Source organism: Photobacterium alginatilyticum, assembly GCF_009910675.1.
Lineage (GTDB): Bacteria > Pseudomonadota > Gammaproteobacteria > Enterobacterales > Vibrionaceae > Photobacterium > Photobacterium alginatilyticum.
In genome coordinates, this window is sequence record NZ_RSEJ01000021.1 from 57,672 (window position 1) to 115,342 (window position 57,671).

Annotated in this window: 41 protein-coding genes and 3 pseudogenes (1 of these 44 only partly in view); 20 read left to right on the top strand and 24 right to left on the bottom strand. The window is 44.1% G+C overall.

The genetic code is table 11. The annotated features are described in order from the left end of the window. Window positions 1-437: 437 nt before the first annotated feature. The 5 genes and pseudogenes from EIZ48_RS18785 to EIZ48_RS18805 all read left to right on the top strand — a co-directional run. Window positions 438-1,517, top strand: coding sequence for a ComEC/Rec2 family competence protein (locus tag EIZ48_RS18785; RefSeq protein WP_160654648.1), 1,080 nt, complete (start codon window positions 438-440; stop codon window positions 1,515-1,517). Next, window positions 1,510-2,841, top strand: coding sequence for an ABC-three component system protein (locus tag EIZ48_RS18790; RefSeq protein ID WP_160654651.1), 1,332 nt, complete (start codon window positions 1,510-1,512; stop codon window positions 2,839-2,841). Before EIZ48_RS18785 ends, EIZ48_RS18790 begins: the two co-directional genes overlap by 8 nt. Continuing rightward, window positions 2,831-3,391 carry an ABC-three component system middle component 1 gene (locus EIZ48_RS18795; RefSeq protein ID WP_160654654.1) on the top strand — a complete coding sequence of 187 codons (561 nt, stop codon included), beginning with the start codon at window positions 2,831-2,833 and terminating at the stop codon, window positions 3,389-3,391. Before EIZ48_RS18790 ends, EIZ48_RS18795 begins: the two co-directional genes overlap by 11 nt. 2 nt (window positions 3,392-3,393) lie before the next feature. Next, window positions 3,394-6,576, top strand: a complete 3,183-nt coding sequence (locus tag EIZ48_RS18800) for an AAA family ATPase (RefSeq protein ID WP_160654657.1) — start codon at window positions 3,394-3,396, stop codon at window positions 6,574-6,576. Window positions 6,577-7,429: 853 nt separating this feature from the next. Further along, window positions 7,430-7,552, top strand: a pseudogene (locus EIZ48_RS18805) (transposase); the annotation flags it as partial. A 796-nt stretch (window positions 7,553-8,348) separates the two neighbouring features. Here EIZ48_RS18805 and EIZ48_RS18810 read toward each other — a convergent pair. Continuing rightward, a complete protein-coding gene (locus EIZ48_RS18810) occupies window positions 8,349-8,585 on the bottom strand; it encodes an antitoxin Xre/MbcA/ParS toxin-binding domain-containing protein (protein ID WP_160654660.1) in 237 nt (78 codons plus the stop codon). A gap of 289 nt (window positions 8,586-8,874) precedes the next feature. Between EIZ48_RS18810 and EIZ48_RS18815 the strand changes: the two genes are divergently transcribed. The 3 genes from EIZ48_RS18815 (at window position 8,875) to avs4 (ending at window position 14,581) form a co-directional block, all read left to right on the top strand. Continuing rightward, window positions 8,875-9,183: a hypothetical protein gene (locus EIZ48_RS18815; protein ID WP_160654663.1), complete on the top strand. Its 309-nt coding sequence runs from the start codon at window positions 8,875-8,877 to the stop codon at window positions 9,181-9,183. Window positions 9,184-9,289: 106 nt separating this feature from the next. Next, window positions 9,290-9,598: a helix-turn-helix domain-containing protein gene (locus EIZ48_RS18820; protein ID WP_160654666.1), complete on the top strand. Its 309-nt coding sequence runs from the start codon at window positions 9,290-9,292 to the stop codon at window positions 9,596-9,598. Between the two features lie 267 nt (window positions 9,599-9,865). Continuing rightward, window positions 9,866-14,581 (top strand): AVAST type 4 anti-phage nuclease Avs4, encoded by a 4,716-nt coding sequence (gene avs4 / locus EIZ48_RS18825; protein WP_192928639.1) that lies wholly within the window; start codon window positions 9,866-9,868, stop codon window positions 14,579-14,581. A gap of 300 nt (window positions 14,582-14,881) precedes the next feature. On the opposite strand, the gene EIZ48_RS18830 is transcribed toward avs4, so the two are convergent. From EIZ48_RS18830 to EIZ48_RS18875, 10 genes and pseudogenes are all read right to left on the bottom strand, one after another. Then, window positions 14,882-16,399, bottom strand: a complete 1,518-nt coding sequence (locus EIZ48_RS18830; protein WP_160654670.1) for a site-specific integrase — start codon at window positions 16,397-16,399, stop codon at window positions 14,882-14,884. After that, the gene (locus tag EIZ48_RS18835; RefSeq protein ID WP_160654672.1) at window positions 16,396-17,010 is read right to left on the bottom strand and encodes a hypothetical protein; all 615 of its coding nucleotides are present in this window, start codon (window positions 17,008-17,010) and stop codon (window positions 16,396-16,398) included. Before EIZ48_RS18835 ends, EIZ48_RS18830 begins: the two co-directional genes overlap by 4 nt. Then, the gene (locus tag EIZ48_RS18840; RefSeq protein WP_160654675.1) at window positions 17,003-19,234 is read right to left on the bottom strand and encodes a hypothetical protein; all 2,232 of its coding nucleotides are present in this window, start codon (window positions 19,232-19,234) and stop codon (window positions 17,003-17,005) included. The genes EIZ48_RS18835 and EIZ48_RS18840 overlap by 8 nt, the downstream gene beginning before the upstream one ends. After that, on the bottom strand, window positions 19,231-21,480 hold the full coding sequence (locus EIZ48_RS18845; RefSeq protein ID WP_160654677.1) for a hypothetical protein: 2,250 nt from the start codon (window positions 21,478-21,480) through the stop codon (window positions 19,231-19,233). Before EIZ48_RS18845 ends, EIZ48_RS18840 begins: the two co-directional genes overlap by 4 nt. Window positions 21,481-21,644: 164 nt before the next feature. Continuing rightward, window positions 21,645-21,821, bottom strand: a pseudogene (locus EIZ48_RS18850) (pirin family protein); the annotation flags it as partial. 140 nt (window positions 21,822-21,961) lie between these two features. Then, window positions 21,962-22,582 carry a DNA-J related domain-containing protein gene (locus EIZ48_RS18855; protein ID WP_160654680.1) on the bottom strand — a complete coding sequence of 207 codons (621 nt, stop codon included), beginning with the start codon at window positions 22,580-22,582 and terminating at the stop codon, window positions 21,962-21,964. A gap of 137 nt (window positions 22,583-22,719) precedes the next feature. Then, window positions 22,720-24,012 (bottom strand): HAAAP family serine/threonine permease, encoded by a 1,293-nt coding sequence (locus EIZ48_RS18860; RefSeq protein ID WP_160654683.1) that lies wholly within the window; start codon window positions 24,010-24,012, stop codon window positions 22,720-22,722. A gap of 527 nt (window positions 24,013-24,539) precedes the next feature. Then, window positions 24,540-25,775, bottom strand: coding sequence for an HDOD domain-containing protein (locus tag EIZ48_RS29485; protein WP_160654686.1), 1,236 nt, complete (start codon window positions 25,773-25,775; stop codon window positions 24,540-24,542). Window positions 25,776-26,016: 241 nt separating this feature from the next. Continuing rightward, complete coding sequence (locus tag EIZ48_RS18870) at window positions 26,017-26,499, bottom strand: YajQ family cyclic di-GMP-binding protein (protein WP_160654689.1); 483 nt, start codon at window positions 26,497-26,499, stop codon at window positions 26,017-26,019. A 111-nt stretch (window positions 26,500-26,610) separates the two neighbouring features. After that, the gene (locus EIZ48_RS18875) at window positions 26,611-27,666 is read right to left on the bottom strand and encodes a 3-deoxy-7-phosphoheptulonate synthase (protein ID WP_160654692.1); all 1,056 of its coding nucleotides are present in this window, start codon (window positions 27,664-27,666) and stop codon (window positions 26,611-26,613) included. 504 nt (window positions 27,667-28,170) lie between these two features. On the opposite strand from EIZ48_RS18875, the gene EIZ48_RS18880 reads away from it, so the two are divergent. Then, window positions 28,171-29,061 carry a putative PEP-binding protein gene (locus tag EIZ48_RS18880; RefSeq protein WP_160654695.1) on the top strand — a complete coding sequence of 297 codons (891 nt, stop codon included), beginning with the start codon at window positions 28,171-28,173 and terminating at the stop codon, window positions 29,059-29,061. Window positions 29,062-29,141: 80 nt separating this feature from the next. On the opposite strand, the gene EIZ48_RS18885 is transcribed toward EIZ48_RS18880, so the two are convergent. Further along, a complete protein-coding gene (locus EIZ48_RS18885) occupies window positions 29,142-30,623 on the bottom strand; it encodes a protein adenylyltransferase SelO (RefSeq protein WP_160654698.1) in 1,482 nt (493 codons plus the stop codon). 197 nt (window positions 30,624-30,820) lie between these two features. Beyond that, the gene (locus tag EIZ48_RS18890) at window positions 30,821-32,164 is read right to left on the bottom strand and encodes a hypothetical protein (protein WP_160654701.1); all 1,344 of its coding nucleotides are present in this window, start codon (window positions 32,162-32,164) and stop codon (window positions 30,821-30,823) included. 590 nt (window positions 32,165-32,754) lie between these two features. On the opposite strand from EIZ48_RS18890, the gene EIZ48_RS18895 reads away from it, so the two are divergent. The 3 genes from EIZ48_RS18895 to EIZ48_RS18905 all read left to right on the top strand — a co-directional run bounded on the left by EIZ48_RS18895 (window position 32,755) and on the right by EIZ48_RS18905 (window position 36,118). Next, window positions 32,755-33,594: a CvfB family protein gene (locus EIZ48_RS18895; RefSeq protein ID WP_160654704.1), complete on the top strand. Its 840-nt coding sequence runs from the start codon at window positions 32,755-32,757 to the stop codon at window positions 33,592-33,594. A 117-nt stretch (window positions 33,595-33,711) separates the two neighbouring features. Further along, window positions 33,712-35,328, top strand: a complete 1,617-nt coding sequence (locus EIZ48_RS18900; protein WP_160654707.1) for a peptide ABC transporter substrate-binding protein — start codon at window positions 33,712-33,714, stop codon at window positions 35,326-35,328. A gap of 250 nt (window positions 35,329-35,578) precedes the next feature. Further along, window positions 35,579-36,118: an OmpA family protein gene (locus tag EIZ48_RS18905; protein WP_160654710.1), complete on the top strand. Its 540-nt coding sequence runs from the start codon at window positions 35,579-35,581 to the stop codon at window positions 36,116-36,118. 69 nt (window positions 36,119-36,187) lie between these two features. On the opposite strand, the gene moeB is transcribed toward EIZ48_RS18905, so the two are convergent. Together moeB and moeA are read right to left on the bottom strand one after the other, a co-directional pair. Further along, complete coding sequence (gene moeB, locus EIZ48_RS18910) at window positions 36,188-36,937, bottom strand: molybdopterin-synthase adenylyltransferase MoeB (RefSeq protein WP_160654713.1); 750 nt, start codon at window positions 36,935-36,937, stop codon at window positions 36,188-36,190. Window positions 36,938-36,960: 23 nt separating this feature from the next. Then, window positions 36,961-38,193 (bottom strand): molybdopterin molybdotransferase MoeA, encoded by a 1,233-nt coding sequence (gene moeA, locus EIZ48_RS18915; RefSeq protein WP_160654716.1) that lies wholly within the window; start codon window positions 38,191-38,193, stop codon window positions 36,961-36,963. 203 nt (window positions 38,194-38,396) lie between these two features. On the opposite strand from moeA, the gene folE reads away from it, so the two are divergent. Then, window positions 38,397-39,050: a GTP cyclohydrolase I FolE gene (gene folE / locus EIZ48_RS18920; protein WP_160654719.1), complete on the top strand. Its 654-nt coding sequence runs from the start codon at window positions 38,397-38,399 to the stop codon at window positions 39,048-39,050. Window positions 39,051-39,136: 86 nt separating this feature from the next. After that, window positions 39,137-40,087 (top strand): LysR family transcriptional regulator, encoded by a 951-nt coding sequence (locus EIZ48_RS18925; protein ID WP_160654722.1) that lies wholly within the window; start codon window positions 39,137-39,139, stop codon window positions 40,085-40,087. A 14-nt stretch (window positions 40,088-40,101) separates the two neighbouring features. Here the strand turns inward: EIZ48_RS18925 and EIZ48_RS18930 are convergent, their stop codons facing one another. Both EIZ48_RS18930 and EIZ48_RS18935 read right to left on the bottom strand, forming a co-directional pair. Continuing rightward, window positions 40,102-40,998 (bottom strand): YjjW family glycine radical enzyme activase, encoded by an 897-nt coding sequence (locus EIZ48_RS18930; RefSeq protein WP_160654726.1) that lies wholly within the window; start codon window positions 40,996-40,998, stop codon window positions 40,102-40,104. Then, a complete protein-coding gene (locus EIZ48_RS18935) occupies window positions 40,964-42,499 on the bottom strand; it encodes a YjjI family glycine radical enzyme (protein WP_160654731.1) in 1,536 nt (511 codons plus the stop codon). Before EIZ48_RS18935 ends, EIZ48_RS18930 begins: the two co-directional genes overlap by 35 nt. 532 nt (window positions 42,500-43,031) lie before the next feature. Between EIZ48_RS18935 and EIZ48_RS18940 the strand changes: the two genes are divergently transcribed. After that, complete coding sequence (locus tag EIZ48_RS18940; RefSeq protein WP_160654734.1) at window positions 43,032-44,744, top strand: L,D-transpeptidase family protein; 1,713 nt, start codon at window positions 43,032-43,034, stop codon at window positions 44,742-44,744. 88 nt (window positions 44,745-44,832) lie between these two features. On the opposite strand, the gene EIZ48_RS18945 is transcribed toward EIZ48_RS18940, so the two are convergent. After that, complete coding sequence (locus tag EIZ48_RS18945) at window positions 44,833-45,780, bottom strand: TerC family protein (protein WP_160654737.1); 948 nt, start codon at window positions 45,778-45,780, stop codon at window positions 44,833-44,835. A gap of 1,011 nt (window positions 45,781-46,791) precedes the next feature. Between EIZ48_RS18945 and EIZ48_RS18950 the strand changes: the two genes are divergently transcribed. Both EIZ48_RS18950 and EIZ48_RS18955 read left to right on the top strand, forming a co-directional pair. Beyond that, window positions 46,792-48,288: a methyl-accepting chemotaxis protein gene (locus tag EIZ48_RS18950; protein WP_500690609.1), complete on the top strand. Its 1,497-nt coding sequence runs from the start codon at window positions 46,792-46,794 to the stop codon at window positions 48,286-48,288. 246 nt (window positions 48,289-48,534) lie between these two features. Beyond that, complete coding sequence (locus EIZ48_RS18955) at window positions 48,535-48,693, top strand: hypothetical protein (RefSeq protein ID WP_160654743.1); 159 nt, start codon at window positions 48,535-48,537, stop codon at window positions 48,691-48,693. Between the two features lie 139 nt (window positions 48,694-48,832). Here EIZ48_RS18955 and EIZ48_RS18960 read toward each other — a convergent pair whose 3' ends face one another. Genes EIZ48_RS18960 through EIZ48_RS18970 form a run of 3 tightly spaced genes read right to left on the bottom strand, consistent with a single transcriptional unit; the run spans window position 48,833 to window position 52,169 of the window. After that, window positions 48,833-50,077: a carbohydrate porin gene (locus tag EIZ48_RS18960; RefSeq protein WP_160654746.1), complete on the bottom strand. Its 1,245-nt coding sequence runs from the start codon at window positions 50,075-50,077 to the stop codon at window positions 48,833-48,835. Window positions 50,078-50,090: 13 nt separating this feature from the next. Continuing rightward, window positions 50,091-50,723: a DUF3299 domain-containing protein gene (locus tag EIZ48_RS18965; RefSeq protein WP_240153021.1), complete on the bottom strand. Its 633-nt coding sequence runs from the start codon at window positions 50,721-50,723 to the stop codon at window positions 50,091-50,093. Window positions 50,724-50,777: 54 nt separating this feature from the next. Further along, a complete protein-coding gene (locus tag EIZ48_RS18970; RefSeq protein ID WP_160654750.1) occupies window positions 50,778-52,169 on the bottom strand; it encodes a metal-dependent hydrolase family protein in 1,392 nt (463 codons plus the stop codon). Between the two features lie 469 nt (window positions 52,170-52,638). On the opposite strand from EIZ48_RS18970, the gene glgC reads away from it, so the two are divergent. Continuing rightward, a complete protein-coding gene (gene glgC, locus EIZ48_RS18975; RefSeq protein ID WP_160654754.1) occupies window positions 52,639-53,859 on the top strand; it encodes a glucose-1-phosphate adenylyltransferase in 1,221 nt (406 codons plus the stop codon). A gap of 412 nt (window positions 53,860-54,271) precedes the next feature. Continuing rightward, window positions 54,272-54,676 (top strand): hypothetical protein, encoded by a 405-nt coding sequence (locus EIZ48_RS18980; RefSeq protein ID WP_075767333.1) that lies wholly within the window; start codon window positions 54,272-54,274, stop codon window positions 54,674-54,676. Window positions 54,677-54,746: 70 nt separating this feature from the next. Here EIZ48_RS18980 and EIZ48_RS18985 read toward each other — a convergent pair whose 3' ends face one another. Together EIZ48_RS18985 and EIZ48_RS18990 are read right to left on the bottom strand one after the other, a co-directional pair. Next, on the bottom strand, window positions 54,747-56,153 hold the full coding sequence (locus EIZ48_RS18985) for a basic amino acid/polyamine antiporter (protein ID WP_160654757.1): 1,407 nt from the start codon (window positions 56,151-56,153) through the stop codon (window positions 54,747-54,749). Between the two features lie 197 nt (window positions 56,154-56,350). Continuing rightward, window positions 56,351-56,824 carry a cell division inhibitor SulA gene (locus EIZ48_RS18990; RefSeq protein ID WP_160654760.1) on the bottom strand — a complete coding sequence of 158 codons (474 nt, stop codon included), beginning with the start codon at window positions 56,822-56,824 and terminating at the stop codon, window positions 56,351-56,353. 296 nt (window positions 56,825-57,120) lie between these two features. On the opposite strand from EIZ48_RS18990, the pseudogene EIZ48_RS18995 reads away from it, so the two are divergent. Beyond that, a pseudogene (locus tag EIZ48_RS18995) lies at window positions 57,121-57,515 on the top strand (integrase core domain-containing protein); the annotation flags it as partial. Window positions 57,516-57,589: 74 nt separating this feature from the next. Here EIZ48_RS18995 and EIZ48_RS19000 read toward each other — a convergent pair. Continuing rightward, on the bottom strand, window positions 57,590-57,671 hold the final stretch of the coding sequence (locus tag EIZ48_RS19000; RefSeq protein WP_160654763.1) for a dTMP kinase. Its footprint extends 524 nt past the window's final position; 82 of the gene's 606 nt are visible here — the last part of the coding sequence; its start codon lies beyond the right edge, outside the window; it ends in the stop codon at window positions 57,590-57,592.

The window sequence follows — 57,671 nt, forward strand, 5'->3', positions numbered from 1 at the left end:
GTTCATTAGCTTTTGTTGCTGAAAGCCCCAACCAATGATCTGAACTGTACAAGCGATGTTAGACATGCCGTTAAGTGACTTTGCTATAGCTGAAGTAATTCATCATTTACTAAATTAGCAAAACCACTGACACAATTTTGTCCAGGGGCGAGTTACAGCTGAAGCGCGTAACTCGCCTTTGCCCCATTTCTTCTTTCAGGCGATTAACCACTCGCTTCACCAAAGTGTCATTTGGCTTACTTTTTGTAATACCAGTAACCTGTTTACGTAGATGGGGTAACATCAAATCACCAGTTCTTATAGAAATGAGCCAGTGTTTAGATAGTGATCTTACATAAATCTAAAAACATAAGGTTTACAATACCTGCTCACCCTATTCCACTTGTATCATTGTGATTGGTATAATATTCCTCGTCTATACCAAGTAAGGTCCTTCAATGATTTCGGTTCGAGTATTAAAAGCAAAAAACGGTGATTGCATCCTGCTATCTTGGGTTCATGATGGAACTAAGCGAAACATTCTTGTTGATGGTGGTAAGTCCTCTGTATACAAAACAGTCGCACAGAAAGGCGAGCTTTATAAAGCACTCAAGAAACTTAGAGACAACGGTGAGCGTGTAGATAGGCTGATCCTAACTCATGTTGATGATGATCATATTGGCGGACTTATCAAAGGGTTTGAAACTGGAGAGTTGCTTACCGATTTGTGTGACAGTATATGGTTTAACTCAGGAAGGCTGATTAAGCGAGATTTTAACGCCGAAAGTATTCCGAGTAATGAACTAGATCTTGAGAGAAAGAACCGCAAGGATGGGGAAACAAGTGTAAAGCAAGGAGTCACGTTAGAAGAGCGTATAACAGAACTCGGTATATGGGACGAGGAATTGATTGTTTCTGGACATTCAATTGAGTTTTATGGTGCGAAAATTACGGTGTTGTCTCCCACATTAGAAAAGCTGTCAAAGTTACTACATAAGTGGGAAAAAGAAGCTCCTAGAAGTGTGACATCAGCGTCTGCAAAAGATTATAAAGCAGGTATTGATGAGTTGACTAAAGATGATGTTTTTGAGGGAGATACATCTATTCATAACGGAAGTTCAATAGCTTTTATCTTTGAATATATGTCGAAAAACATTTTGCTTCTAGGAGATGCACATGACGATGTTATCTGTGATTCTTTGTCAGAGATGGTCAGTAGCAAAGGGAATGAAGGCTCTGATGAAAAAATGCTAAAAATTGACTGTGTTAAACTTTCGCATCATGGAAGCAAATATAATACAAGCTATGACTTTTTGCGCCTGATTGAGTGTAAGAACTTCATAATATCTACAGATGGTAGCTTACATGGCTTACCGAATAAATTAACACTAGCAAGAATAATTAACACAATAGATAAGCCCAGCTTGATATTTAATTACCCACAACTTATCAAGAAAATCTTTACTAAAGAAGAGCTGGAAACACTAGCAGGCTCAGGCGTTGTAATTAAAAGTTGTGAAGATCACTTAAATGTATGAATTAGCACTACAAGCAATTAAGAATTCCACTGTAAAGGTTATGGAAGGAAGTGGCGTAATAATCTGCCCATTCACTGATGAATACTCCTATATTTTTACTGCAAAACATGTGATTACTGAGATAGAAATTGAGGATATTCATATTGAAAGTGTGAATGGTCTTGATATCAGAGTCTTAGATAAACTAGAACATAATGATATTGATCTTGCCATTCTAAAGATATCTAAGGTAGCTGAAGGTGTACACTTTTATGAGAGCAATTACGAAAACTTCAGTCAGAATTTGAAGCTTTATGGATATCCGGAGCAAAATAGACATCAAGAAAAAGTCATAGATCAATTAGGCTCATACAACTGCGAGCTTCATGATATAGGCGATGAGAAATACATTTTTTTGCTAGATGGTGTTGCGCCAATTGATGATGTCGAAGGTTTTTCGGGAGGTGGTATCTTCTCGATTGATCGAGAAACAGGGAGCTTTAGTATTTTGGCTGTTGAGATTGGTATGAGAACCCCTGAGTCTTCAAACAGTCAAGTAGATGCTATAAAGATTGATAGATACATCGAAATCCTCAATAAAAATAACTGGCAATTAGTGATACCAAGTTATCTTCGAAACTTCGAAATGTATAGAAATATAATTTTCGAAGATGTTGATTTAGAGAATGATGGAAGCTTAAATGGAATTAAAGGGTGTTTACGTACCATATTAGAAGAATATGGGGTAACTAACTCGTTGACGATTAATCCAAACTCAATTTTAGAAAAGTTCGAGAATAAGATATTAACGTATGAACAAAAGAAGAATGATTTGTACAATAGATGCTTATGGAGAGGTTTCTTAGAATTCTTGTCGATATACCTATCTCTAAACCCGCCGTTAGACTCTGATTCTTGCAATGAAAATTATTTGGATGAGTTGTTTGTAAAATTTAGATTTGTCTTTGACCATAAGAAAGTTAATTTCAAAAAACTATTTAGGACATATATTTTAGAAACTGACTTTGGTCCGCTAAATGAATTGTCAAAAATACTAATCTTCTCGCCACGAAACGCTAGTGTAGGAAACCCTATATTAGACAAAAAAGTCTCTAATATGACGTTAACTGACATATCTAGTTCAATTGGTAGTCAGAAGCATAGGATAGAAGTTGTAAACCGGAACCGTAACATAAGAAATGACATATTACATTGGCCATCAGTCAATGACAAATGCTTGTCCGATAATGAAGATGATTATAGTCGTTACACCGTATTTGATAGCGAACAAGTGAAAGAGAGTTTAAACAATAGTTATGGGGAGTTTTTAGCTGATGAAGAATGATATATCTTTCGAAGAAAATCATAGTTTTTCGGATCTAGTACCAGATTATGATATAAGAAAATTTGTATTGTCTTGTAATATGACTAAGTCAGCTATAGTAAATGCATTTTGTTTAGTGTTCGAAAAAGAAAGTGATTTAAAAGAGCAGTGGGAAGATATCGCAGATGTTTTAAATTATGAATACCTAAGTACTAATGAAACCACCGAGTTTGAAAGGTGGAACAATTACTTGATATTTGTAATTACAGGTGAAGCATCCCTAGAAACAAAATATGAAATTGAGAATGATAAATTTTACATGCGTAAACTAGTTATAGAGCTTTCAACTGAAAGTGAAGAGATGTTAAAGGAAAAAACTATAGCATTTTTAAATAATAGGTTGCTTCTTCGAAACTTTGATTTGTCGAACAATAGTTTTAATAATGATAAATGGAAAGAATCATTGGGAGAATATTCAAAGTCAATTACTAGCGAGAACATTACATTTGGTCGAGATAGAATTTCAAAAGATGCTAGGGTTGATTGGATAAATAGAATGTTAGGTCAATAATAATGAAGTTAAAAAAAGTTGAAATACAAGCATTTAAGTCCTATCTACAAAAAGAGGATGGCACCTTTGATTTTACTAGTAGTGATAGTGAAAACCCTGCTAACTTCATTTCTCTGTTTGCTCCTAATGGATTTGGGAAAACATCTTTCTTTGACGCGATAGATTTTGCTATAACTAAAAAAATAACAAGATATGTTCGTAGTGATAAACTATCAAAGTTAAACCTTGAGGAGTGTAGACAGCATAATGCTCAAGGAGAAAAACAGTTAGTAATAAGAAATAAGAATGCACCACTAAATTTAAAGACATTAGTGAGTGTTTCTACAGACAGAAGTGAAAAGCCATTTATATCTTCATATAAAAATAGTCAGAAAAATAGTTCAGATCTTAGAATTCAATCCAAGAGTAATATCAATAATTACTTTGAATCGTCAATGCTTTACCAAGAGTCTATAGATGCATTTTTGCGAGAAACAAACTCTGAAGACAGATTTTTAAAGTTCTCAGAAATTGATGATGAGTTAGTTGAAATCAATCGCGTAAGGACGTCTATTCTATCTGTTAAGTCTGAAATTTCAAACGAGGAAGAACAGCTTGTTGCTGAGAAGCTCAAATTAGAAAAAGAAGAAAAAGCACAACTGGAAATTCTCAATAATGTAGATGAAGTTAACCGAATTATTAGCGAATTAAATAAATATAATATAAATATAAGTCTACCGTTAATATCAGCCCCTTACAATGAAAGTAGTCACTTAGCACTTTCATCTCGAATGAAAGAGTTACACAATAGCCTCGAAAAAAAATCGAACATTGACAAAGAAAAAGTATCAAATTTTGAGTCGCAATTATCAAAAATTGAACTTGCTGTATCTATGTATCAGCAATATCTCTCATTTAAAGAAGAGAGAGAAAGAATTATACTTCTAAATGGTGATATAAGTAAGTTAGATGGGTTGATTCAAACGAAGATTAAATTAGACAATAATATTAAAGATACAGAAAGTGCACGCAGTGATTTAATCCAAACCTGCGAAGATGCAACAAAATTCGCGGAAGAGTATTTACAAAAAACAAATGTTGAGCGGGAGCTTAAGGGGCATAAAAAGATCTTAAGCTCTAGGTCGGAAAGGCTTGATAATAATAAGAAGAAATTATCTAAAATATTATCGGAAAGAGTTGTTCTAGAAAAAGATTTAAGTGAGATAAAATCAAAAAAATCTCAGGTAAATGATACATATACTAAACTTAATAAGCTCATTAAGGCTGAGAGAGATTCCAAATTAAAATCCGAAGTTTTGAATAAGGAATGTGATACTTATATTGAAAAAATAAAGTCAACTAAAGAAGAGGTTGACGAAATTAAATATTTCAAAATTAATGATGTGCACAAGTTGGTAGCAAAGGAAAGTATTTCACAGGAAGATAAGGATTCACTTCGTGATATAAGTAATAGATATCAAAATCTAGAAGGTGAAATTTCAATTATTGATAGAGACATCAATGCTAAGCACCAGAAACTCAATGAAGTTAGAAAACAAAATTCGGATATTCTGACTTTAATTGAAAAAGCTAGCGCTCTAATTTCAGAAACTCAGCAAAGCCACTGTCCTCTTTGCGATAGACCTAACGATAGCTATGAAGAATTATTAGCTAGGATTAGCAACAACTCAGCTCTCTCAGAGTTAGAGAAGTCTTTAGTGGTCGACTTTAACAAGCTCAATGATGATAAATCAAAGTTAGAGAAAAATTTGAACTCTTCACTTGAATCGTTTAAAAAGTTTATCTCTAGTTATATTGTATCAGCAAAGAAAGAAATAGATTTTCTGGATGTAAATAAGGCTAAAAAAGAGATTGAAATTATAAATTCTAGAGAGGAGCTTTCCAAAAGCAGACAAGAACTGGACATCCTGAACACTTCCGTTATGTACATGTCAAAAGAAGAGTTCAACTTCCATCTAGATGGCAGGATGTCTGCATTAATACAGCGTATTGATGAGTTATCTACTAGTGCAGAACTGCTGAAAAAAGAAATTGAAGATGAAAATGTGAGCGTAGATGACATAAATAGGTTGCAAGATATAGAAAACAGACTTTCAGAATCCAATGCAAAACTATCTAGTTATGTAAAGCTTAACGAATTCATTACGAACTCAAAATTGGAACAGAGCTCATCTATAGCTGAGATTACAGAGTTAGCGATAAGTTTGATTACAGAGCTTGATGCTAAGCTAGCGCAGTACATAGCCGAAAAAAGTAAGTTATTGGATGCGGAGAAAAAAATTGCTCTTCATGTCGAAAAAAGCCCTTATGGTAAATTAGAACGAAGGGCAAGAGGCGATAAAATCCATGTTTTACAAGAAGAGATGGATGTAATTATAAAGACTATTCCATGGTTTTTTAATATCCTTAATGGTTATGATTCAGCTAGCAATGAAGACCTGAGTTCCTTCGTCAGGTTAAGAATTGAAAACATGATCAATGATATTTCTTTGAAGGATATTAAGAATCAGAATATGTTGGCGCTAGTGTCAACAGTTAAAGATATTTCTAAAGAGTTGATCGGCTATTCAGATATCACAGAAATCCAATCAAAATTACGTGGAATAGGTTGTAAATTAAGAAAGCTATACAGTATTTCTACTGAGCTAGAGAATGATTCTATATCCTTAGGAAAGGAAATTAGTTCGAGAGTTGATGCTTTCTTTAATACGGATTTAATTAATAAGATATATCAAAGTATTGATCCCCATCCAGAATATAAGGAAATTATATTCACGTGTACGGCAGAAGATAAACCAAAATTATTAGTGTCTGCTCGAAGTACAAAAAGCAACCAACTTATGTCTCCAACGTTAAGTTTTAGTTCGGCACAAATCAATGTACTAGCGCTAAGTATTTTTCTTGCTAGAGCGATAAATGCTAAAGATGACGAAGGGAATGATGTAGATTGTATCCTAATTGACGACCCAGTTCAGTCCATAGACGCTATAAACACACTAGGGCTGATTGATACTCTTCGGATGATTAGTGTTAAGTTTAATAAGCAGATCATTCTTACAACGCATGACGAAAACTTCCATGAGCTGTTAAAGAAAAAAATTCCACAAGATAGCTTTTCGTCTAAATTTCTCAGACTCAAATCTTTCGGTAAAGTTAGTCAAGATAGTTCTATTGAAGAATATTGATTAATATAACGTATGAGCGGTCAAAAATACCGCTCATTTCATAACGAAGTAACCTTTTTGCAATGGCTCTAAAAGGCAGTCAGGTTTCGATATACATCAGCTAATGTGAGTTGCGGACTTTAGAACTAAAATACTAACTCATTTATGTTCACTTTATTGTTTCAGCTTGTTGGCTCTTTCTAAACCATAACGTTGTTCAGTCAAAATTGAAAAAGGTCGCACGGATGTACGACCTATGAACTAGGGGCGGTGCTACAACCTACAAATAACCACTATCGCGTCACCAACACTTCCCATCTCAAAAGAATCGGTAGTTATACTCACTTTGTAGTACCTCAGTTAAGCTTTGCAGCATGAATGGAGGCCAGTTCATAAGGTACACCCTCAATCCCTTTGTCCAGTCTATCACTTAACCTAGTATAATTTTGTCAACTCCAGCGCTGTTAATACTCTATACAAGTATTATTGTAGGGCGCTGACACTCAAAAGTTTGGTCAAAATAACCTCCTTGAGTGCCATTCTGATATGACACATCATTCTTTATATCAATGGTAGATTTTTGAATCAATAGTTAGAGGTAAGCCTTATCTCTATTAATCTGTGTTTTGCTGTTTGGGATACGAGAAGTTATCCGAACGATAGACTTAGTTTGAAAAGCCTAAGAAACTTCTGTCCAGAGACGTGCCAGCACGATCACCGCTAGCACGTTTGTGCCCCAAGACGTGTTTAGCGGGAGCTTTATTGTAATGACACTGATTAATGAGGTCTTACTATGTTTTAACCCCCCCTGTGTCAGGATAGTTGTCGCCTAATCTAAATCCATAGATTAGACAGGGGGGGGTAAGCTAAAAAGATGTCCCGCTATCCAGAAGAACGAAAGAACGCCATCCTTAAGAAGTTGTTACCGCCGGTGAGTATGTCAGTGCCGAAGCTGGCTAAACAAGAAGGCATTAGCGAGGCAACCCTATACAATTGGTGTACCGGGCACCAATGATCAAATTTTGCAGCAGGTTGTTGCGCAGGAAACGTGCCTCGTACCAAGAAAGAAGCCTGAAAGAGTTGAGGTGTTATCTATTTGATAGATGGATATCAGAGTCTTAAAGCAGGAAGTGTAAATGATGGCCCCAGTGGGCTACTTTGTTCTTTCAAACCAAGTCCAGTTAGTAATTATAACTCCCGGCCGGACAGTCGTAACTATGCTCTGGAAAAGTAGGGATACCTGGGGCGCTTTTGCTACCTGCGGTCAATACTCAATGAGCGTAAGAGAACAGGGCTATCGAATTATAGACTAATCATTAACAATCCACTACGACCGCGACTTCATAATTACAACAATCAGGCGTATGAGGTACTTCCTACTAACTTGGTTTTGTCCCAATACAACACGGGCATACCGGTTGGTATTGATTTTGTTAATCCAATGCTCAATAGGCCCTCCACCCCGACAATGACCACTAGATTTAGAGCTCGGTTTCACACTAGGATCTGAACGCAAAACTTTATTTAAATTCAATTCTTTAACTTGTTTTTTTTGAGTCAAATTACCAAGTAATTCACATTAGGTCATTGATGAGTCATGATCTTATCTCTCTGGTTGATATAGATAAGATCATAAGCCTGGTATGAGCTTAATTAAATGCGAATTTATAGGGTGTCATTAACTGTAAAAGATGTACTGCTAAGATGAACTGGCAGCAACTTGATCTGCATATACAGCCAGCAAATAGTGGTTAGACTGTTGGCTAGCAAAGTCTAACCCAAACCCAAGTCGGTTACGTTGGAATTCCGTGTTTTAATCGGCCAACTAGATCGCATACCATCTCGAAATCTTCCTTGTTTGAAATCATATCGACTGGCCGCTTCCCTCCTAAGCCGTAAACGCCTTCTTGTAACCACAATTTTGCTAGGTGCGCATCTCCGTGAAGCTCCGTTGCAAGAGAAATTAAGATTTTGAGCCTTTCTGTTTGCTCTTCACTTAGGCCTTCATATTCATCGCTATCAAGAGTCATTTTCCAACCTCATACAGCCACCACTAGTGAATGTATCTTATACTAGTACTTATTTGGTGCTGCAGCTTAGTTCAATTTAGTTGGATGTGTAACTGCCTTATGTAGTCTCTGGTATAGCTAGGAATTCGCATCACTCAAACTAAGCAATGGAGGTGAATGATGCCTTAGTTAGAGTGATTCTTGCCTTAGTTTGAGTGATTCTTGCCTTAGTTTGAGTGATTCTTGCGTAAACATGTACACAAAGGTTAATTTGAGTGCATTAAGTGTTAGTCAGTTTATGGTGATATGAATGGACAACAATAAGCTAGAGTTAGCGATGGATACCCTTAATAAATGGGGAGCCACACCGAAAGAAATACAAAATGTGCTTCCCTCTTATCCAGACGATGAACAGGAAGAGCGAGTGTATTGCATTCTAAGTATTCTTAATTTCTTAAAAGTACATTTTGATAACCCCAAAAATCGAACCGGTTTTATGGCAATGAAAAACCATAACAGCTTTTTTGAGGGGCGTTCACCTTTAGAGGTAATCAGTACAGGTTCACTTGACGATCTCAAAGAGGTCGAAGCAAGAGTTCGCAATATGGGAGTGTGGTAGGTAGTTGCAGGCCAAAACCGCCGCTCGCAACACTCTCATATTTATAGAATTGGGCTGTGAAACTACGCTTTCACATTTTGAACATTAATGGAGATATAGTTTCAATATGAGCTCACGCCGCAGAGCAGTGGTTTTTCCTAGACAACAACGCATCCTCGATCAACTGGGTGAGAACATTGAATTGGCGTTGAAGCGACGGCGTATTTCGCAGGAGCTGTTACACCAACGGACAGGGATATCAAAGCCGACATTACGAAGGATCACCAGAGGTGACTCAACAGTGTCTATTGGGCACTATATGATCGTTTTAGCAGTATTGGGCCTCGAAAATGACCTCGGTATGGTAGCCAGTGATAGTGTGTTAATCGGTAAACTTGAATCGATAGCGAAGCTCAAAAGTGATTCAAATGCATGAAACATTTTTGTCTAACTTCGAGCCAGTCTAGTCTGGCTCATTTCTGCCCCAAAGTTGCGTAGAGCAACAATCTTGACTTGCTTCTTTCGACATTAGTTGACCTACTTTTTATAATGATTAATTATGTACTCAGTTTACTATGGTGTGTTGGGCAGAGAAGACCTGAATTTGAACCAAAGTGTGGCTTTACTGTTCTACTAAAGCCTCAATAGTCATTTAAATGATATCGTTCAATATCTGTTAATACTTGAAAAGGGTAAAGAAAAGTTGATTAAGATAGACTGGGAAGTATTTAAAGCAAAGTTTTCAACAAATCCACAAGACGCTTTTGAATGGATGTGTTATCTCCTTTTTTGCAATGAATTCCGAGTGAAAACTGGCATTTTTCGATATAAAAATCAATCAGCAATAGAAACCAATCCTATTTCCCAAGATGGAATTAATGTTGGTTGGCAAGCTAAGTTTTATGAAGTTGCATTATCTAACCATAAAAATGATATTTTAGAAACGATTACAAAAGCGAAACGTGATTATCCTGATTTAAATAAAATAATTTTTTACACAAATTCAGAATGGGGTCAAAATAAAGGAAAAGAACCAAAAGGAAAAATAGAAGCAGAAGAAAAGGCAAAAGAAAACAACTTAGAAATTGAATGGAGATGCTGTAGCTTTTTCGAGTCACCGTTTGTTGTAGATGATTGTAGCCGGATTGCTTCGTATTTCTTTACTCAATCTGATAACTTATTTGCACTTTTGAGTTCGTTTGAGTCTCATACGGATGCAATTCTAGACGATATTGAAACTACTATAACCTTTGGCGACGAAAACGTTTCAATTAATCGATTTAATTTAATTTCCGAAATTAAAAGTTCAAATTCTAGTGCGCTAATTATAAGTGGCGAAGGTGGCACAGGAAAAACCGCCTTGATAAAAGAGCTATATGGAGATAAGGGGAGGAATGATGCGTTTTATGTCCATAAAGCGACAGAGTTCTCTGTTAGCAGTTTGAAGGAATTTTTGTCAGGTGTTTTTATAAAGGATTTTGTTGAGGCACATGATGGAGCAGGCAATAAAACAGTTGTTATTGATTCTGCGGAACATTTGCTTACTCTAGAAAATACAGATCCTATTAAAGAGTATCTCTCCACCCTAATCAAAAGTGGATGGAAGGTGTGGTTCACCACGAGAAATAACTACCTAGATGATTTGATTTTTCAACTATATGAAGTGTACAAAACTAGCTTTAATTCTATACACATAGAAAAGTTGGATGATGATACGTTATTCGAGCTTGCTAAAAAGCATGGTTTTATTATCCCTGATGATAAGAAGTTTAAAGAACTCATATTGACCCCATTTTATTTGAGAGAATATTTGAAGTATTATCAGGACAACAAAGGCGCGAGCTACTTTGAATTCAAGGAATCTCTGTGGCCGAGAGTTATTACAAAAAGATCCCCTCAAAGAGAGCAGTTTTTTATTCGGCTAGCTGAAGAAAGAGCCAATACAGGAAGGTTTTTTGTAATTCCTGATACTAATTACTCCAATGAAAAAGTAGAAGAAGTCTTAGTTTCTGAAGGAATAATCAGTTATGAGCCAAATAGAGGATATTTCATTACTCATGATATTTATGAAGAGTGGGCGCTGGAAAAATTCGTTGAAAGTGGCTTTTTATCCTCAGAAAATTCGGAAATATTTTTTGATAAAATACAACAATCTTTACCTATCAGAAGAGTGTTCAGACGATGGCTATCAGAGAAGCTTAGCAGCGAAAGTGAAGAAGTTAGTCACCTTATTGTAGAAACCTTATCATCTAGTAATATAGCCAAGTTGTGGAAAGATGAAGTGTTAGTTTCTATGCTTCTGTCCGACTACTCTGATTACTTTTTTAACATTAGTGAAAATTTATTATTGGAAGATGACTTCAGTCTTCTAAAGCGCATATGCCTATTGATAAGAATAGGGTGCAAGGAGATAGATAATAGTTTTTTTGATAGGATTGGAGTGCGAGCACCAGATATTTTATCAATGGATTATGTGATGACTAGGCCAAAAGGAACCGGATGGAAGTCACTAATTAAGTTCATTTATGAAAATATCGAAAATATTGGCGTGGAAAATCTCAATTTTGTATTGCCCGTTCTTTACGACTGGAGCAGTAACAATAAGTCTGGCGAAACAACTAAATATGCTAGCCTAATTTCTCTATCATTTTACAAGTTGGTAATCGTAAAAGATATATATATTGGAGATGATGGTTTTTCCAAAAACTTGATCCTAACGATTCTGTATGGAGCAAGTGAAATTAAAAGTGAACTGGAAGCGATCATTGATGAAGTAACTCTAAACAATTGGAAAGGACATAACGATCCATACTACCTTCTGAGTGAGTTTATTTTAACCAAAATGGAATGCTTCAATGTTGCGATGGAGATTCCGGAAAAAGTAATCACTCTAGCCAAGTGTTTTTGGACGCATGAACCACCAGAAAATGGCGGTTATTATTATAGTTCAAGACTAGAGATTGATCACGAATTTGGTGTTGAGAATAGGCATCAAGACTTTTACCCAGCAAGTGCTTATCAGACCCCCATATATGCTTTGCTCAAAACCGATTTAAAATTAACACTAAACTTCATTACCGGCTTATTAAATTCTTCATCAAGAATATATGCTGAATCTAGTCTTGATGAAGGCCAAGTTGAAACTACAACATTGTTTCTAGATGATGGTAAAAAAACTAATCTACCTGTTTCAAATCGTCTTTGGTGTATGTACCGTGGAACACAAGTCAGTCCTCATCTACTTGAATCAATATTAATGTCGCTCGAGCGTTTCTTTCTTGAGAGAGGAAAAAGTACTAAATCTGAAACTCTTGAATATTATCTAAATTATATCTTAGAAAAAGCTGAATCTTCTGCGCTTGTGGCTGTTGTTGCGAGCATAGTATGTGCGTTTCATGAAAAGACATTTAATGTTGCCAAAACTCTATTCAGAACGAAAGAATTTTTCTTTTATGATTCTGCTCGAATGATAATAGATCAAACACATAAGAATCAACTTATCTCGCTGAAAAATTTTAGTGTCAATCGAACGAATGAACTTCATGAGAATGAAAGAATAAGAGCTTGTGACCAAAAACATAGGAAACATTCGTTAGAAGACATAGCACTTCAATATCAGTTCTTTAGAACTGAGGAAGTAAGTGATGAGGAATCAGAAAATAGGGTTCAGGAAATTTGGAAAATCCTAGATCATCATTACAGAAGCTTACCAAGTAAGGAGCATGAAAATCATAAAGATAAAACATGGCGTTTATATTTAGCTCGCATGGACAAAAGGAAAATGTCACCTAAAGCGAAAGAAATAGAACACGGTATCGCAATAGAATTCAACCCAGAAATTGAACCAGATCTTAAAGAATATAGTGAAGCATCTCAGCGCGAAGCGAATGGGCCTTTTAAACATTTAGCTTTAAATAATTGGGCTGATAGCAGGCTCTACAATAGAGATAACTACAATAAATATGAGTCTTATGAAAATGATCCATTAACTGCTTTGGGTGAGGCAAAAGAAATATGGAATCATCTTTCAGGAGGCAGCATGTCGGTGGGATTGCAGCTTGATCGAGCCACACCGTCGTATGTATGCGCAGTGCTGTTACGGGACTTCAAAGAGAAATTAGGAAAAGCTGAGCTAGAATTTTGCAAGGAAGTCATATTTGATTATGCCAGCATCGTTAACAATGATGATTATATACATCAGATAGGTGATGGCCTTGTTCCTGCATTATTTGTTCTTCCAAGGTTGATAGGGGACTTTGCAGACGAAAGACTTACTGTCAAGCTTGTCTTAATTAGAGCCTTAATGAGACATGACTCTATATCGATGATGGGAATGGATAGGATAAGTTCAGTAGCGATTCAATCTGTTCAACACTTATGGAAAGATGAACCTGAGTTCATGAAGTCGCTGTACATTGGCTATTTGATAATTGCTCAAAAATATAGAAATGTACAGGATCGTTTAAGACAAGAGGCGTATAAAGCGAAAAAGTATGACATCGATGAAAATGACTTTGAACAGGAGTTTTTTAAAGAACTAGAGAATGTAGCAAAGAGTATCGAAGATGAAACCATAGAGGAATCTGCAATAAAGAATATTGAAAGCATAGATAACGATATATTGATAACCGCTTTTCAGCTTCTGCCATTGGATAACAAACTCAACAGCTCCGTGCCCTTTGTTGAGGAAATTATTAAGATAATTTCACAGCAATTACTCTCTCGTGATAGAGAGAATCGCCTTGATTATGCTTTCAGATATGAGTTTTTAAAGTACTATGCTCGATTTGTTCTTCATCTAGATAATAGCAAAAAGGATAGATACCTAAAATATTTTACAGATGACTTCACCTTGAGCGAAGGTACGGCAGATTTATTAAATGAATTTGTTAGCGCTGAAGACTCGCTGAACATGCCGGACTCATTTTGGTATGTATGGAACCGATTTAAAGGCTGCGTCGTTGATTCAATTAGTAGTCAAGGTTGGCGGCATGATAAAGAGCGCATAATCGAATCCTTTTTATTTGCAAGAGTTCCTTGGAAGGACGATGCAATGGCTTGGCATACATTTTCGCCGGAGAATAAAGTATTTTTTAATGACCTGAGCAGTAAGATAGGTAGTGAACCTTCTTTTATCTATAGTATCAGCAAACTTCTTTGTGGCATTGGAAGTGAATTTTTAGATGATGGTATTTACTGGATCAGTAATGCAATAAAAACCTTTGACATCGATTTGTCGCAAGATAAGTCAGGAAATACACTATTTTACTTGGAAAGATATATGAGAAGATATCTATTCAAAAATCATGATAGAGTCAGGCAAACACCTAACTTAAAGGCACAGGCAATGGTGGTGTTGGATTTTCTAGTGGAGAAATACTCCATTACAGGTTACCTCCTTAGAGAAGATATAGCTTAGGTAATAATCATTGTAGCCGACATATGAATTCTGATGGGCTAGGCTAAGTTCACCACAAGGCTACAGCCAAGCTTCCTGTGGCGTATAACAAACGCTTTAGGTTTCAAGATACTTTTTTTAATCCAAAATTAGCACGTTAGAATTCATACTCTAACGTGTTTTTGTCCAAACATGAGTTTGACCCCTTTACATTTTGTTTGCACAAAACCTTACTTTGGCAGTGGTCTTTCTTGTTTTGAGAGGTTAGAAACATAAATGTACAGAGCCTCATTTGGGGGCTACCTTGTAATACGCTGTGGGTTATCCGGTCGGTGCCGTGTCCAGTCCGGCCTGCTCGGCGTCACCGATGATCTGGCTCAGGCGTTCAGTCACCAGGTCGATCACCTGGCTGCAGGCCAACTGGCTACCATCGGAGTTACGTAACTGGCGGCGCAGTTGGTTCAGGTCGTGTTTCAGCTCTTCGGTGGCCTGCAGGCGGCGGATAGCCTGATTAACAGGGTTCCAGACGCCTTCCATGTCGTAGGCCAGGTCGATGTAGTGCCACAGTGTATCGATGCTTTTATGGCCGGTTTTCTCACGTACTTTTTCTAGAACCATGCGGTAGTCGTGCTTATTCACCTCGGTTTTACCTTTATTCAACTCCTTGAGGTGCAGTAGTACCAGGTCGGTAATAAATCTGTGGCGGAACATGGAGAAGCACGCCTGGTGATTGCGGTAACCGGCGCGGTTGCACAAATTCTCAAAGTCCTTGTCCAGACCTGACTTGGCGACCGCAGCACCGAGGTTGCCTGGCTCTGTGCTGAGAAACAGACTGTCTGATTCCGCAAGTTCAGGGTTGCGCTCCTCGCAACACTGCAGCCATTTCTGATGCGCCTTGAGGTACAACCGCACGCGAGTGGCGATTTTTGGTGTGATTGGGAAGCGACGTAGCGGAGGGTCAAGTTGACGACGCTTGAGCGTGGGCAGGATCAGCACCGGTTGACTCTCACCGATGCTGTGCCGGTTGGCTTTGAGTGACATCTGGACCATTTCTTCCGGACGGAGGCCGGTTTTGCGCATCATCAGTAGCATAAAGTCGCGCCGGGCCGTGATGTAGTCCCGGTAAGCGTCAAACAGGGATTCATTTTTGCCAAAGCGACGCCGTGCAGGCTCCGGATAGGCATCCGGCTCGTACAGATCCTCTATCACCATCTCGATATCTTCGATCATGATGGTGCCCATCGGTAGTTTGGGGTCGGTGCTGACGCTTTGCGGCAGGTAACGATGGTGCCAGTAATAGCGATTATTGTGCGAATTCTTCTTGCGGGTGACGCCGATGGCCGCCCCTTCGCCGCTGGAGCCTATCAGGCGTCCAGGCTTGAGATACAGGTTGTCCTGGTACCAGACGAGGAAGCTGAGAATGGTCTGCATGATGGCGCGAACTGTATTGTTGTTGCGCAGGCGTTGACTGGGATCGTCCATGTAGACATCGGTGCATAATTTCTCGATCAGACGGCCGATGTCATTATCGGTCAGGTCACCAAAACCACAGGGCTGTCGGGTGGCGCGTCCATGGGCGCAGTAGCGAACTAGCTCAGACAACTTGGATGCTGTGGTGAGTACACTGTCACCGGTCCAGTTGTAGCCGTTGTACAGCAGGTACATATTGACGGGCAGACAGGGCTTGCCGCTGGGCCAGCGTACAAAGGCGGCGACCGGTAGATACTGTTGCTCAATGCGGTAGGTCGCTTCATTGCCGCTGCGAAAGTATTGGATACTCTCCGGCAGGGTGACTTCAGTCAGTTTTCTGTAGAGCTGTTGCTGGGGCGGGCGTTTCATCGTGGCAGTACCTCTACGTTGTCATCGTCATCGCGCTGGGTACCGGCTTCACTGAACAGGTCACCGTACAGCGCGTCGTGATCATTGAGCAGGTTAAACAGTAACTGGCGCGTGCGAGGTTCGATCTGCTCGTCGCGGGCGTAGCCACGCACCTGCTGAAACAAGTGCAGGTAGGCTTTGCTCAGTCGCAGCGCGTGTAGTTCGGTCTCATCCAGTTTGTCATTGTTTTCCTGTTTGCGTTTTTGATTGCGCTGGGCGCGGGCGGCCTTGGTGCGATAGCCGGTCTCTTTGAGTGCAACTGCCATTACCTGTTTGCGCAGCCAGTCTAGGTAGTACTTTCCGCCCTGACCGGCGGTTTTACCTTCGGGTACGATATTGTCGGCCAGCACCTGGTCGGCGTATTTGTACATGGAATTGCGCGACAGTGGGGTGATTCCATGCTGGGTAATATCCAGTGCGGCCAGGGTGGACTGGGACGCGCAGGCATTCAGCAGCTCGGTCGATGCCAGCTTAGGGTTACGCAGCGCGCGCTGCAACGCCTCGTAGCGGTTATAGACACTAGCCTTGCAGGCTTCGGCATCCGGCTTGCGTCTTGGTTTTTGCTCAGTCATTCAGTCTTCCAGTCTTCCTCCCGCCCTGGCGAATGGCAATACACAGGCGCTTGTGTCCATCGTCAGTGGTAATGCTATACGGCGCTAGGTGGTAATCGTGTTCGAAAAGATCCTCAACCAAGGCTTGCCACTCACGCTCAGGCACCATGTTAAGTGCCTTGACTCGGAACTGGCGCAATACGCGCTGGTATAGTTCTGCCAGCCCCTCATCTTCACCGTCTATCGTGACCTGAGTAGAATCATATTCAGCCAGAAGATCAATCGCGCACTCGGCTTCCAACTGGCCGATTTTGCCGCCGGGAAACTCACGCTCAATGTAGGCATACAGGTGATCGACATCGGTATGTCCAGCAATCCAGCTTGCCGCGTCCAGTACGTCATAGCGACCGCTCCAGAACAGCAGGAGCAGGAACCATTTTCGCATCTGGTGAATGCGCAGGTACCATCGCCGTCCGTGCTCATCTGGCGGCAAGCCAACGTAGTCACAGAACTTGTCCAGATAGCTGTTGAGTGAACCCGCGTCAATCTTCTTAGCGGTGCCCCATTTGTTGGGGTTAGGAAGGTAGAACAGCTTGAACCGCAAGTGGTTATCGTCTTCGCCAAACAGTTTCGAAAGACCACGGTTCAGCTTGCGCACTTGCTGGATAGCGCGGGCGGTGATCACCGGGATAGGCTTACCGCCTGTGCGGGTGCGGCGCTCGCTTTTGGTTCGTTTGGCTAGATCCGAGTCGAGCCAGTAGTGGCCGCCGCACGTTCGTAGCAGGCAGAACCGTGGTAGATTGGCGACCTCGCAGTCACGTGATGGCTTCATCAGTGCGATTACCACGGTAACTGCGCCGATATAGATCTCCAGTGCCTCGTGCAGCGTGGGTTGGCTGCGCAGGCGGTCAAAATCACGGCCTGTTTTTGGTGTGCCTAGCTGAGTAAATATAAAGCCGGCCTCTTTAAGTGCCTGTGGCTGCGGGGTTTGGCTTAACACCTTTGGCAGGTCATAATTCATCACCTTTTTCCAAGGCCTCAGCGCAACAGATGTATCGGCTTTGGCACGCAATTGGCTCATGATTGCTAGGTAGTAATCAACCAGGGCATCGCCGTACAGTACCACCCAGCGCAGAGCGTGGTTAAGGTATTGCAACCCGGTATCAACCGGAATAAATGGCGTGTGGTTATCTCTTGTGGCCAGTTTAACGGCAGATAAAACTGCTGCAGGCAAATTGAGGGTCATCGGTGGCGGTAAATGCTCCGGCTGATGCCGATAGAGCATCAGAATCAGGCGCAGCATTGTGCTGGCTTGTTCAACTGACGTCTTACTGCCAGTGGTGTACAGTGCCTCCTGCTGCGTGGGAGTGCTTTGGCTAGGATATTCCGTGCTTTGTCGGCTTCGAATTAGCAGCGTCGGGTGGGCCAGCTTGGGCTCAAATTGACGCAGTACGGCGTTAAGGCGCTGGTGTTTCTTCAATGAGTTCACTTGCACTGAGGCAAGCCTACCGAGCAACACGCGGGATACAAGGCCAGTGTGGTCAGTGTTACCTGAACCTTGTCGGTATGAATAACCCTGGTTAGCTTCGAGCCAGTCGATGACCGCCTGGCAGGTATTCTGTGGCCAGTTGCCAGGCTCGGCCAGCAGTTTCGCAGGACAAGGCTCTCGGAATACTGCCTGATATAGACCACTCAGGCAGCGCTCGACCAAGCCGTGTGTTCCGTTCCAATCGCCTGTGGCGATTGCGCGTAGTAGGCGTACCAGCCCGGCTTGGTCAAGCAGGCTAAGGCTGTAGGTATCGGGGTGGTAACGCGAGTGTTCAAGTACCATCCAATGGCATAGACAGAGCAACTGTTGGTTAAACGTCTTCCAGCTAGCTATGCTGGGCGGTTTGCCTTCGGCATAACCTTGGCGATAAAGGAAACTCAAACGACGGCAGGTTTCCAGCAGCGTGGCGTAGCGGGTGTCGGTTAGGCAGCTGTTTTCTGGCAGTTGTATGGCCCAATTGACATTGGCGGTATCAACCCATTGACCGTTCTTCTGGCGGGTTTTGCTTCCAGCAGTTGTTTGCCATTTAGGGGCCGTCCAGTCACTGAGCAGCCAGGGAGCTTGCCAGTGGCCGTTGTAGGGTTTGGCGCGCTGTCGGGTCCAGAGCAGGTGCTGTAGCTGTAATTCGCTCGGCTGGTCTGTGGCAAGACGTAGGCTACCCAGTAGTTGCTCGAAGTCGAAAAACTCTGTGTTCATGGGATATCCTCCGTGTAGATCGGTTGCAATGAGAGGTGGGTCAAGCGATTAACTAGTATCGGGACCTTGCTTTCGGCCTGGCCGTAGACACGCTGTAATTTCTTCACGTTCAGTGATTCACGTAATGCATAGCCGATGTCATCGCTTTGCGCTGCCGCCTGCAACATGCCGCCGAGGTCAATAAAGTGTTTGGGCGTCAGGCCGGTCAGGTGGTCTGGTTGGATCTGGAGCGACGCTGTAAGGTGCTGCTGCGCCCACTGACGGTAGGCGAGCAACAAGGCCAGACTGTTTGGTGACAGACGCAGGTGCAACAGGTCGTCTGGCGTTGGAACTGCTTCCCAAGTGGCTGGTTGTCCCGCATGGTCAATGCGATATCGTTCCGCGTAGAGTTGATGCAACTTGTCGGCAATCGGTGAGCTCCCAGCAGGCAATTCATAGACCAGTTGAGCCAGAAAGCGATGCAATTCGGCTAGGTTTGGCATATCGACAACTTCAAGCAAGTAGTCCTCTTCGGCCGCCGCCAGGACCAGCAAGGTATTCTGAAAGCGGCGGATAATACGCTCGTTCCAAATTTGGATCAGGGGTTCGGGAATATAATGCTCGATGGCGACGCGGTAACTGTTGCCGAGGCGCTTTTGCACGGCGCGTACCGAGCCTTTATCGAACCAGGCCAGTACACCCTGAGTGTGGCGTATCTTGTTGAAATCCAGCGTTCCGGCACCGAGTCCGGCATTGGTCAGCGTCGGGTGACAGCGGGCTAGGGTGAACTTATACTTACCTGTGGTATCGTATAGCAGCTGAGCATAGATCCTTGCCGGGTGACCGAGGCCATTAATGTTTTTCCGTACTTGGGTGACTCCCAGCAACAGATATCGCCAGTGTGGGTGTCCGGCGCGTTTCAGCAGGGCGCGCACTGGTGCGGTGGCACGTTGAAGGTGGCGTAGCACTCGGGCTGCGCGCGGAGTCAGTGCTGCGTATTTACGGCTACCGGCTCGAGGTTTATCAACGCTGAAGATCTGCTGCTGCCCCTCGTCGGTTAACAGCATATAGCTTTTGCCCCTGACGTTAAGTAACTGAGCCCCGTCCAGAGCGTCAGGTGTCAGGTTGGCATGCTCGCGTATCAGCAGCGCCTTGGCGACGGCCATATCGGTGGTGTTCAGCAGGCCAAGAAAGCGATAAAACAGCTGTTCGGATGATAGTAATTCGGCCTGTTGTAGTGGCAGGGCGCAGTCACTGAGTAATGGGGCAATAGGTGTAGAGCTAGAATTTTTTAGAAACCTGGCTAGGCATGCCGGGTGCTTACGTAACGCCTTGGGGGTCAGACATTCAGGGTCGTTGCTGTACTTTAATTGCTGCATCATCATGCGCAGCCCCCAAAGATGGCCCTTTGGGTGCCTTGGTGATGTAAGTTGTAGACTGATTTTCTTCTGGTAATGACGTCCTTTTGTGTCAACTATAGTTACGGTTGCATCATCCTTCCAGATGGCGTTCTGTTCACGTAGACGCCAGTCGTCAGCGGTAATTTGCTGTAGCATCTGTTGGCCACAGCGGTAATCTCGCACCAGTCGTAGCCAGTAGTCATCCATTAAATCAGCCAATACCTGGTCGCGGTTGCGTAATGTGGCTTCAACCTGATCCAGATACTCGGCGTCGATGTGCCAGAAAATTGGCCCGGCTAGGGTTCTATCGAGTGGTTTCCTGACCTTTTCTATAGGCTCGTCATCGCGGGTTGGCTTGGCCGGTTGCTCGCCCAGCAGTCTGGGATTCTGTGGAGAGCCGTGGCTGCCTTGCTCTTCGGGTAGGCTCAAGTCTGGCAGCATCACGCCAAGAGGGATCAGACCGTCTTCCTGTAGAAACTCTAGCCAGGGGCGTACCCTACATTGTACGTTCTTACATAGTGTTTCTAGGCTGGCTTTAGTACCTGGGCGACTGATGTACCATAGGGCAAACTGAAGTACCAGACGTTGCCAGCCTTCAAATGTATCAGGCAATCGGCAAATGCTGCCTTGGTGCAGAGCAGTGTCCCAGTGCAAGTAATAACCAAAAGGGCGGAGAGCCTCATTTATGTAGCGATGCTGTGTTTGGCATGCATTACCGACTGCGTATTGGCTGGTTGCGTTGAGTAGCCTGTTGCGATCTTTAGCGTGCAATATAAGCAATGGTGAGATGTTTAAGCGCTCTGGCTCAATTTTATGCGGATTGGTGATCAGCACGGTGAGGGTGTTACCCTGCTGTACGAATTGCATTACGTACTCCTACCTATTTTTTATACAGTATGGTAGACAGGAGCTAAATGTTCATAAAGATTTGTTCATATTTTGGTCGCAATATATGCAAATTACTTTTCGGGTATTAGTTTTTTACTAACTCACCTACCTTGAACAAAGTTTGTAGCTCGACAAAAGTCAGACGGATGAGGAGGAAAACCGCCAATATAATCTTCGGGGCTTTCTGATTTTAGCTCGTCTATCATCAGAAATGGTGAGAACTGGATGTTGTTAAAACCATGTGCTCGTTGAATTTTTACGCCATCGCCATCGGACGATGGGTGAGAATCAATGATTTGCTTAATACGTCTGATAGCCATATGTCCTCCGAATACAAACCCTTTTAATGGGGAATGTTGTTAGTGTAGGAGGGTGGCCTTATGGTTAACAGAGGATAAAGGTGAACAGCTTGTTTGAAAAAACTGAATGACTTTGAGGCGCTATACCTAGAAGCTAGAAGCTAGAAGCTAGAACCTAGTCTTTGCCATGCTTCACAAACTTTACGGAATTGTTTTGCATCACCATTAGGCCTGTCAGGGTGCCAGCGTAGAGCGAGCTTACGCCATTGACGGCGGATTTGACCTGCCGTCGCATCTGCTGGGAGTTCAAGCAACGCGAGATCCTGATGATTGGCACTGGAAAGTGGTGCCGATGAAGCGCTATGCGAAGATCCGATGTGGCTCTGATAACGCCGCCAGAACGAAGATAGCAGGGCCTTAACAGCTTCGGCATCAGTGTTGTAGTTTCGCCAGTCAAGATAGTAATCTCTTAACGGATCATTGATGTCGATTTGGTTCTGGTCTGATGCCATGTTGTGGGATAGGCGAATGTCCATTGCCTGAGCCTGAAGCCACTGTTTTGGCAATAACATCTCCTGAAGTTGATATAAGGCATTCATCAGGAGGAAATTACGTTTAAAAAGGTCTTTTTCGGGATCGTCGTCGAGTGTTTCGAGAAGGTTTTGTTGCCGGAGCGCATCAGCCAGCGTATGGATCATCCAACCGGTAGGTTTTGCTTGCAAGAGCGATATAATTGGCCAGATTAAAGGGTTATCGTATTCGGTGTACTTATCTAGATCCATTTCTAAATTCTTCTCATTGAATTTAAAACCAGCCTAGCAGAAAAATGAAGGATGAAGAAGTTAGCAGCTAGATTCTCGTCGTTTGGGGATAAAAGAGGCCATCAACTGATGGCCTGAATATCAGATTGAAACAAGCGTTACTGAGCCAGCGAATAGAAAATGGCAGAGATTGAAATTAGGCCAATTATCATTACGAAGACGTTGCTCAGCGCACCGGAGTATTGTCGCATGCTAGGTACTTTCTTGATGGCATACATCGGCATGATAAAGAGCAGCATAGCGATGATCGGGCCACCAAGGCTTTCTATCATACCCAGAATGCTAGGGTTGATAGTTGCAACAGCCCAAGTTGTTACTAGCATGAACAGCGCTGTAAATGTATCAAGCGCTTTGGGTTTAATCTTTTTGCCTTGGCTACGAGCGACTTTGATAACTAGACCGTTAAAGCCCTCACTGGCTCCAAGGTAATGACCAAGAAAAGACTTGGTAATCGCGATAATGGCAACAATTGGAGCTACGTAGGCGATTACCGGCGTCTCAAAATAGTTTGCAAGGTAGGTGAGAATTGAAACATTTTGCGCTTTGGCCTCTGCCAGGTTTGCCGGAGAAAGGCTTAGCACGCAGCTGAAAACGAAAAACATAACAGTGGCAACCATCATTACATGGCTACGAATAAGAATACGCGAACACTGCTTTTCGGCGTTTTCTCCATACTCTTTTTGTTTGGCTACGGCGAATGAGGAAATAACCGGTGAATGGTTAAATGAGAAAACCATAACAGGAAGGATTAGCCATACTGCCATAAAAATTGTATAAGCACCGCCTTCAGTTGGTATTACCTGATCGAAAATTGCACCGTTCCAGTGGGGAACTAGGTATAAAGCCAGCATCAGCAGTACAGCAACGAAAGGAAATACTAATACACTCATTGCTTTGATAATTAGCTGCTCACCAAGACGCACGATAGCCATCAGGCCAACAATGAGACCTAATGCTAAAATGGCACGAGAGGGAGGAGCGACATTTAACTGGTGCGCCATAAAGCTTTCTACCGTATTGGTGAGTGCAACACTATAAACCAGCAATATTGGGTAGATGGCAAAAAAGTACAGCAGAGTAATGACCTTGCCCATCCCCGTACCAAAGTGCTCCTCAACAACCTCGGTGATATCGGCACCGGGATTAGAGCTGGAAAGTACAAAGCGAGTCATGCCTCGATGAGCAAAAAAAGTCATTGGCAGAGCTAAGATTGCCATAACGACAAGAGGGATCAGGCCACCAACACCCGCGTTAATGGGTAGAAATAATGTACCGGCACCCACTGCTGTTCCATAAAGACCCAGAGCCCAAACAGTATCGTTTTTACTCCAGCCCATCTTGGCTGATTTTCTTGCAGAATGATTAGCAGTATTGTTTTTCACAGTGTCCATAATGGACATCTCCTTTTAGGTATATTGTCTATAGCCTTCAAAGGGTTCAAGTCGTATATCTTCCATGCTTCGCGAAATGCGAAGGAATATAGGCAGAGCGCAGTAAGTTCTCTTTTCCCTTTATTGGGCTAATTAAAGAGAGCTATTCCGATTAGTTCGAATGAACAAAGAAATTAAGCTGAATGGTATCTGTATCTGCTATATCGCTAAATTAATAAAACCTTATAAATACTTTGGAACCCTAGACGACGAAAGGAGTATAGGGGATTCTTTGTGGTACAACTATTTTTTTAACCCTATGGTTGATTGTTTGGATAAAGAATATGCATATGTATCAATACCTAAAAAGAGTAGTTATGAAATAGCGTGAGCGATGGTGAAGAGTTGTTACAAGTTAGAATGATTAAATTTGTAGCTGCTGTATTGGTCAGTCATTAATTATTAGCGTTTCGAATATAACAAATACACCGATACCGTCTCAAGCAGAGGGGGATCGGTGTATATTAAGAAAAAGTCAGTGTGGAAAATTAATCATCTTTAACCGAAAGAATAAATTTTCCAGGATTACGAGCACCAATACTTTTTAGGATCTTTCCGTCCATTTGCATATGTGCAAACCAATATGGGGCTTGATCGGTCAGAAATGCGTTGCTCTTTTTCATCATATCGTAGATAGCATAGGATCTTGCCTGACCAAGTGCGACACCATGCAGGCTACGCTCATAGACTGACACATCATTGATATCTTCCAAGAGGGCATTTTTTAGGTGCAGGTTTCTAGGGCCCCAATCGATATAGTCAACAATGCGTTGAGTAAGCCTTTTTTCCCACTTCTCGAGTACAGTTGGCAGAAACTCCATGGAGTAGCTGACATCGGCGCATGCAAAATACTCCTCGCGCTGATCATTTTCTCGAAACCTTGTCATGACCAGTTCCAAAGCGTCATCATAGCAGTTTGTAAAGTGGTTACATATGGCGAATTGACTGATGCCGCGTAACATCCCCAGCAAAACGCCTTCGTCAGGCTCTTTATACCCGGCATCGCTTAAACGCATGCGGGTTACGTTCGCCATGGTGATAGCATGCTGCCACATTTTCGGGGCGATAAGCTTTGTATTGCTGTCTGCCCACTTAAGGAGTGGTTTTGTCATCAGAACAGGGTAGAGCATCCGGCAGTTATCAACGCCGATAAAGCCGATGGCTGTTTTGGGATCGGATATTTTTCTCGGTGTCTTCCCCATTTGCTTACAGAACTGTGTGTTATTAACAAGCTCAAGAATGTTAGTGCCAAGGGAATTATAGAGAATCGCAAGTGAGCCAAGTTTTTGAAAGTTAAGAGTGGGTGTATATGCAAACGAGGCGAAATCGGCAAAGCCAGGGTGAAGGTTCAGCAGTCGTGCAATGTCCGTTTTTTCAAAACGGGATTCCATGACATTTTCCGCTGTTTTCTGAACCAGTTCGAGGATCTTTTGATGGCGCTGCTGCTTGACGATATTTTCAGCTCGGCGCTCTAGAACTTTATCGGTTTCACAGTTAAGCAAAAGGCGTTGGTTATCTGTAACACGCTCTTTTTCGTAAAGAATAATCGTGTCACAAAATTCGCCCTCACGGCTTAATATATGATCAACATCATCTTGGTTGACTAAATATTGTAAGCTCACCATCCACTTAGCGTGTCGGCTATTTACCTGGCGACTAATTTCTGATGCTGCGGCTTGTGCTTCTTTGGTGTAGCGCTTGTCAGAAAAAACCGACTCTATCACGTATTCCCCCTAGATGGTGCTATTTCTACAACGCTAGAAAATCATTTCTTATAAGTATGGCGCTACTATATGCCATAGCCAAGAAATATGGAATATTGGTTCATCGTTATTGTTCGATATATCAGCACCTGCAAAGAGAGGATGATTAATGATTGACCAGTCTGGAGCAAGTTGGTCAATAACCATAAAAAAAGGAAGGCTTTTTGCCTTCCTTCATTACGTCGTAAATATAGCCGTTGGCTTAGTCGCGGAAGTTATCAAACTGGAAAGGCTGGTCTAGTTCAGCCTCGCGAACAAGCGCCATCGTTGCCTGAAGATCATCACGCTTCTTGCCTGTGACGCGGACTTTGTCACCTTGGATAGAAGCTTGTACTTTCAGCTTTGCGTCCTTGATGAGTTTAACCAGTTTTTTCGCAACGGCAGTTTCAATACCTTGTTTGAAAGCAACACTACAGGTGAAAAGTTTGCCCGAACGAACTGTTTCTTTCTGCTCCATTGACTGTGCATCAACATAGCGCTTGGCAAGGTTGCTACGGAGAATTGAAACGAGCTGAGTGATTTGAAAGTCTGACTCAGACGTGACTTTTACAACTTCTTTATCCAGCTCGAAGCTAGCTTCGACACCTCGGAAGTCAAAACGGGTATCGAGTTCACGTGACGAGTTGTCTACTGCATTTCGTACTTCAACTAAATCGACTTCAGAAATAATATCAAAAGATGGCATTTGCTCAATCCTAATCCGTAATTGTCATATTCACCGGCGAGTATATCAAAATTTAGTCATCAGTGACGGATTCGCCGATATATCCGGTCACTGTACTTGTTAAGTTATAGCTTAGTTGCGCGCTTTGATAGCGTCTGCCAGCATATCAAGCATGGTGACGGTATCCGTCCAGTTTATGCATGGGTCTGTAATTGATTGACCGTATGTCAGTTTATCAAGCTGCTTGATATCGACTGCCTGCGTACCTTCTTCGATAAAGCTTTCGGCCATGATGCCGGCGATGAAGTTGCTGCCAGACTTTATCTGCTCACAAATATCAGCAGCAACATCAAGCTGGCGCTTGTGTTGTTTCTGGCAGTTGCCGTGGCTGAAATCAACAACAAGCCGAGTCGGCAGGTCAAAGGAGGCCAGTGTTTCACACGAGGCACTAATATCTTCCTGATGGTAGTTTGGCATTTTACCGCCCCGCAGGATGACGTGGCCGTATGGGTTACCCGATGTGCGATAGATAGTCATCTCGCCATTCTTGGCCGGCGAGCAGAAAACGTGAGGTTCTCGGGTGGCACGGATAGCATCAACTGCAATTTTGATATTTCCGTCGGTACCATTCTTAAAGCCGACCGGACAAGAAAGGGCAGAGGCCATTTCTCGGTGAATCTGAGACTCGGTAGTACGGGCTCCAATTGCCCCCCACGAAATTAGATCTGCCAGGTATTGTCCGGTGATCATATCCAGAAACTCAGTGGCTGTTGGCATGCCGAGCTTGTTGATATCGACCAACAGTTTACGGGCAGTATGCAAACCTGTTACCAGATCCAGACTACCATCCAGATGCGGATCGGAAACCAGCCCTTTCCATCCAACCACAGTGCGCGGTTTTTCAAAGTAGGTGCGCATAACGATACACAGTTCGTCTTTGTATTTGTCTTGAATACGCATTAGACGCTGTGCATAGTCGAGAGCTGCTTCAGGATCATGTACCGAGCAAGGACCAACGATTACCAGCAGCCTAGAATCTTGTCCCGTTAAAATCGCTTCAACCTGGCGGCGAGAGTTCGCGACATGCTCTGCAATTTTATCTGTAATCGGGTAAGCGGCTTCAACCTCTGCAGGAGTTGGCATTAGCCCTAGGCTAACCGTGCGGAGTTCATCTGTTTTCATTGGCATAATACGTTTGCCTATCTCGGTAACTCAAAAAATAACGACGCGTAAAGATAGCCCAAAAGACAGCAGGAATAAACCAAACTTGTGATATGACTTAAGTTTTTATCTCATTTGACCGCGCTTTTGTAAGCATAGAGGGTGTCATGCGGTGTGATCGTTACCAAGCTGAGAAGAATTGGTCGAAATAATGTGTCTCAACCCTTGAACCGGGATGTAACAGGAGCGAGAAGCGCCTTGGTATAACTTATGCATTTTGAGTAAATATATTTTCAGTTTTGTGTGTTTCTGCTTGCCATGCGAAGAATGAAAAAGTAATGTCGAACATGACACAAGGAAGGTTGTTAACAGGCACTTAGTGGTGATTTTGCTGATTGGCCAGTATTACCTTGCATCATTTGGTAGGGCTGGCTTTTTAGTTATTCATTCACTGCAGGCAGTATTGTTTGAGCCTGCGCGTATTTGATACAACTTCCTGACTTTGGCGTAATTTTGTAGTAGTGGTGCCGTATGACAAACAACAATCAGTCTGGATTTTCTTTCACCGAATTATTATTAGATCCCGCTCAGCTGGAGCAGTCGACTGCTACCATTGGCTTAGTGTCGATGGATGGCCTTATTAATAGCGCGATTGGTATTCACCCCTATGCTGTTGCAGAAACAACCAAGCTTACTGAGCAACTGCAGCAAGTCGTGTTGGAAGCGGCAGGTGATTATGAATCACCGGCTGAATGGTATGTGACAACATTGACGAACATATTGGTCGAGGCGGCCAAAAAAGCAGATGACAAACCACTGCGAGTTAGATTGTCTGGCGCGGATTCACATTATCGACGAACACTGCCTGGCAGCGAGCTGGAAGCCATGGAAGTGAACCCTTTAATTGGGCTGCGTGGCGTTTCCCGGTTTGCTGATCTGTCGCACCGAAAAAGTTTTAATCTGGAATGCGAAGTGATTAAGCGAGCAAGAAGCTCGGAAGGGATGGCCAATATCGAGCTGGTGGTGCCTTTTGTTCGAACGTGCAGTGAGGCTGCAACTGCGATTGACTTGCTGGCCGAGCAGGGTTTGTGCCGCGGAGCAAATGGCCTGAAGGTTCACCTGATGTGTGAACTGCCAGCCAACGCCTTGATGAGCGATAAATTCCTGCCGTATTTTGATGGTTTAGTGATCGATATTGATCAGTTGGGCCAGTTTGCCCTCGGACTCGATCAAGAGCATGAATCTCTGAACTATTTACATGACGATCAAAATGAAGCGGTATTGCAGCTAGTTAAACATGCCCTCAAAACGGCAGAAAATGCCGGTAAAGTGTGTGAGGTTGTGAGCCACTACATTCATAAGGCACCGAAGTTGCAAAAATGGTTACTGGAGCATGAAGTGAAATCGGTGATCAGCCAGTAGGGGCATGTCATTGTCGATAGTCAGTCGATAGTAATATGGAACATCAAGCCGGCCATTTTTCTGCCGGCTTTTTCGTATGGTTATGAAGAGCAGCTCACTTCAAGCTCTTTTCCCCATTGTGGCGGCAGTGCTGCGAAGCTCTCATACTCAGGATGTTCATAATACGGGTTACACAACACCAACAAGAGTTGCTCAACCATACTGAAATCACCTTTGTCTGCAAGCTCAATGGCTTGCTGGGCCAGATAGTTTCTCAAGATATATTTGGGGTTCGCTGCTTGCATCTGCTTGAGCCTGGTCTGATCGTCTACTGACTCAAGCTCCAGACGATCTGCATAATGCTGCAACCATTGTGATAAGGCCACTGTACAAGTAAATAGCTCTTCAAACTGTGGGATGCTGCTGGTCAACGCATCTTTTGGGAGCGTTGAAAGCGTTCTGAAAAACAAGGTGTAATCGACCGCCTGACTGGCCAACAGGCTAAACATCTCACTGTACAACTCCGAGTCCTGCTCGAGCTTTTCTGCCAATCCGAGTTTGCTACGCATTTTTTGACTGTAGTATTGCTGCAGCTGTGGCTGATAGGTATCCAGTGCTTCATCAATCAGAGCCTTGTCGATGAGCGGTGATAAGGCATAACCTAATGCCGACAGGTTCCATAGGGCAATGGAGGGCTGCTGGTTGAAGGCATACCTGCCGGAATAATCAGAGTGGTTACAAATGAAGCCTGGGTTATAGTCGTCGAGAAATCCGTATGGACCGTAATCGAAGGTCAGCCCCAGCACCGACATATTATCGGTATTCATTACGCCGTGAGCAAATCCCACGGACTGCCAGTCAGCAATCATTTCGGCGGTAAGGCTGACAATTCGATGGAACATAGCCGCGTATCGGTTCGGCGTGCTGATGTCATCCTGCTGAAGATCGGGAAAGTGGTGCTTGATCAGATAATCTGCCAGAAGTTTCAGTTCGGCATGCTGGTTGGTGTAAAACAGGTATTCAAAGTGGCCAAATCTCAGGTGGCTCTCGGCTACCCGGATCAAGGTTGAGCCACGTTCGATTTGCTCTCGATAGACAGGAGTTGCGCTGCTGAGTATGGCAAGGGCATGAGTCGTTCTGATACCAAGTCCATGCATTGCGGCGCTGGCTAGGTACTCGCGTATACTGGAACGCAATACGGCACGTCCGTCACCTTGGCGAGAGTAGGGGGTAGTGCCCGAACCTTTAAGGTGGATATCCCACTTGCTGCCCTGGCTGGTCAGTACTTCCCCCATGAGCAGGCCCCGTCCATCACCGAGATCCGGGTTGTATTGACCAAACTGGTGGCCGGTATACTTCATGGCGATGGGACAGAAGCCGGGGAGTTTATCATTACCGGTAAACAGGTTAACGAAGAAATCAGTACTTGCCTCGCTGATATCAAGTTCAAGTAAGTCGCAAATTCCTGGATTGACACTGACAATAAACGGGTCAGCCAGCGGTTGCGGGTTGATCTGGGTGCCGAAAACTGAAGGCAGTTCACTGTAGGTATTGTCGAACTTAAGTTCGGTAAGAGTTCGCATCGAGCCAGCCTAGTCTTGTGATTTATTACTGACAGACTAGCAACTTGCCCGTCGGTAACAAGAGACAAAAAGTAGGGCTATTCGAAATGGCCCAGGTAACAACCAAGGCCTCTGTATCAGCGGACCAATGTTAATCGCTATCTCATCGACTAGCCGGTATCATTTTAAGAATAGTCCGGCGAGATATAAGTGGACAGTTAGGTGATTGCTTCAATATCAACCACTTTTGAGCGGTTCATGATGATCTTCCAGCGCTGGATCCGTACGGTTTTATCTTCATCCGTTTCTCGTGTGATCAGGTTGATCAGGTGGCGTTTTTCCACGGATTCTTTCGAGACCTGGCCGTCTTTTAGCTGATAGATTTTTTGTGAGCCTCGCTCCATCAGTTTGGTTACCACTCTGAGGTCGAGAATAATCGACTCGCGGCTTTGTTCGTAACCTGTCATAAACTTGGTGGTCGACATGCGGGTCGTACTTTTGTAGTGGAGGATGGTTTCTTCCCGTTGCGATACCTTGTGTTTTCTGACCTTCTTTATCTCGTCATCAATCTTGCTGTAATTAATGTATTCCAGCCATTCGAGCTGGCGGCCGATTAACCGGTTTGAGTTAGCGTCAAAAAACTGCTTACGCCATTTGGGCTTTCCTTTTCGAACCCAGCGCCAGAGCATGACCTTGAGGTCGTCCTTAAATACTTCGCGGGCAGCGTAGATAAAGGCCAGCACAAGAATGAACGACGCAGTAATGTCTCCCAGTACGCCACGAGCCTGGATCAACATCAGGGTGACAAAGATCATCACAAAGCCAGCGGCAAACCCTGTCACAACTTTTTTGGTGTTTTTACCCAGCTCAATGGTTTTTTCTTTCATCGTTACCGGATATTCAATCAGACGCCTTAACAAGCGCATTTTATTGGACATCCGGGTTTGGTCTTTGGTTGCCTTGCTGGAATTGTAATTATTGTCGATGCGATGTTGGGTTTCCTTCTCGCAAATTGCAATCAGCATTGCTTTGATCTCCGAGTAGTCGCTGGTGCGAGGCAGGTGAGAGATCAACGACAGGCAGCGTTGTTCGGTAAACCACGACAGGTAGTTATCAATGTTCTCGTAGTATTTCAGCAGTTTTTTATCGGTTGGTACGTTACGTCGTAACCTTTTTAGAATACGCACAGCAAGCTCGGCAACCTCTTCGACTTCGCCGAGTGTTCGTTCCTGTTTATCTTCCAGTAGCTGGTGGGCAGTTTGCTCAAGAGCCAAAGCATACTGGTAAGCATATAAACTTAGACTAAGGCGGTATTGTTCCGTCGAGAGCTTGCCGCGGCTGGCAAGTCGGCTATGCACCAAAGGGAGGTGGTTCACATCACTGTAATAGGTACGTTTGCCGAGAATGGCATTATGGTAGAACTCATCTTCCGAAATAATATTGGAGTTCAGGCCTAATTCACCGGGCACAAAAATGTAGAGATCAAGCTGTCGATTGGTTGTTTCTTGAATAACATGGGAAATTTTAACTTTATGCCCGTCTTTCTTTTCAACAGTGATCACTATGTTTTAATACCTCGAGGAGAAAATAATCTTGTGGTTTGGGTTAACTGGTCGCTGAGTACCACTCATGTTTGACAATGATATCAGCGATGAGACTAATTTTAGATGAATTAACAATTTATTAGCAGAGCTAATAACGAATTACCGCGTTGAAAGGATGAAAAGTAGTCAATTTAGTGAAGATAGGTCAGGCGTGATGAACCAACATCACGTTAATACCCAAGCTACCCTAAGATGCAGTATTCAGAGTGAGACCAGCGAGTTCAGTTCAAGGAAAATAACGGCAGTAATGGCGTTCCCTTTCAACGTTATTTGACACAGAAATGGGCTCGCTGGCTCACTCCCAAAGGGCGAGTTTACTTTACTCCTATGCGTTGTTACCGCTTTTTGATTTAGAACCACTAGATCATCAAACCGGTGCCTAGCCTAGAAGCAAAGTAATTCTCGCTGAAACTAGCATCTTAGGGTAGCTTGGGTATAATGCGCGGCCTAAAGAATATGAAGATAGCGATTACCGTGCGATGGCAACATGTGGGCCAGAGTTGCGGACTTGATAGTCGAGTTTTATTTACCCAGAGAGTGTCGAAGAAATGATTAAAGTAGGACAATACAACACGTTAGAGGTCGTCAAGCGAGTAGATTTTGGCGTTTTCCTTGATGGTGGTGAAGACTTTGGCAATATCTTGTTGCCGAAATCCTCTGTTCCGGCAGGCACTGAACTGGGAGATAAACTGGAAGTCTTCATTTACTTTGATTCGGAAGATGACGTTATCGCGACGACTGAACAGCCACTGGCACAGGTGGGTGATTTTGCATTGTTGCGTGTTGTCGGCATCTGTGGCGTTGGTGCATTTGTTGACTGGGGTCTGAACAAAGATTTGCTGGTACCGTTCAGCGAACAGCGTCGCCGCCTTGAAGTTGGTCAGGATATTATGGTCCGTATTTATACCGACAAGGCATCCGGTCGCATTGTGGGTTCGACGAAGTTCAACCGCTTCCTGGACAAAACGCCGGCAAACTACAAGGTTGGTCAGGAAGTGCAGGTGATGATTGCTGAAGTGACCGATCTTGGCTATAAGGCCGTGATTGAGGAAGCGCACTGGGGCCTGATCTTCAAAACTGAAGCATTCGGTAAACTGTTCCCGGGCAAGAAACTGAAGGCCTACATCAAAGAAATCCGTCCGGATGGTAAAATTAACCTTTCTTTGCAGAAAGCAGGTAAAGGCAAGGTTGATGATTTGGCGGATAAGATCCTGACGACGCTAGAGCGCAAAGGCGGTTTTGTACCACTAAGCGACAAGTCTTCACCGGACGCCATTTTCAAAGAATTCCGTACCAGTAAGGCTACTTTCAAGAAAACGATCGGAGGCTTGTATAAGCAAGGTCTGATCGTTATTGAGAAAGAAGGTATCCGATTGAACGACAACTAAAGTTATTTCTAAGCCGGTGATATTCACCGGCTTTTTTGTGACTACTGGCGTATTATACTGCCAATTATGCATGTATGTTTGTAGCAACTAATAGAAGCCTACAAACGAGGGCATAATATGCAAGGAAGTAGATTGTCAAAGCTCGCAGCTTTGATCGCGTTATCGGTTGCAGCGCCGGCGATGGCGGCAGATGTGCCTGCTGGTGTGACCTTAGCAAAAGTACAAGAAATTGTCCGTGGTAACGGTGACGAGGTGCCGACACTCGATCCTGCATACTCTTCAGATAACGCCAGTTCCCGAGTCATTCAGGACATGTTTGAAGGCTTGGTGACACAGGATCTCAATGGCAACATTGTTCCTGCGCTGGCAACTCGTTGGCAGGCATCAGACGATCGTAAAGTCTTCACGTTTGAGTTGCGTGACGATATTAAGTGGTCAAACGGTGAGCCGATTACGGCTCATGACTTTGAGTACAGCTTTAAGCGAGTTGTCGATCCGAAAACAGCTGCACCGTATGCCTGGTACTATTCAACCGCGCATATTGCCAATGCGGACGCTGTCAGTCATGGCGAGAAGGCTGTAGAGAGCCTAGGTGTCAAAGCCATTGATGACAGAACGTTACAGATCACCCTCGATAAGCCGGTGCCGCACTTCACGAAAATGCTGGTTCACGAGTCGATGTTTCCGGTGAACCGTAAGGCAGTTGAGACATATGGAGACAGGTGGACCAAGCCTGAGAATATCGTCACCAGTAGCGCCTACAAGCTTTCGAACTGGGTGGTTAACGAAAAGCTTGTTCTGGAGCGAAGTCCGTCATACTGGAATGATACTAAAACGGTCATTAATAAAGTGACTTACCTGCCAATCCAGGATCTCAAATCAGAATACAACCGTTACCTCACTGGCGAAATTGATATTACTTCTTCCTTCCCGTTGGAATTGTACAATACCATCAAGAAGCAGCGTCCGGGTGAGTTGCTGACGGTACCTTCCTTAGGCACCTATTATTACTTATTCAATATCGATCAAGCGCCGTTTGACGATGCGCGAGTACGTAAAGCGCTTGCCTACGCCCTTGATCGTGATGTGATCACACAAGTTATTCTCGGCCAGGGCCAGCCACCAGCCTATGGTGTAACGCCTGGATCGGTCGCTGGTTTTGATGCTCCTGAATTGGCATGGAGTGAGATGAACCAGAAAGAGCGAATTATTAAAGCTCAGCAACTTATGGCAGAAGCCGGCTATGACAAGACGAACCCGCTTAAGTTTGAGTTAGCGTATAACACTAACGAGTCACATAAAAAGCTGGCAATAGTAATGGCTTCTATGTGGAAGAAGACTTTGGGGGTAGAGGTAGAACTGGCCAATCAGGAGTGGAAGACATTCTTGCAGAAGCTTAGCCAGAAAGATTTTACCGTCGCTCGTTATGCCTGGATGGGGGATTACAACGAAGCCTCTACATTCCTGTCTTACTTTGAAACAAGCGGCATGAATTATTCGAAGTGGAGTAATGAGGCCTTTGACAAAGCGATGCAGCAGGCATCGACCGCCTCTTCTGATAAGGAGCGTAACAGCTATTATCAGCAGGCCGAAAAAGTTTTTGCTCAGGAGATGCCGGCAATTCCTGTCTATCACTACACGCGGACAGTACTCAAGCAACCAGAGGTTGGTGGTTATTCGTTGAAGAATGCCTCGGAAAGTCGATACACCCGTGATTTGTATATTACGAAGTAACGCTTTATCTGTTTAACAAGCGATGAAAAGCTGGGCATTACTGCTCAGCTTTTTTCTTTGTCCCTGCCTTTCTGTTTTGCTTATAAAATGTCAGCAGTTGCTTAGTTGGGTACATTATCTATTCTGCTGAAATCTTTGCGATATTAAAGACATATGTTGTGAAGTATCTCCATGATAACTGTTTCTGACCACGAAGGATCGTTGCGATTTGATAGAGTTGCCAGTGAATAAGTTGGATAGGGTTAGGTTCATGCATAAAGCGAAAATTGCCATTTTGTTTTTGATGTCGGCACTGCTGGTTGGCTGTGCGTCGAGTGGACAAAATGAAGTATCCCAAAGGAAAGTTGATGCCTTTTTGAATAAGACTCAGGAGCAGCTTGAGGACTTTATTACGGCCGACGAAGGCATAGTAAATAGAGAAGAGCAACAAGTGATTGTAATTCTCAGCGGTGATAAGAGTTTTCGTCATGGAAGTTCAGAGGTAAGGACTAACGGATTGGCTGTACTGAAAAAGATCTCGAACTATTTGTCGGAGAACCAGAAGTCTACCATCTTTGTTGTCGGCCATACCGACAGTACGGGGTCGGCTGAGTTTAACCAGCAGTTGTCAGAGGACAGGGCACTTGCGGTGACTGAGTTTTTTATCTCGCAGGGAATTGATTCAAAGAGGGTTAACAGTTTCGGCGTAGGTGAGTGGAGCCCAATCGCAAGCAATGAGCAGGCATCGGGACGGCAGGAGAACCGTCGTATCGAAGTACGAATCACACCTAAATTTGACTTGTTCAAGTAGTCAAACAATAAGGCGCTAACCATAAATGAAAAAGGAAGCCATCCCATCGGCTTCCTTTTCATTATGTGGCTATTTACTACATACAGAACAGTGAGGCTGTCTGCTGAGCTTCATTTCCCGCCAGCTCATACTCATTGCGTCGAGCATCAGAATTTTTCCGCTGAGTGGCTGACCCATGTTCGAGACAACCTTTATTGCTTCCATTGCCTGAACGGCACCGACAATGCCGACAACAGGCGACATGATACCGGCTTCTACACAGCTCAGAGCCTGCTCGCCGAAGAGGGCGCTCAAACACTGATAGCAAGGCTCGTCAGTGTGATAGGTGTAGACACTGATCTGGCCTTCCATACGAATCGCTGCACCAGACACAAGAGGTGTTTTGCTCTGAAAGCACAGACGATTGAGCTGGTTGCGGGTGGCGACGTTGTCACTGCAATCAAGCACAATAGAATGTTGCTCAATCAGCGCTAGTAGCTCCTCATCATCGAGACGTTTTGCAATTGTATCAATCTGAGTATTAGGGTTGATAGTTGCCAGCGCCTGCTTGGCAGATTCGACCTTTAAGCAGCCCACGGTACTGTCGTTGTGCAGTACCTGGCGCTGAAGGTTTGATACCTCGACCTTGTCGTCATCGATCAAGGTCAGCTTCCCGACACCGGCAGCGGCCAGGTATTGGGTAGAGGCACAGCCGAGGCCGCCCGCACCAAGGATCAACATCGAGGAGGCTTTTAGTGCTTCCTGACCGTCAAAATCAAACTGCTTGAGAATGATTTGGCGATTGTAGCGCAGCATTTCTGCATCGGTTAGTTCTACCACCGTGTGTTCCTGTTTGGTAAAGGTTAATACATAGTGTGGTTGAATAGCTCGATTGTTACCTCTTCGCCAGGCATGACGCGACCGCGTTCCTGCTCGAGGACAACAAAACAGTTAGCCTGATGCATCGAGCTGAAAGCCCCTGAACCTTGGTTACCCGTTGTGGCAACTTCAATCTGGCCCTCAGGGCTGATTTGGTAAATACCACGTTGGAAGTCAGTTCGGCCTGGGCGTTTTTTGAATACTGTTGTCGCTTTGGCTTTCAGGCGCTGAGGAGGCTGATACTGGCTGTGGCCAGCAAGCTTGGCGATCATTGGCTGGACTAGCTGATAGAGCGTCAGCATGGCTGAAACCGGGTTACCCGGCAGGCCGCAGAACCAAGTGTCTTTGATGGTGCCGAAGGCGAAAGGTTTCCCCGGTTTCATGGCAATTTTCCAGAAACCAATTTCACCTTGCTCGTCGAGGATATCTTTGGTGTAGTCAGCTTCACCCACACTTACGCCACCAGAAGTAACCAGTACATCGGCTTTGGTTGCTTCATCAAAGGCTTCACGCAGTTTTTCCGGGTTATCCGGAATGATGCCAAGATCAATTACATCGCAGCCAAATTTTTCTAGCAGCGCACGGATACCATAGCGGTTGCTGTCATAGATCTGACCGGCCTCAAGCGGCTCACCGACAGAACGTAATTCGTCACCGGTTGAAAAAAACGCAACGCTCGGGCGACGGTAGACACTGACGGTAGCAATGCCCAGTGAAGCCAGCAATGGCATTTCGCGCGCTGTTACGCGGTTGCCCTTGGCCACAACCACATCACCAAGACGAACATCATCGCCGATAGGGCGGACATTATCGTTGGCTGGTGGCTTAATCAGAAATCGAATGGCGTCGCCGTCGACTTCGGTTTCTTCCTGCATGATAACCGTATCGGCACCTTCCGGCATCTGGGCTCCGGTCATGATACGGATACATTGCCCTTCGCCGCAAACACCCTCAAACGGGATACCGGCAAAGGATTTACCCGCCATCATCAAAGTGTCAGTCTTTTCAAGGTCAGCACTGCGTAACGCATAGCCGTCCATTGCTGAGTTAGCAAAAGGCGGTACGTTGATTGGAGAGAGAATATCTTCGGCGATCACCTGTCCCATCGCTTCAGACAACGAAACAGTTTGTACTGTTTCCAGTGGCTTAACTTCTGCCAAAATCTTGGTCAGAGCGGTTTCAATAGGCATCAAGCCTGGCGCGTCACAACATCCCATAAGTGGTATCCGTTATAAGTCATTAGCTTATTATGATTTGCATAAGGAATTATTATGACAAAAAAAACGGTTCATCACTAATACCTTAGTAAATTCGTAGTGTATTTTGTGTCATTTACAGGTATCCTGCGGGCTGAATTATCGCTGGCAGTTGATTTCGGGCATTTAAACAGCATTACGCCCAGGCCGGTTGGAGGGAAAGAATGACAGCATTAAGTGAATCTGCATTGAAGGTGCGTCAGGCACTGGAAGAGCGCGGACTTGAAACACCTATGACTGACAAGGTGGTAAGTCGTGAGGAGAAGAAAGAGCGAATTGAGTATCACATGCGTGAAATTCTGGAGCTGCTTTCGTTAGACTTATCAGATGACAGCCTGATGGAAACGCCGCAGCGCATCGCCAAGATGTATGTGGATGAAGTCTTCTCGGGTCTGGATTATGCCAATTTCCCTAAAATCACCGTTATCGAAAACAAGATGAACTGTGATGAGATGGTTCGAGTTAAAGACATTACGCTGACCAGTACCTGTGAGCATCATCTGGTAACTATCGACGGCAAGGCGACAGTGGCCTATATTCCTCGTGGAAAAATTATCGGCCTGTCGAAGATCAATCGTATCGTCCGCTTCTTTGCCCAGCGACCGCAGGTACAGGAGCGCATGACACAGCAGATACTGGTTGCCCTGCAGACATTGCTGGAAAGTGATGATGTGGCGATTACCATGGACGCGACGCACTACTGCGTTAAAGCACGCGGCGTGATGGACGCAACCAGTTCGACCACAACGACCGCGCTGGGTGGTATTTTCAAGCGTAACCCAGCGACCCGCGCAGAATTTCTTAACGGCCTTCGTTAGAGTTAGACATGACCGTCTAGCATGAATTTACTAAATGCCAGTTGGGTTACCAGCTGGCTTTTTTTGTCTCCGAGCCTTGTTTATCTATGGATTTGATTAAGCTTTCCCGAATCAGCATGAAACACCTGGTCACGCTGCATGTGATGCTGGATACGCTGAGCGTAACAGCCAGTGCAGAACGCCTGTGCCTGAGTCCCTCGTCCGTGAGCAAAACCTTGGCACAGCTCCGGGAAAGCCTCAATGACGAGCTCTTTTATCGCCATGGCAATCAGCTTGTTGCTACGCCGCTGGCGCGTCGGTTGGGGCCAACAGTCCACCAGATGATCAACGAGATGAATCAGATGCTGACTCAGGAAGCGTTTGATCCGTCTCGTTACGAAGGGCGCTTTTCTCTTGCGATGCGGGAAAGTACCTTTGAGCTGCTTGCTGCCAAGCTGAGTGCCAGAGTGCTGGCACAGGCACCGGATCTGCGGTTGGAAATCTGGTCGAAGGACAGTATGGGCTTTGAGGGGCTGACAAAAGGCCAGCTTGATTTCATTATGTTGCCGCATGATCGCAGTCAGCCGCCAAGCTCCCAGAATAACCTGGTGTGGGAAACCTTGATCGATGATGAGATGGTGTGCCTGATGAACCCGGCGCACCCGTTGGCGGAGCAGGTATTAACGATTGATGACTACCTCAGCTATGGTCATGTCAGCATCATGGATCATGACTTGAGTGTCCCTTTCTTTGAAATGCAACTGGCGCAGCAGCACCGCAAGCGCCGGGTAGCCATTACCGTTGCCGATTTCGGTAATGCGGCCCTAATGTGCCATCACAGCGATCTGCTGTTCACCTGTTCAAAGCGGTGGGCGAGTACAGCCATGCAGGCAAAAGGCCTGATCACCAAACCTCTTCCGTTCAATTATGGCGAGGTGTCATACAGTTTGGTTTGGCACCAGCCCAGTATGAACGATCCTGCTCATCGCTGGCTGTATGAACAGATCCTGGAGTGCTGCCGGGAGGCAGAGGCTGCAGAGGAAATAGAGGATGAGTGATTTTCATTGTCTGCCTAGCTTTCTAGTATTATTGCCGGCAAAACCACATTCCTCACGCTTAGCTGAGTAAGTTGCTCGGCAAATGCAGTTATCTCTTCTTTGCTACACGTGGGCCAACTCAGTGCTTCGCCCGTTACGCCATGATGCTGGAAGGCATTGAGGCGGATGCGGGTATTCTCATCAGGTAACATAACGAGATAGTCAGCCAGCGCAGCAATTTCTGATTCGAAGTCGGTAATTGTCGGAATGACTAATAACCGAAGCTCGTGCAGTTTGTTGTGATGACTAAGCAAGTGGATGGACTGAAATACCCTGTGATTATCACGGCCGGTTATCCAGCGGTGAGTGTCTTCCTGCCAGGCTTTCAAGTCGATCATTGCGCCATCAATATATGGGATAACTTTTTTCCACCCGGTTTCGCTCAGGCTGCCATTACTGTCAATCATGCAGCTTAGATGCTGAAGATCCGAATTCGATTTTATCGCCTGAAAAAGCTCAATGATGAAATTAAGCTGTAAGGTCGCCTCGCCGCCTGTAACCGTAATACCGGTAATGAACAGGCTATTTTTGCGGATGACCGCAAGCATATCATCAACGGTATACTGCTGTGTTTTCGGGCTCGACTGGTTAGGGCAGACAGCAAGGCAGGTATCACAATGGGTGCAGGCATCGGCATTCCAGCGAATTTGGTTTTTATCTTTTGCGCCTGCAACCATGCTAAGCGCATTGGCTGGGCAATGCTCGATACAGTCGCCGCAATGATCACATAGCCCGATGGTATGCGGGTTATGACAGTTCTTGCAATTGAAGTTACAGCCTTGCAGGAATATGACGAGCCTGTTGCCAGGCCCGTCGACGCAAGAGAAGGGCAGTATTTTACTGACCGTTGCAGTAGCAAGGCGACTGTTCATACGAAACAACTCTTGGTTTGCGGTTTAAGATGCCGGTATTGCTGGCTGCTTCTGCGCCAAGACCGGTGGTGTTGGTGCGCGAGCCGTTTTCTTTGAACTTGGCAATATCCGACAGCTTGATCATATAGCCTGTTACTCGAATTAAATCGTTCGATTCGACGTTGGCGGTAAACTCACGCATACCCAGGCTTAGTGCACCTTTACAAAGCTGGTACATTGCCTCGGGGTTGGACTTCACCGTTTCATCGATAGTGATAATATCGCTGATACCGGATGTGTAATACTGGTGGTGTTCGGCCAGAGCCTGAATATGGCTGACAGGATCCGGCTCTGTGCCGTAAGGTATGCGGACTCCCGGTGTGACATCAAGATCCAAACTGATCCCACCTTGAGCGTGTAGCAGCGCGCGATCATTATAGCCGTATGTTACTGGCGTTGTTTTGACGATCTTATTCAGTGCTGATGAAATTTGATAACCAAGTTGGTTGGCTACTTCGTCATGGCCATAGCTTGCCTGTGTGTGTTCTTTCTCTAGTAAAATATTAACGGCCTCGGCCATACCGTATATACCGAACATAGGGGCGAATCGGGATTCATCGATTAGCTGCTCGTCGACCAGGAAGCTATCAAAGAAGTGAGAGTCTTGGTGTAAGAATGTCGTACGGGCTTCAATCAGCTCGTACATAAGTGAAGCGTAATGTGGCAGCACTTCCGAGAGAAAATCTTCCTGGTTTTTCGCTTTTAGGGCGACTTGCTTCAGGTTTAACCGAACAAGAGTATTGGCGCCACCAGCCAGAGGGAGCGAGTTGTAGCAGCTTACAATACCAAACCCTTTTTCGTCATAGGCATTGGCATGAATCGGATAGTTGGCAATATGTGGCTTGCTGCATTCACAAATATTCTGCGCTGCGATCCGAAGAAGCTCATCTGGTGTGACTGCCGGGTCGTACATAAAGGTTAAATTCGGAGCTACCTGCTTCAGTTCTGCATCAATGCGAAGGATGGTACGGCAGACAATATTATCTGTTGGTCCGATATTAACATGCATGAAGGCATCGGGCAGGGTGCGATCTAGCATGATCCAAAATAGCTTTAGTTTTCGATAAAGAGTGTCTTCATCGACGCCATCGGCAAAGGGCATCAGTATGTCGTCAAGTTGCCCGAGGTAAACCGGAATGTTGGTCACTGATGGAACATGGTGGTAGAGAATTGTCAGGGCATTGAGTGCTTCATCGAGATCTTTAGGTGCCGATAGCTCTAAATATCGAGAACCTTGTTGAAGGTACTTAGTATAATCAGGCAAAACATAACGAGGTTTGAACGGCGCGTTGCCTTCGAACATATCGCAGATGATGCCTTCATCCATTGCGGCCTTAACTGCGTAAGTAACCGGGACATTGGGAAGACTGGCATCGGCCTCTAAAGCCAGATAGGAAGATTTCTGCTTTGGTGTCAGTGTAGGATCGGTGACGATTTGGTGGAGTTTTGCCTGAATGGTCATAACTAATACCCATTTGAAACTTATGGTTACCACACTACCTTTTTTAGGTGATTTCCTGAAGTGAAAGTCTGAAAAGCTTGTTTTTGCGAAATGGAAATCCGCACTCAATGGTCACAAATTTACTTACCTTGTAATTGTTGTTATTTTTGAAATGAACAGGGAACAATAAATAAAAATCTGTGTCATATAAACCTTCATTTAATACAAATGAGCTTTTTTGTAATAGAAATGAATAGTAATAATTAATTAAAAAACACTATTTACCATATAAATAGCAATAAAAAAGTGCTAGCAATCAAAGTGAACTTATAAAGCGTTATTTGATAATAAGTTGTTGTTATTAAAGGTAAGTAAGAATTAATTTCGAAGGTGAGAACACTATAAACTTGTCATAGTGTGATTTTATTGACTAAATTTTAACATGCAGACTAATTATATAGGATGTCGTAATTAGACTGGTGATATAAATGATTAAGCAATCATGGACAGAGAGCATTAAGCGCATTCTTCCTTAAACTAAGGACTGTATATAATGTTCAAAATGATTCGGACAGCTCGACTTGGATTTAGCTTGCTTTCCCTTATGCTGGTAACCAGCCCGGTGGTGATGGCCGTTCAAAGCCAAGCAAGCCAAAGTCAAACCGGTCAAACTCAGGCTGCTCGCAGCCAGTTAGATTGGCAGTTGCTTAATAAGCACGAATTAACCAGTCAAAATCAGTTATGTCGGGATTCCATCCAGTCCAATCTTTATACCTATAACGTCTGCTTTCCTGCCGCTGTTGCAACAATCTACAAGGAAAATGACTACTTTCCAATTTGGGCAGACGACACATCACGTCAAGAACTCTTGGTTCAGTTGAAGTCATTGGTCTATGCCGATCTGGTTCCGGGGCTGGATAAGCGTCTCTCTGAACTTGAAAGTCTTGTTCAATTCCATGATCTACGAAGCTTTGATCTTCTTGCCACGGATTCTCTGTTGATCTATCAGGCAATCATTGCCCAGATACAAGCTACCCCTGGTTTGCTGTTCAAGCACCATTATTTAACGGTTCCTACGGGCATATCAATTGAGCGACATCATTCACTTTCTGCTGCATCGATAAAGGGTGAGCTCAATCGCCTTCGTCCCCAAATCAAGCGCTTCGAACGCTCGGTTGCACTTGCTGAGCGGCTTCGTAGCCAGACTCCTCATCAATTGAATTTCACCGGGAACAAGCGTTTGATCAAAGAGGATCAACCCATCGTTCAAGGCCATTTGTTGCTTGATGTGCTCTATAGCTATGGCGATATTAGCCAAATTGATTATGAGGTACTGAGTGATCATGAGGAGGTCAGGAATACAGGAGAGGTCACCTATGCTATTAAAGCGTTCCAGCGTCGGAACGGGCTCGAAGATGATGGTGTTATCGGTCCGGCGACAGCGAGACAGCTTGCCTTGCCTTATTCAGAGGTTGCCCGGGTAATTGCCCTGAATTTACAGCGAAGCCGTTTCGGAACCAAAGCGGCGGACAGACCGTTAATTCAAGTTAATATACCGGACTATATGTTAAGGATGACTCAGCAAGACCAGGTGCTTTTCGAATCCAAGGTGATCGTAGGCAGAACAAGTCGGCCAACATATTTGTTTTCATCCTCGCTCAATACCATGGTCGTCAACCCTTACTGGAATGTGCCCACGACCATTAAGCAGGAAGATGTCATTCCGAAGGTGAAAGAATCAGTCAACTACCTGGCTGAGAAGAATTTAAAGATAGTCAAAAGCTGGCGAGATCGCAGCGTTATCTTGCCAGAGCAGATTGAGTGGAGCACGGTGGATCCTGAAACCTTCCCCTACGAGTTTCAGCAAGGGCCAGGACCGGCCAATGCATTGGGAAAGGTGAAATTTCTGATGCCTAATGACTACTCCGTGTTTTTGCATGATACGCCCGCACGAAGCCTGTTTAACAAGAAAAGGCGCAATTTTAGTTCCGGTTGCGTAAGAGTAGAGAAAGCCGATGAACTGGCAGAATTAATCTTGCAGCATCAACGTCGTGAAGGAATTGCGCCTTACCACCAGATGGTTAGCGATGAGCAACAAGACACGGTGAGTCTGGCACGAAGGGTAAATGTTGATTTCATGTATCTGACAGCCTGGGTTGACGAAAATGAGCAGCTCCAGTTACGTGAGGATATTTATGGCTATGACCGTCCCGGAGAGAAGAGTGTCGAGCCGCAATATATCACCTTGAAAGACTTCAGGTATTAGTTAGTCTGAACTCACCAGGGAAAAGCGAGAGAAAAGCCTGATCCCTTATTGAGTTCAGGCTTTAGTGTATACCCTAGCTAGTCTTTTATTACGAAGCCGTTGCGGTTCGTGTTTTCCATAGCGAGCCAATTATCGCTGTCGATATTGTCAGAATGATGACAAACAACGAAACCGGTGTCGGGATAGCCCAGCTGGTTTCCATCAATAGCATTTTGATACCAATAAAGCTGAGGATGAACGCAAGCGCCGGACGCAGGTAACTAAACCGTGTCAGCATACCCTCTAGAACAAAGTACAATGAACGCAGTCCGAGCAGGGCAAATACGTTTGCAGTTAATACCAGAAATGGTTCCTTGGTTACCGCAAAGATCGCCGGGATCGAATCCAGAGCAAACATAACATCTGTCAGTGCAATAACGGCGATAACAATCATCAGCGGTGTCGCTATCCAGCCTTTGTTATCCTTGATAAGGATTTTCGTACCCTGATAGTTATCACTTACCCGGAAGCATTTCTTAACCAGCCTAACTGGTGCTGAATCCGAGAAGTCTTCTTGCTCGTCGTCCTCTTCGCGCCATAATTTATAGCCCGTATATAGCAGGAATGCAGCGAACACATAGAGTACCCAATGGAACTGGCTTAATAGCTCGGCACCGACTGCAATCATGATCCCGCGAAGGATTAATGCGCCGACCACACCAAGCATCAGTACTCGGGGACGAATCGCTTCAGGGACGGCAAACTGGCCGAAGATCAGGGCAAATACGAACAGGTTGTCGACACTGAGCGACTTTTCCAATAGATAGCCTGTTAGAAATGCCGTTGCAGCCTCACTGTTGGTATAACTACTGTCTGGGGCCATTTGCTGCCAATACAGATAGAGCACAACATTAAAGGTCAAAGCGAGTGCAACCCAGAATAGGCTCCAGATAGCGGCCTTTTTGATAGTGACCTTACCGCCACGGGTTTGGTACAAGTCCAGCGCCAGCATGATGACAGTTAGAACAGCGAACCCTTCATAGCTAAAAAGGCTCATGGTTTTCTCCTTCCGAATGTGCGCGGAAGGGACGGGTGACGTAAGAAAAGCCTGACCTTCCACGCATTATAAAACAGCACAAGTGTGCATTAATAATGGCGTTGGTCTCGTCAGAATGGTGCTAAATGTCATGAAATAACAAGCAAATCCATTCTCGACTGCCGGAAGCATGACGCTTCGGGATGACGACAGGCGAACAATTGGTGACTACTCCCCAAACAGGGGCATTCTATGAAAACTTTGGGGTAAGCGCTATCATTATTTCCCTCTCTTTCACGTATTTTTACAAGCTTCCTTACACAACTATTGCAAATGGTATTAGTGTTCGTGATGTTGATCATAACTTCAATAAATAAGCGCTCATTCTTATTCGGATAGCTAATTGGTATTTATGGATTTACTGTTAGTATTCTTTGTAATTGTTAGGGAATTAATAATTACATCTTTTCAACTTTTTTCTTAACAATTATATGCGGCATGCTCCTTAGGTGTTTTTCGGCTATTTTTTTTGAAGGTGAAGGCTTAGAAATGGCAAGTTTATCTCTTGTTAAGAAAATAATAACGGGTGTTTCGTTGCTGGTTTTATTCATTGCATCAATTGGTACCTGGATGGCGGTGAATAAAATTTCAGATTTAACGCAAACAAATATACGTAACGGGTTGGCGACACAAGTGAGTGAGAAAGCTCAGTTCGCAAAAGGCTATGTCCTTAAATATCAAGCTGTTGTAGATACATTTCTTAATGGTCCAGATTTGCAGGATTTTATCGAGCAAAGAAATGACCATGAAGAATTATTGAATTCAAAGGAATACAATTCAATCTTGAAATACATTAACAGGATGAATGAAGTTGACTCTAATTTATTCAGCTTATTTTTCTCTCTGGATAAAACGGGAGAGTATTTTGATTCCTCTGGGCGATATTTTGATCCAAGTGTTGATTTAAAGCAGCGGCCATGGTGGAAAACAACGATAAATAACAGAGGTCCCTGGTTGACCACGGCGATCGATGTGCGAAACGGTAATCTAAATGGTGCTATTTATATGCCTGTTTATGATGACTCTGGTGCATTAAAATTCATCGGCGGAGCCGACATAAAAATTACTGCTTTGCAAAAAGCCCTGTTGGATGAAACGCGTTATTTAGGTCAAGGAACGCCTTTCTTATTCAACGGTAATGGCGATGTGATGCTGTTTTCAGGTATGGATTCTGAGCAAGTTAAAGAGCTTACACTAGAAAAGCTGGATCGAGAAAATGCAGGGTTCTCACAGTTGCGCCAGGCTGAACACAATACGGCCACCTGGTTCTCGGAAGTCGAGTGGCAGGGACGCAAACAGCTAGTGGCTATTCAGGATATTGCTCTTGACTACCCGAAAATGGACTGGAAACTTGCACTGATGGTGCCAATGTCTATGGTCGAAGAACCGGTCAGTGCCGCCAGAATGCAAGCCATTATATTCGCAGTATTGGGCGTAGTGGTGCTTGCTGGTGCGTTGGGCTTGTTCTGCATGAAATCTTTGGCTCCATTGAATCAAGCGGCGATGGCTATGCGGGATATCGCTCATGGTGATGGTGATTTAACCCAGCGTCTGAGCATGGAGCGTGAAGATGAAATTGGCCGCGTTGCTGTGGCATTTAATGATTTTGCCAGCAAGATCCAAGGTTTGATTAAACATAGCCGTGAATTGGCCGGGCATGTAGAGCAGAACAGTCGTGGGATGGAACAGACTATCAAGGCAACCAATGATGCTGTTCAGGTACAAAAAGATGAGCTGGACCAGATTGCTACCGCCGCTACTGAAATGGGGCACGCCGTTCGTGAGATTTCTGCTAACGCCGAGCAAACGCGTACCATGACCCAAGATGCCGAAGGACTGGTCTCTACAAGCCATACCACAGTACTGTCGGCTATCAGGAATGTAGAACTGTTGTCGGAAGAGATCTTCAATGCCGAAGAACTCGTACTGAATCTTCGTCATGACGCTGATCAGATTGGTCAGGTTCTCGGTGTTATCAGTGATATTGCCGATCAGACAAATTTGCTGGCGTTGAACGCGGCGATTGAGGCGGCCCGTGCGGGTGAATATGGCCGGGGTTTTGCCGTTGTTGCCGATGAGGTACGCAGCCTTGCCAGCAAGACGCAGCAGTCGACTGTTGATATTCGGAAAATCATCGAGCAATTGCAGTCTAATACTCAAAACGTGGCTTCTGTGATGGGGCGTAATCGAACTCAGGCTGAGCAGACAACCACGGAGTCACGAAACGTCGGTGAGGTACTGGATCAAATTATGAGCGCTATTTCAAACATCCAGGCACAGACAGAGCAAATTGCCTGCGCGACCTCCGAACAGACCGAAGTGGTCCAGGAAATCGGCCGCAATGTGAATCGTGTTAATGATATGGCTGATGAAACAAGTGCCCAGATGGAGGTTGCAGTGAGTGAAACTCAGCAGCTTAATCATAATAACGGTGAGCTACAGAAGGCGATAAACCAGTTCAAGGTGTAGGTTACTTGTTCCTCTGCGTATAGAAAACCTATAAATGGTAAGCCCGTGACTGTCATCGTTGCGGGTTTTTATCTTTCAGGGAAAGGTGTTTTAAACTGGCAAAATTTCAAATTGATACAATACTTAACCGATACTGAATGTTGGTTTTTTAATCAGTGCAAAAAAAGATTCTTGAATAGATAGCCGCGTTTTGATCCATTCAACTTGATATTGTCATAATGAGCCTAATTTCATAGGGAATAGATTATGGAAAGAAAAATGCTGATTCGGAATATTTCTTATATGGAGCGCGAGCTATCTCAAATGAAAAAGGAGTTGGCGTCGCTTGATGCAAGGTGGGAGCAGCAGGAGAAAGGTGACTACCGGCATATTGAAGATGATGTAATGTCGGATGACCGACGATAGAGCTCAGCACAGGTTGAATTAACGTAAAGGGGATGGTCAAAGCCATCCCCTTTGCTTGTGAGGAACAAGTCAGCAGCCGGGTGAGCGGTGAACGTCCATAAGCCGTATCAACAGTAAAGCTATTACATACGATTAATGTCTATATAAATATTCGCCCTCTAAGGCCAAGCACAAAGACATTGCTTTCGTCTGAAAGCAGCGGGTTATTGATCCATTGTAGATCCGGAGTGAGCTGAAAGTAGCTCCCAAACTGCATGTTGTAGAAGACTTCTACGACGGATTGGCTATCATTCGTTCCCCAAGCCTCTTCGTTTGCCTGACTCCAGTTAATGGCAAAGCCAAGATTATTATTTGGTGCACCTAGTGAAAAGTAGCCAAATCCAGCCGATATCGAGGTTTCATACAGTGCAGCATCGCCCTCAAATGAGAAACCACCGCGCAAGAACGGCATGATATGCGGTGTGACAAAGTAACTGAATGAGTAATTCAATCCCTGACTTGTAAGCGCACTATGCCTGGCACTTCCGTCATCATTAAATGTTGGGTCAATATGCCAGTAGGTCAGGTGCATGTTATCGGTGTAGATCTGTTCTTGTGAGGCGGTCCAGCCAAGCTCTACAGAAGTAAAAAAATCGTTGTCGTTAAAGAAAGTATCAAAACCTTCAAACACATCTTCAAAGTCCGAACGCCCATTAGCATCGGCCACCCCCGCAACGACATAGATATTGTCGGTAATCATATGGCCGGCAGAGAGGGACAGTAGGCCATCATCTGGTAGGCCGATTGTACCAGCCCCTGTCTGGAAGGCTAAATTGGAGAATGCAGTCCATGGACTAGCCAGAGCGTAGGTATCAACATAGTCGGTTACATCCTGAAAGCCCACAATGAATGAGGTATTACCGTTGTTCAGACGTTGCTTCCAATAAAGGTTCGTAAGGCGACCACCTTGGTCATTAAATGCTGGCTGAATGAGGCCAATGTAGCCTAAGCTTTCTTTACCACTGAAACTAGAAAGAAAGGCATAATCTTTAGGAGGGGTATCAGAGTAGGCATGACGGTGCTCAACTTTCCATACTAAGGAACCCATATTTTGGGTAGCATGCCCCACGATGTCCCACTGACCATAGAAACGAGCCACGCCACCACTGGTATTCACACGATTCCCTTCGCTACCATTGGCAGAATTAAAGCCAACCGCACTATAATCGATTCCGAAAGTAACGCCTTCTTTTGCAAGTTCTTCACGCCATGAGCGTTTTTGGGCAGTCTGTTCCTGAATAGTATTGTCTACGGAATCAGGGCCTCCAAAATTAGCGGCCGAGACAGACGTTGGGAGCAACGACGCAACCAGGAATCCGCTGACATTGATCTTAGTGTGCAGCATAATCTACCTTTAACTATCTATAATCAAACACTTTTGAAGCATTGAGACTATAGCCCGTGGTGATGTGGCTAGCGCCGTCCAGAATGTAGACTTCTTCAGACATGATCTTTGAGATGATGGTTCCTTCGACCCATACTGGGTGTTGAACAGTTCTCATCTTATATCCTTCAGGGAAAGATATGCGGATAATCTGGTTTGGTGGAGGTGGCGGCATATGTATACACGCCCCGGCAAAAGGTACGAGTAGAAAGTCGGTTGTTATCATTGCATCAGAAAATTCGATGGGGACTAGAAAGCCAGGGATCCGGACTGTTTTACCGTCGAACGCCCTAGTGGTTGTTTCAGCCGCCTTTTTCTGGGTTTGTATGTACACTTCTCGCAACTCAAGCAGTTCATCGGCATCGATGCCTTCCGATTTTAATTGCGCTTTCATTGATTTCAAACGCTCCAGGTCATGCGGGGAGCTAGAGTTCATCAAGGTGAATATTTGTTGAATTTGCAGCCTGTTTTCGTAACTGAGAGCTGGAAGGGTTACCTGATTGTCAGGCATTTCAGGCCTGAGTTTTTGCCAGTCAAGAGTGATCATCTCGCTGGCAAAACTACTTAAAGATGCCAATATAAGTAGAAATGGAATAAGTCTCGTCAAAGCTATGCTTCCTTACAGCTAATATCAAAAATAACGTAATCAAGGTCGGTAAACCTAGAGAGTGTTCTTATAGATAACGCCATCCTTCATGATTAGCCGAATCGTCTCGGGACTTTCTGGACGCTTTTTCGCGTCAAACCATTTGTCGCCAGTACCGACCACAGAAAAGTCTTTTAATGGGTTGCCATCAAGCAATAGGATGTCTGCATAAGCGCCAGTTTCGATTACCCCCAATTTAGCGTTAGGGTAAGGGTTGGTGAAGTCACCTGTTAGTTTAGAAATCTCCCCACCGATTGATGTCATCGTTTTCAATGATTCATAAGGTCCGAAGAACTCGTTATTTAAGTGTTTTTCGTAAGCAATCTGAATATTGCACGCATCGACAGAGCCTACGCAGTCCGTTTGGAATCCTCGTTTAACCGGGCATTCCTTCATATTTGGTATGTAGTTTTTAAATGTTTCGGTTGCTGATTTCGCTTTCGCTAGACTAGAAGGGACATTTTTAACTGCAGGAATGTCTAAAAGGCCAGGGTCAAATGCTGTCAGGTTCGTGGTTATATACGCGCCTTTGTCATTCATTTTTTCAGCTATTTCACAGTCGAAGGCGAAACCATGCTCAATAGAAAGAACCCCTGCATCAAGAGCGTTAAGGATCGCTTCTTTACGATAGGAGTGAGCCATTACATAGCTGCCATAACTCTCAGCAACAGCCACTGCGGCTTCAATTTCTTCCGGGGAGCCAGCCAGAAGCTGCCAGGGGTCAAATGCAGATACCACCCCCCCAGACTGCATGTATTTGAGCTGTGTTGCGCCCATACGAAAATTGTTGCGGGCGTACTTCTTAACCTCAGCAACGCTGTCGACTTCTTGTGAGAGGTTTAGGCGGCCGAAGTTTGTTTCTGTACCAACAGGAGCAGAGTAGTTTGCAAAATCAGCGTGTCCGCCTCGAGTGCCAAGAAAAGCTCCTGATGGATAGTAACGAGGGCCTATAATTTCTCCTGCATCAATTGCTCTTCTTAGACCGCCGTTAGCACCACCTGCATCACGCACTGTTGTGAACCCTTGCATGAGATACATTTTAGCCATCCGAGTGCCGTGGATGGCAAAATCTTCCCAAGTCTTATCGGCTTCCATCGCTGGCAAGTTGGGGCCCATTAACATCAAGTGAGCGTGATTTTCAATGAAACCAGGCGTCAGGGTTTTACCTGTTCCATCGATGACAGTTGCATCACTTCGCGCATTAATCTCCTCAGCAGAAATTGTTTTGATGATATTTCCTTCAACGAGGACATGGTGTTTTTCAAACAGCTTATTTTCAATACCATTAAATATATCGACATTCTTGAAAATAATTTGTTCTGTTTGTTGTTTATTAGGGCTTTCTTCTGTGGCATGAGCGATGGAGGTTATTGCAATTAGCGTAGGAATAAGAATACAACTCTTCATTTTAACCCCTTGTAAAATAATGATTTGTCGCTATTGGTGCAATGATTATCTATATGAGAAATATAGTGAAAAGACCTCAGAAGGAAGTTAAGACCAGGCTTATTGTCTTGTCAATATCATGTCGGATATAGGTCTTACTTCAATTCAACAATGATTAAATATATCAATAATAATAAATTTCTCTTTTTTAAGAGGTAATGAGTAATTCTCGCTGGAACGAGCTCTTGGATCATCATGAAGCAAAGGCTTTGCTCTATTTTACTAAACTCATAGGGCTCCAATTAAGTGCAATGCACTATTGTCATCCCAGTAATGGTGCAAAGTAATAACGTGTTAGTTCGGTGTGTATCCGCCATAAACGGTACTGGGGCAGGAGGGTCGAAAGGTTGTGGCTAAGTCGAGGAGGATCCAAATACTGGCTTGATCCTTGCTGATAATGTTTCAAGCCAAACTAAAAAGGGGATATCCGATGAAAGATGAGACCATAACAGTTATTCTGGCTGGTGGAGAAGGGAAACGCTTGTCACCGCTTACAGATAATCGCGCAAAACCTGCGGTACCTTTTGGCGGTAAGTATCGGATTATCGATTTTACCCTGGCGAACTGCCTGCATTCAGGACTAAGGCAGATTCTGGTTCTGACACAATACAAGTCCCATTCACTTCAAAAACACCTCCGTGATGGTTGGTCAATTTTCAATCCTGAGCTGGGTGAATATATTACTGCAGTGCCGCCACAGATGCGCACCGGTGATAGCTGGTATCAGGGGACAGCCGATGCTATTTACCAGAACTTGTACTTGCTTTCGCGAAGTGCTGCCAAGTATGTTGTTGTGCTCTCCGGTGATCATATCTATCGCATGGACTATGCCCCAATGCTGAAGCACCATAAAGAATCAGGCGCCGAGCTGACAGTCGCCTGTATGGAAGTGCCCAAAGAAGAGGCAAGTGCTTTCGGCGTTATGGCGGTGGATGATCAATATCAGGTAACACAGTTTGCCGAGAAGCCTGAAGACCCGGCGACTATTCCCAATCAACCGGATTCCAGCTTAGTTTCTATGGGGATTTATATCTTTTCGATTGATGCTCTGATCAGTACGTTAGAGAGTGATGCTATCAACCCACATTCTAGTCATGATTTCGGTAAAGATATCATTCCGGGGCTAATCGACAATCAAAGCGTCTTTGCATATCAGTTCGGTGGGGAAGAGGGACGTGTAAGCCAGGACGCCTACTGGCGTGATGTCGGCACAATCGATGCGTATTACCAATCAAATATGGATCTGCTAAAGGTACAGCCTCCATTGCAGTTGTATCAGCAAGACTGGCCGATCCGCACCTACGAGCCTCAGCTACCTCCGGCACGTACCGTTTCATCGGCGGCTGGTAACGAGGGTATTTTTATTAATTCGATTATCTCTAGTGGCGTCGTTATATCCGGCGGTTCAGCACAAAATTCAATATTATTTCCAAAGGTTACAATCGAAAATTCAGCAGTGGTGATAAACAGTATTTTATTTGAAGGCGTCACCATTGGGGCTGACTCACACCTTGAAAATTGCATTATAGACAAAAATGTTAATATTCCTCCCGGTACCATAATTGGTGTAAATAAAAAGCAAGATAACGAACGATTTCACGTGTCAGAAAATGGTGTGGTTGTTATTTCTGCGACTCAACAATTTTCCTAGATAACACAACTATATGGATGCTTGCAGGGAATAAACTCTTGTCAGCATCAAATTATATTAAGCAAAGTAATAATAGACAGAACATTAATTGTTAATTATATGTTTTGTCTGTGTTGCTTTGTTTGTGCTTGTTATGCGGTTTCGCGAAAGAAAGTGAAGAAAATTGTAGGTTAGGTCAATATTTCAGCAACGTGAAGCATGTGTTTTGAAAGTTTTGTTGATGTTAATCAATTGTTTGATAGGTATTTTAATATTGGTTTTTAGGCTATAAAAGTAAGATCAGACGCAAATTTTGAAAAATAAACAATTCCTCAGAAACAAGTTAGTCGTATAGTTGAATACGGTTACAAGTAGATGCCAATCGTCACACTGAGTCGTAACAACAGTGGTTATGTTTCTTTTAAGGATGATTATGGAAACATCAGTTGAAATCTCAAAAAATAGTAACGTCGTGTTTGATTACACATCGTTTTTATCTGCATCTTGTAAACATAGGATGACTTTTAGTGATGCATTAAAGGCGTTAATTCCGGCATTTGAAATTTCATGGACATCTTCATTGCCAAAAGAATTAACCGAGTCAGAAAAATTACAGATGCAGGCATTAAAAGTGCTGTCAACCAATACCAGTGATTCGAATAATTTGATCCGTTTGCTGCGCTTGGCACGAGCTGAACAGATTGATGAATTATTGATTACTTTGCCGTATGCCCTGGAAAGTGAGCAGCTTGATCAGATTGAAAGCAGAGCCAGTTGTAGGATTACCATGGCGTCTGATAACGGTGAGGAACTGAGAGTCCATATGGTTGAGCCTTAAATGCCGAGTTGTTTGAAATCAAATAAAAAGCCAGCTGTTGAAGCTGGCTTTTTTCTTGGTTGGTGATAACTCAGATCATTCCCTGCCATAGCATTCCCACGGCAAGGCATGCTGCGACGGTCAGGAGGCTGGCTGCTGCTTTCTCAGAGCCAACAAAGATATCTGTGTTTTGTTCTCGCTTAGCCTTGATATAGAAATATAATCCAGGCAAATACAGCAACGCAGATAGTAGCAGGTAGTTCAGGCCAGACGCGTAGAGTAACCAAATACCGTAAAGGCTTGCACCCAAACCGACCCAAAACAGTGAGCCTCGATCCTTGCGCTCGATAGCCAGTTTCAGCGTATAGGCACCAACGAGGAAGTAAGGAACCAAAATCATTTCAGATGCGATTGCCAGCAGCATATCGTAGGTACTACCCGCAAAAACAACAAAAAACAATGAAATCTGAACGCAGCCGTTTGTCAGCAGTAGGGCATTTACCGGGCTGCCGGCTTTGTTTTGCCGGGCTAGGCTTTTCGGGAACATGTTGTCTTTTGCGCCCAGGTAAGGGGCTTCAGAAGCCAATACTGTCCAGCTCAAGAAGGCGCCACAAACAGAAATCAGTAACCCACAGCCAATGATGACTGAACCCCAGGGGCCTAAAATTTCTGTCAGTACTCGTGCCATGGACGGGTTCTGATAGGTAGCCAGCTGTTCGGTGCTGATCACGCCCATAGAAAGCAATGTCACCAGCACATAAATAGTAAGGGCGGTCAATAAACCTAATATGGTTGCACGGCCAATATCTTTGCGGCTCTTAGCTCGGCCTGAAACAACAACCGCACCCTCGATACCGATAAATACCCAAACCGTTATGAGCATGGTGCCTTTAACCTGAGACAGCAAATCATGCTGCTCGCCAAAATGCATGCCGGTGAAGTCAAAAACAAAGGTATCCCATTGGAAGGCAATCAGAGCACAGAAAATGAAAAGAAACAGCGGGATCAGTTTGGCAATGGTTGTGATCATATTGATCGCTGCGGCAGTTTGGACACCGCGTTGTACGAGAGCGTGAACTACCCACAGCAAAACAGATGCTCCTGCGACGGCTAGCCAGGTATTGCCATCACCGAACAATATCATGTCTGGTTGGTCAAACAGCATTCCGAGCGTACTAAACACAATGACTAGGTAGGAGACATTGGCAAGCATGGCGCTTAACCAGTAACCCCATGCTGAACAAAAGCCAATGAAGTCACCGAAACCGGCTTGGGCATAGCCAAATACGCCGCTTTCAATTTCTGGTTTAAGTCTGGATAAATGTTGAAAGGAGAGTGCGAGAAAAATCATTCCGATTCCCGTGATTGTCCATCCAATCATCACGGCAGCAGGGCTGGCCACGTTGGCCATATTTTGGGGAAGGCTGAAGACTCCGGCTCCAATCATTGAACCGATAACGAGCGCTGTTAATGCACCCAACCCTAGTTTCTTTTCCATTTTATAGATCCGGTTTAAATGACTAACATTTTGTACGTGTTAGGTATTTTATTATGCTTTTGCTTCTTATTGCACAAGAATTGCGACGCACATTGTACAAAATGCAGTTAATAGCACTGTTTGTTGTACTGGATCAAAAAAGCCACCAATAATAATTATTTAGTGGCTTCTTGCTGGTTGGATTTTGCACAGGTTAACTAATGTATAGTCACTTTTGATTTGCTGTGGCGATTGATGACAAAAGCATAAGATGAACCAGCTTCTGCAGCATGACGAATGTCCTCGCACTCGAAATCTTCAACATCACCTGTTGCAATAACAGCACTGCAATTTCCTGTGTGTAGTGCCTTTTCCATCAATGCCTGATCAGACAATCCTTTTTTATTTTTTAACAGCAGCACTTTGTTCAAATCGACACCAGCGCTTTGAAGCAGGTTTTTGTCAAGCATGGCTTCATCACCGATAAACATGATCCAGCGGCTTTGTTGACTGGCTTGCTTCAAGATACGGAGGAAGTAGGCCAGTTGGGTCTGCTTTTCATCTGAGAAGCAAACCTCAATAGGGCACTTTACCGGTTGGACAAGCGCTGGTGAACTAGTAAGGGTTGCAAAAGAAGATTTATAGACTTGTGATGCAGAAACCGATTGTAGGTTGTCAAATAGTGCTGTCATTGTTCGTCATCCTTACTAGTGGTTATTTATACATGCTGTATGTCTATACAGTAGTTTTATTCAGACAGGGTTGCAAGCACTTTTTGTCGATAAAATCGCAATCAATGGATAAGGAAATTTCGCCTTAAGACTGTTTTTAAATTTAAGTCACTGTTTATTAATGAATATTAGTACAGGCTCAAATTGAGTAGGTATCTGAGTGAAAATAGGCAGGTTATGTATTGGGTTGATAATATTGAGGTATGTCACACTAATAGTAGTGGTTTATACAGTGGTTAACCTATTACGGTAGCCGATTGCTCAATGATAAAGTCTTGCCGTTCTTCGAGGCTCACAAGCTTCCCATGCTCAGGATACTTACAGATCGAAGCGCAGAATACTGTGGCCGTGTTGAACAACATGACTATCAGCTTTACCTCGCTATTAATGATATCTACCATACGAGTCGCCACAAACGAATGGTATCTGTGAGCGCTTCCATAAGACGATATTAAATGAGCTCTACCAAGTTACGTTCAGAGAGAAACTGTATGGTTCGATGGAAGAGCTGCAGAGAGATCTGGACGAATGGATGGACTACTACAATAATTATCGTACTCATCAAGAAAAAATGTGCTGTGGCAGAACGCCAATAGAGACATTAGAAGATGAGAAATCAATCTGGGCCGAAAAGAATCTAACCCAGATTTAATCTAGCAGTTACCGAGTCAAAAATGGGTAACTGTCAGATCAGATTTGAATTCGTACAATTTAATTTGTGACAACTTAATTACTTCCTCCAGAAAGAACGCGATCAATCCGATCTTTCATTAGTTGGTAATTTTCTTCCACAGACCGACCACACTTT

Bases quoted from the DNA above. Each gene is read 5' to 3' on its own strand.
- EIZ48_RS18895 (WP_160654704.1), top strand. From the start codon at position 32,755: ATGATTAAAGTAGGACAATACAACACGTTAGAGGTCGTCAAGCGAGTA.
- EIZ48_RS18980 (WP_075767333.1), top strand. From the start codon at position 54,272: ATGGAAACATCAGTTGAAATCTCAAAAAATAGTAACGTCGTGTTTGAT.
- EIZ48_RS18830 (WP_160654670.1), bottom strand. From the start codon at position 16,399: ATGAAACGCCCGCCCCAGCAACAGCTCTACAGAAAACTGACTGAAGTC.
- EIZ48_RS18870 (WP_160654689.1), bottom strand. From the start codon at position 26,499: ATGCCATCTTTTGATATTATTTCTGAAGTCGATTTAGTTGAAGTACGA.
- EIZ48_RS18985 (WP_160654757.1), bottom strand. From the start codon at position 56,153: ATGGAAAAGAAACTAGGGTTGGGTGCATTAACAGCGCTCGTTATCGGT.
- EIZ48_RS18810 (WP_160654660.1), bottom strand. From the start codon at position 8,585: ATGACTCTTGATAGCGATGAATATGAAGGCCTAAGTGAAGAGCAAACA.
- EIZ48_RS18875 (WP_160654692.1), bottom strand. From the start codon at position 27,666: ATGCCAATGAAAACAGATGAACTCCGCACGGTTAGCCTAGGGCTAATG.
- EIZ48_RS18845 (WP_160654677.1), bottom strand. From the start codon at position 21,480: ATGCAATTCGTACAGCAGGGTAACACCCTCACCGTGCTGATCACCAAT.
- EIZ48_RS18955 (WP_160654743.1), top strand. From the start codon at position 48,535: ATGGAAAGAAAAATGCTGATTCGGAATATTTCTTATATGGAGCGCGAG.
- EIZ48_RS18990 (WP_160654760.1), bottom strand. From the start codon at position 56,824: ATGACAGCACTATTTGACAACCTACAATCGGTTTCTGCATCACAAGTC.
- EIZ48_RS18960 (WP_160654746.1), bottom strand. From the start codon at position 50,077: ATGCTGCACACTAAGATCAATGTCAGCGGATTCCTGGTTGCGTCGTTG.
- EIZ48_RS18820 (WP_160654666.1), top strand. From the start codon at position 9,290: ATGAGCTCACGCCGCAGAGCAGTGGTTTTTCCTAGACAACAACGCATC.
- folE (WP_160654719.1), top strand. From the start codon at position 38,397: ATGACAGCATTAAGTGAATCTGCATTGAAGGTGCGTCAGGCACTGGAA.
- EIZ48_RS18970 (WP_160654750.1), bottom strand. From the start codon at position 52,169: ATGAAGAGTTGTATTCTTATTCCTACGCTAATTGCAATAACCTCCATC.
- EIZ48_RS18815 (WP_160654663.1), top strand. From the start codon at position 8,875: ATGGACAACAATAAGCTAGAGTTAGCGATGGATACCCTTAATAAATGG.
- glgC (WP_160654754.1), top strand. From the start codon at position 52,639: ATGAAAGATGAGACCATAACAGTTATTCTGGCTGGTGGAGAAGGGAAA.
- EIZ48_RS18860 (WP_160654683.1), bottom strand. From the start codon at position 24,012: ATGGACACTGTGAAAAACAATACTGCTAATCATTCTGCAAGAAAATCA.
- EIZ48_RS18785 (WP_160654648.1), top strand. From the start codon at position 438: ATGATTTCGGTTCGAGTATTAAAAGCAAAAAACGGTGATTGCATCCTG.
- EIZ48_RS18900 (WP_160654707.1), top strand. From the start codon at position 33,712: ATGCAAGGAAGTAGATTGTCAAAGCTCGCAGCTTTGATCGCGTTATCG.
- EIZ48_RS18945 (WP_160654737.1), bottom strand. From the start codon at position 45,780: ATGAGCCTTTTTAGCTATGAAGGGTTCGCTGTTCTAACTGTCATCATG.
- EIZ48_RS18795 (WP_160654654.1), top strand. From the start codon at position 2,831: ATGAAGAATGATATATCTTTCGAAGAAAATCATAGTTTTTCGGATCTA.
- EIZ48_RS18905 (WP_160654710.1), top strand. From the start codon at position 35,579: ATGCATAAAGCGAAAATTGCCATTTTGTTTTTGATGTCGGCACTGCTG.
- moeA (WP_160654716.1), bottom strand. From the start codon at position 38,193: ATGGGATGTTGTGACGCGCCAGGCTTGATGCCTATTGAAACCGCTCTG.
- EIZ48_RS18835 (WP_160654672.1), bottom strand. From the start codon at position 17,010: ATGACTGAGCAAAAACCAAGACGCAAGCCGGATGCCGAAGCCTGCAAG.
- EIZ48_RS18840 (WP_160654675.1), bottom strand. From the start codon at position 19,234: ATGAACACAGAGTTTTTCGACTTCGAGCAACTACTGGGTAGCCTACGT.
- EIZ48_RS18790 (WP_160654651.1), top strand. From the start codon at position 1,510: ATGTATGAATTAGCACTACAAGCAATTAAGAATTCCACTGTAAAGGTT.
- EIZ48_RS18880 (WP_160654695.1), top strand. From the start codon at position 28,171: ATGACAAACAACAATCAGTCTGGATTTTCTTTCACCGAATTATTATTA.
- EIZ48_RS18855 (WP_160654680.1), bottom strand. From the start codon at position 22,582: ATGGATCTAGATAAGTACACCGAATACGATAACCCTTTAATCTGGCCA.
- EIZ48_RS18800 (WP_160654657.1), top strand. From the start codon at position 3,394: ATGAAGTTAAAAAAAGTTGAAATACAAGCATTTAAGTCCTATCTACAA.
- EIZ48_RS18930 (WP_160654726.1), bottom strand. From the start codon at position 40,998: ATGAACAGTCGCCTTGCTACTGCAACGGTCAGTAAAATACTGCCCTTC.
- EIZ48_RS18940 (WP_160654734.1), top strand. From the start codon at position 43,032: ATGTTCAAAATGATTCGGACAGCTCGACTTGGATTTAGCTTGCTTTCC.
- EIZ48_RS18935 (WP_160654731.1), bottom strand. From the start codon at position 42,499: ATGACCATTCAGGCAAAACTCCACCAAATCGTCACCGATCCTACACTG.
- EIZ48_RS18885 (WP_160654698.1), bottom strand. From the start codon at position 30,623: ATGCGAACTCTTACCGAACTTAAGTTCGACAATACCTACAGTGAACTG.
- EIZ48_RS18925 (WP_160654722.1), top strand. From the start codon at position 39,137: ATGGATTTGATTAAGCTTTCCCGAATCAGCATGAAACACCTGGTCACG.